We start from the raw sequence: 56,560 nt of genomic DNA, 5'->3' as shown, positions 1-56,560 counted from the left end.
TCGGGTTCAGAACGATGTCGCCGATCACATCCATGGCCAGCGCCACGTCGTCCTTCAGAACGCGCGCGTAGTACGCCGTCACCTCGCGCGAGGTATAGGCGTTGATGTATCCGCCCACATCTTCGATCGCCTCGGCGATCTGCAGCGCCGAGCGGCGCTCGGTTCCCTTGAACGCCATATGTTCAAGAAAATGCGCGATACCGTTCTGTTCGATCCGCTCATGCCGCCCGCCGGCGGTCACCCAGATGCCGATGGCCGCTGATTGCAGCCCCGGCATATGTTCACTGACGATCCGGAATCCGTTCTTCAGTTGGTCTTGTCTGACAGTCACTCAGCGATGTGCCTTTTGATATGATCCTCAAGGGCCCCCAGATCGTTGGCAATCCGCGTCACCCGTTCCGGACGTTCATACAGATCAGACATACGGGATGGAAGAGGCGGATGTTCGCCTGACGCCTTCTCAACCGCAGCCGGGAATTTCGCCGGATGCGCAGTGGCCAGCGTGATCATCGGCACGTCCGCCGCGCGGTGTTCTTCGGCGACTTTGATGCCAACGGCAGTGTGCGGACAGACCAGTTCAGCGCTGTGGGCCAGCGTGTGTTTGATCGCCGCCAGTGTCTCATCCTCGGACACGCGGCCCGAGTCAAAGCTCTCAGCCAAAGCCTGCATCGCGCCCTGGCTGACGTTGAAGCCACCGGTCTTGAGCTCATCCATCAGCTGCGCCACGGCACTGCCATCCTCGCCATATGCATAATACAGCGCCCGCTCAAAGTTCGAGCTGACCTGAATATCCATCGACGGGCTGATCGAGGGGATGGTGTCGCCCTTGAAATACCCCTCGCCCGAGAGGCAACGATGCAGAATGTCGTTCTGATTGGTCGCTACAACTAGACGGTCGATGGGCAGGCCCATACGTTTGGCAAGATAACCTGCGAAGATGTCGCCGAAATTTCCGGTCGGCACGGTGAAGCTGACCTTGCGTTGCGGCGCACCCAGGCTGACCGCCGCCGAAAAATAATACACGATCTGCGCCAGAACGCGGGCAAAGTTGATCGAATTCACGCCGGCCAGTTTCACGCTGTCGCGAAAGTCGAAATCGTTGAACATATCTTTGAGCGCAGCCTGGCAATCGTCGAAATCCCCATCGACCGCCAGCGCGTGCACATTGCTGTCGGCAGGTGTCGTCATCTGGCGGCGCTGTACTTCAGACACGCGACCATGAGGGAACAGGATGAACACATCCACCGCGTCCAGCCCACGGAAAGCCTCGATCGCCGCCGAGCCCGTATCACCGCTGGTCGCACCAACGATGGTCACGCGATCCCCACGCCGTTTCAGCGCCACCTGGAACAGCTGACCAATCAGCTGCATGGCAAAGTCTTTGAAGGCGAGTGTCGGCCCGTGGAACAGTTCCAGCAGAAAGTGGTTCTCGTTCAGCTGCTTCAATGGCGCGCGGGCGTCATGGCCAAAGCCTGCATAAGCGCGGGCAATGATCTCTTTGAACTCACCCTCACCGAAGGACCCGCTGACATAGGGCCACATCACGCGAAAGGCGATCTCTTCATATGGCAGACCGGCCAGAGCGGCGATCTCATCCTGTGACATCACCGGAATCTCAGCGGGTAGATACAGGCCGCCATCGCGGGCCAGCCCGGTCAGCATCGCCTCTTCAAAGGTCAGTTCGGGCGCCTGCCCGCGGGTCGAGATGTATTTCATCGCTCGTCACTCTCAGAATTGGCGCGGTTGCGCCACAGGAAATAACCGGTCATCGCGGCCCAGACCAGAGCCAGACCAAACCAGGTGATTGCATATTGCAGGTGATCATTCGGAATGCCGACCGTGTCGACCGGCAGAGGCGTGACCGCCGGATCAGTCTCAGACCGCGCGATCAACAACACCGGCTCTGCCCCCAGCGCGGCGGCCAGTGCAGGCACATCGCGGGCGAACCAGATGTTGTCGTCAATATCTGGCTCAGGCGTATAGCTGTCGATCTCATCGGGCCAGTGCAGATTGCCGGTGATCTCCATCGGACCGGACCGGCGCACGGCCTGCTTTGCGGTCACAGGCACAAAGCCCCGATCCACCAGAATAGTCCTGCCCTCCATGCGGAGCGGCTGGATGATCCGATATCCAGCCCCAACTTGCTTGACCGAGACCAGAACGTGAATCTCATCGGGTAGCATCTCGCCCGTAACCATCACAGGCAGGTATTTGTCGGCCTCCTCAGAAACCTCTGCAGGCAGCCCGACCGGCTCGGCAGAAATCCGGCTTTCGATCTCGGCCAGCACACCCTGTTTCCACGCCAATCGCTGCACCTGCCAGATGCCCAGCGACAGCAGCACACCCAAACCGGCGAGGCCGAAGATCAGCAGGAACAGAATGCGACGCATGATGGGACGAGACCTTGTTGCGGAAACCGGCGTCTTGGTAAGGGGTACGTGGACAGAATTGCAACCACGCAATTGTATCGGGCGCAATCTTGCGCCCTTATCGAGAAAAAGCCGCCCCAAAGGGCGGCTTTTGCAATTGGATCGCCGAACCGGCGTTACATCAGCGGCGCCTGCCCCCAGATGTAAACAGCGAAGAACAGGAACAGCCAGACAACGTCAACAAAGTGCCAGTACCAGGCGGCCGCCTCAAACCCGACGTGTTTTTCGGGCGTAAAGTCACCCTTCAGCGCCCGGATCAGACAGACTGACAGGAAAATCGTGCCGATGATCACATGCGCGCCGTGGAACCCTGTGGCCATGAAGAAGTTCGAATAGAACTGATCCCCACCGAATTTCCAGTCTTCGTGGGCCAGCAGCTCATAGTATTCAAAAGCTTGCAGACCGGTAAAGGCAATGCCCAGAACGATACCAATAGCCAGACCGTTGATCAACGCCTTGCGGTCATTGTCATGCACCAGCGCATGGTGCGCCCAGGTGATGGCACAGCCCGACAGCAACAGAACCAGCGTGTTGATCAGTGGCAGGTGGAACGGGTCAACCGCATGGATGTCCGGCTGGATGTATTCGGTACCGGCATAGTCGTACATCGGATACATGCGATGTTTAAAGAATGACCAGAACCAGGCAAAGAAGAACATCACCTCGGACATCACAAACAGGATGAAGCCATAGCGCAGACCGATGCGGACCACCGGCGTGTGATCCCCGGCGCGGCTTTCGGCCACAACTTCGGACCACCAGGCAAACATGGTGTAGAGAACAGCCACCAGCCCGGCCCAGAACATCCACGGGGTGATCCCGTGCATCCACAGGACAGCTCCGAACAGCATCACAAAGCCACCGATCGCGCCGATCAGCGGCCAGATCGACGGGGCCAGAATGTGATAATCATGGTTTTTTGCGTGTGCCATCAGCGTCCCTCACCTACAGGCGTTAGTTCGTGTTTGTGTCAGCCTGCGTCTCAAGGGCGGCATAGCCCTCAGGCAGGTCAATTTCGTAGAATGTATACGACAGAGTAATCGTATGAACATACTTGGCTTCAAGATCTTCGACCATTTCCGGATCGACGAAGAATGTTACCGGCATCTCAACCCGTTCCCCGGGCTGCAGAACCTGTTCTTCAAAGCAGAAACAGGCGATCTTCTGAAAATACCCACCGGCCGAATACGGCGTCACGTTATACGAGGCCTGCCCGGCGATAGGTCTGTCCGTTGGGTTATAAGCCTCATAGAAGGCCAGCCCCGTCTCGCCGATGCGCACCTTCATCTCGCGCTCAACCGGTTTGAATTCCCACAGCATGTCTTTCGCCTTAGAGGCATCAAACCGGACCGTGATCACCTGATCCAGAATCTCTTCGGGGGCCTGTTCGGCCACGCCGGTGGTGCCACCAAAGCCGGTGACACGGCAGAACCAGTTATAAAACGGCACCGCTGCCCAAGCGAGGCCGCCCATCAGAACGACGACACCAACCAGCTGCACAACGGTTTTCTGAGGACCCGACATTGCCATCAGTTCTGCACCTCTACACCCGACGCTGAAAAATCAGTCCCCGAAACTTTCACGATGGTCAGACCAAAAATGATTACGATAAAGGCCGCCAGCGTCAGGCCGACGCCCAGATTGCGACCAAAGCGGCGGTGGTGCAGTTCATGACTTTTGCGCAAACTCATCACCAGCCTCCCAACCCATAGGGTTTCAGCAGCGCCTCGACCAGGATCGCACCAAAATGCAAGAAGAGATAGAGCAGCGACAGCTTGAAGAAGCTGCGTTCGACTTTGAAGTTGTCCGCCTCGGCATCGTCTTCGGTCCGGCGCGAGATCGCCCACGCGCCGCGCAAGAACAAGGCGTTCAGCACCAGCGCCACCACCAGATAGATCGGTCCGCCGATACCCGAAAAGGCGGTTCCAACGGCCAGCGTTGCCAGCAGTGCCGTGTAGACCAGAATATGCCAGCGCGTCGCGCGGCGGCCATGGGTCACGGTCAGCATGGGGACACCCGCATCGTCATAATCCGAGCGCATGAACAGGGCCAGCGCCCAGAAGTGTGGCGGGGTCCACATGAATGTCAGCGCGAACATCAGCCACGGCTCAATCGACATCGATCCGGTGGCGGCCACCCAACCGATAACCGGCGGAAACGCCCCTGCCGCGCCGCCGATCACGATGTTCTGCGGCGTCGAACGCTTTAGCCACATCGTATAGACGACGACATAAAAGAAGATGGTGAAGGCCAGGAATGCCCCTGCGAACCAGTTGGTCGCCAGCCCCAGCATGATGACCGACAGACCGGACAGCGCCAAACCCAAAGCCAGCGCTTCGCCGTCCTGAACTTTGCCCGAAGGGATCGGCCGGCCCTTGGTGCGCTTCATGACCTTGTCGATATCCGCGTCCCACCACATGTTCAGCGCGCCGGAAGCGCCGCCACCGATCGCGATGAACAGGATTGCGCAGAAGCCAACAAAAGGATGCACAGGCACCGGCGCCGCCAGCAGACCAACCAAAACAGTAAACACCACCAGCGACATCACACGCGGTTTCAACAAGGCGAAATAGTCACCAAAGCCGGCCTCATCCGCGCGGGTCTGGGCGGTCACCTGGCTGGCATTGAAGCTTGCGTCGCTCATGTCCGATCCTTCTGGGGCAAAAGCTGCGCGAAAACCGCGCAGCCCGCAATAATACCTAGGCCACTATGGGCTTAGTTCGAGGCGACCTGGAACGATGCAGGCTGACCCGCATACTCTTCCAAAGCGCCTTGCAGCCATTCCTCATAGGCCTCTTCGCTGACCACTTTGACGGTGATCGGCATATAGGCATGGTCTTTCCCGCACAGCTCCGAACACTGGCCGAAATAAACGCCTTCCTTGTCCGCCTGGAACCACAGCTCGGCCAGACGACCGGGAACACCGTCCTGCTTCACGCCGAAAGACGGGATGGTCCAGGAATGGATCACGTCCGACGCAGTGACCTGCATCACGACGATTTTGCCAACCGGAACAACGACAGCGGTGTCGGTCGCCAGCAGCCACTCATCATCGCTGTAGCCCGAATCCGCCAGCTTGGCGCGCATTGCATCATCCAGAACAAATGGCGTCACATCAGCGTCCGCCGGGCGTGCGCCTTCGTCCAAAGTGGCCGGGTGGCCCAGCAGATAGCTGTCAAATGCGAAGTCATGATCAACATATTCGTAGGTCCAGTACCACTGGTTGCCCACAACCTTGATCACCACGTCACCCTCGGGAATCTCTTGCTGTTTGAACAGGACGGGCAGCGAGAAGGCACCAATAAAAACCAGAATCAGGATCGGGCCGAGCGTCCAGGCAATTTCGACCGGGGTATAGTGCGAGAACGCGGCGGGCTTGGGGTTAACGCGCTGATTATAACGCACGATGCAATAGACCAGCAGCCCGGCAACAAACACACAAATCGCCGTGATGATTACCAGAATCATGTTGTCCAGCGACTGAATCCCTTCAGCCAAGCTGGTGGCCGCAGGCTGGAAGCCGATGCCCCCATCGACCGGCTTGCCAATAATCTCAAGCTCCTGAGCCATGGCGGGAAGGCTGGAGAGGGCTGTCATAAACCCTGAAAGCATCAAAGCATTCTTCATGTTCTGTCCTGATCGTTTGATCTTTGCGTCCCTGGCGAAAAGGTGTGAATCGGTCGCACCTCTCCCGTTGTCTTTGGCCGCGTTAAAAACCATATTCCGTCGGGTAGATAAAGCAAAATGCTTGCGTCAAACAGACGCTATTTTTGATCTGGATCAAACCCGAAAGGTCCCAACCCATGTCTGACGCCCCGTTTCGCCCCTTCGAAAGCGCTCTTCCGCAGGATGAAGCGCTGGCCATCTTACGCTCGGCCACGGACGGAGCCGAAGACGGAGAGCTGTTTGTCGAGCGGCGAAAATCCGAATCTCTGGTATTCGATGACGGGCGTCTGCGGACCGCGTCTTACGATGCATCCCAGGGGTTCGGCCTACGCGCCGTGCAGGGCGAAGTGGCCGGATATGCGCATTCGACAGATGTTTCGGTCCCTGCGCTGAAACGGGCCGCAGAAACCGCGCGACTGGCCGTGGGCGAAGGTGGGGGCACTTTGGCCGACGCGCCCCGCGCGACCAATATCCGTCTTTATACCGATGAAGATCCGATCGAATCGGCTGACTTCCCGGTCAAGATCGAAACCCTGCGCGAGATCGATAGTTTCGCCCGCGATCTGGACCCGCGTGTGGTTCAGGTCAGTGCGACGATTGCCGCCGCCGTGCAGGAGGTCGAGATTCTGCGGCCCGATGGCGTGGTGGTGCGCGACGTCCGTCCCATGACCCGCGTGAATGTCTCGGTAATCGTCGAGCAAAACGGTCGCCGCGAAAGCGGATCGGCCGGAGGTGGCGGGCGGGTTGGCCTGAGCGGGCTGATCGATCCCGCAGATTGGCAGGCCAAGGCCCGCGAAGCGCTGCGCATTGCGCTGGTCAATCTGGAGGCTGTCCCCGCGCCCGCCGGGGTCATGGAAGTTGCCCTTGGACCCGGCTGGCCCGGTATCCTGCTGCATGAAGCCATCGGTCATGGGCTGGAAGGCGATTTTAACCGTAAAGGCAGCTCTGCCTTTGCCGGACTGATGGGGCAGCAGATCGCGTCAAAAGGTGTAACCGTTGTGGATGACGGCACCATCCGGGATCGCCGCGGCTCGATCTCTGTCGATGATGAGGGAACGCCCAGTTCGCGGACGGTGCTTATTGAGGACGGTGTTCTGACAGGCTATATGCAAGACCGCCAGAATGCCCGTCTGATGGGCGTTGCGCCCACAGGCAACGGGCGGCGACAGAGCTATGCGCACAAGCCAATGCCGCGCATGACCAATACCATCATGCTGGGCGGGGAAGCCGATCCCTGTGAGTTGGTGGCCGAAATCAAAGACGGCATCTGGGCTGTTGGGTTCGGCGGAGGACAGGTGGATATCACTAACGGCAAGTTCGTTTTCTCATGCACCGAAGCCTACCGCGTTGAAAACGGCAAGATCGGTGCCCCGGTCAAAGGGGCGACATTGATCGGGGACGGGCCTTCTGCGTTGAAACGTATTCGGGGTCTCGGCAATGACATGGCGCTGGATCCGGGCATGGGGACCTGTGGCAAGGATGGCCAGTGGGTCCCAGTCGGCGTCGGGCAACCCACTGTTCTGATGGACGGGCTGACTGTGGGCGGCTCGGCGACCTGAGCCGCCGTGGCGTTTGCTGAAAACTCCGGAATCTGAGCATGAAATTTGTGAACCCGCTTCCCTTTGTAGAAGACGTCGAGAGATCAAAGCGTTTCTACACGGACATTGTGGGTCTGATGATCGCCGAGGATCATGGCAACTTTGTCAAGTTTGAGAGTGGATTTGCGGTTCACGACGGCACATCACTATTCAAAACGGTTTTCGCAAAGGACGACAACAACGCAGCACCATATGGTCGTAAGAACATGGTCCTCTATTTTGAAACTCCTGATCTAGAGTCGGCGTTCGCTCGTATCTCGCCAAGCGTGAATCTCATACATGAGATCAGAGAAGAGCCTTGGGGGCAGCGCGTCTTTCGATTTTTTGATCCCGATCAGCACATAGTAGAGCTTGGTGAACCTCAGCAAACGTAGACGACAACGTGCATGGGCAGCTCTGCCCCGCCAGCGCGAGGGCCTCAGCGTCGCAGGCAGCTGTGATTGCGGCAAGGTCGAGCAACAAATCAGATATTTGGTTTCCGGCGCGGCGTAAGCGTACCAAGCAGGGCACGGAAGATGTACTTTTGCCGACTGTTACACGTCTTCCCCAGACGAAATACATTCAGACTGCATAAAATTTTCTTCGATTCACGGGCTGTTAACCCGATGTCCCGTAAACCAGTTCTGCAATCAGGCGGAGCAACGGATGACCGAAGAGCAGCTTTCTTCCAATCACCCCCCACTCCCACCCACCACGGAAGAGGACCGGTTTTCCTGGCTCCGTCTGTTGCGTTCACGCAAGGTTGGGCCGGCGACGTTTCGTCGGCTGCTGCGGGAACATGGCTCAGCGCAGAATGCGCTGGGGGCGCTGCCGGAAATGGCACGCGCTGCCGGAATTGAAGGGTATGAAATTTGCCCGCCCGGCGTGATTGAGGCGGAACTCAGGGCCGCAAAAGCCGTCAATGCGCGGCTTTTATGCCTTGGGTCCGCCGAATTTCCCAAAGCCCTGCAGGATTTGTCCGATGCGCCGCCGCTGATCTGGGCTATGGGCGATGTCTCGATCTTACAACGGCCAATGATCGCAATGGTCGGCGCGCGGAACTGCTCATCCCTCGGATCGCGCATGGCCCGTGCTTTGGCTACCGACCTGGGGGCCGAAGGGTTTGTTATCGTTTCCGGGTTGGCACGGGGCATAGATACCTCGGCGCATCTGGCCGCCCTGAGCAGCGGTACGGTTGCCGTAATGGCAGGCGGGGTCGACGTGGTTTACCCGGCAGAAAACACCAAGCTCGCAGGCGATATCCTGGAAACCGGTCTGCGCCTGTCCGAGCAACCGATGGGCACGACACCGCAGGCACGGCATTTTCCAAGACGCAACCGGATCATTTCCGGCCTAGCGCAGGCTGTTGTGGTTGTCGAGGCCGCCACCAAGTCCGGCAGCCTGATCACCGCACGCGATGCGCTGGATCAGGGGCGCGAGGTTCTGGCTGTCCCCGGACACCCCTTCGACGCGCGCGCCGTCGGTTGCAATCTGCTGATCCGAGATGGCGCAACGCTGGTCCGCTCCGCACAGGACGTGATCGAAGCTCTGCCCCGGACGGAAATTGCAGATTCTTGTGAAGAAGCAGAGCTGCCTCTGGATATACCTCAGCCCGCACCCGCTCAGGTTTCCGGCAAACTGCAGGACCAGATTCTGTCGCGCCTAGGACCATCCCCGGTGGCTGAGGATCAGCTTATTCGTGACATCGCCACCACAGCTGGGGAAATCGGACCTGTTCTGGTCGATCTCGAACTGGATGGGCGAATCCAACGGCAAGCGGGCGGATTGCTCTCGCTTGCAGGTTAAGCGTCGCACGATCCGCGGGTGATGGCCGCGACAAACCGCATATGCTGCTGAGATCACAGGTGAAATTCATCATTTTCAGGAACGCATTGACAATTCCGCCTTGCCCCACACATTTTGCACGGCCATAGAGGGCGCGAAATCCGTCGAGCGAGGTTTTTAACTAAATGCCTGTAGTTGTTGTAGAATCCCCGGCCAAGGCAAAAACAATCAATAAGTATCTTGGTTCAGACTACACGGTTCTGGCCTCATATGGCCATGTGCGCGACCTGCCACCCAAGGATGGATCGGTCGATCCCGAACACGAGTTTGCCATGACATGGGAGGTCGGGACTGACAGCCGCAAACATGTCAAAGCCATCGCTGACGCGCTGAAAGAAGACAACGCGCTGATCCTCGCGACCGACCCCGACCGCGAAGGCGAAGCGATCAGCTGGCATTTGCAAGAGGCGCTGACCAAGCGCCGCTCGATCAAAAAGGACACGCCAGTCAGCCGCGTGACCTTTAACGCCATCACCAAAGATGCCGTGACTGAGGCCATGCAGAACCCGCGCGAGGTCGATATGCCCCTCGTCGAGGCCTATCTGGCCCGACGCGCGCTGGACTATCTGGTAGGCTTCAACCTGTCGCCTGTGTTGTGGCGCAAGCTGCCCGGCGCGAAATCCGCAGGACGTGTGCAATCTGTCTGCCTGCGTTTGATCGTCGAACGCGAGATGGAGATCGAGGCGTTCAAACCCGTTGAATACTGGTCGGTCCGCGCCTTATTCGAAACCCCGCGTGGCCAGACCTATGAGGCGCGGCTGGTGACTCTGGCGGGTAAGAAGCTCGACAAGCACGATCTAGCGAACGCCACGCAGGCGGAACTGGCGGTGCAGGCCATCACCAGCCGTGCGCTGAGCGTCACCTCGGTCGAGGCCAAGCCTGCCGCGCGCAATCCCAGCGCGCCGTTCATGACATCGACCTTACAGCAGGAAGCCAGCCGCAAGTTCGGCATGGGCGCGCGCCACGCGATGCAGGTGGCTCAGCGTCTCTATGAGGCCGGATACATTACATATATGCGGACCGATGGTATCGACATGGCGCCAGAGGCCGTCGCCGCCACGCGCGATGCAATTGCCGACCGATATGGTGCCGAATATGTACCGGACAGCCCGCGCATCTATAAGAACAAAGCCAAAAACGCTCAGGAAGCGCACGAGTGTATCCGCCCTACGGATATGACCCGCGACGCCAAGGCACTGAAGGTCACCGATGAGGATCAGCGCAAGCTCTACGACCTGATCTGGAAACGCACCATCGCCTGTCAGATGGCAGCCGCACGACTTGAGCGCACAACGGTTGAGATCGGCAGTGATGACGGTCAGGTCGGTCTACGCGCCACCGGTCAGGTGGTGATGTTTGACGGTTTCATGCGCGTCTATGAGGAAGGCCGCGATGACGTAGCCGATGAAGACGACCGGCGCCTGCCGCAGATCATGCAGGGCGATCCGGCCCGTTTCGCAAAGACGTCTCTGAAGGACCAGTTCGTCAAGGCCACCAGTGAGTCGGGTGATAAGGCCGCAAAAGAGGCCATCCTGTCCGAGAACGATGCTGTGCTGGCCTTGCAGCACCATACTCAGCCCCCGCCGCGCTATACCGAGGCCACTTTGGTCAAGCGCATGGAAGAGCTGGGGATCGGACGGCCGTCAACCTATGCTTCGATCGTGACCACGATTCAGGACCGGGAATATGTCCGCAAGGACAAGAACCGGCTGATCCCCGAGGAGAAGGGGCGGATCGTCACCATCTTTTTGCTCAACTTCTTCCGTCAATACGTGGGTTATGAATTCACGGCCAATCTGGAAGGGGAACTTGACGACGTCAGCGCCGGTGATCGCGACTATAAGGACCTGCTGGGCAAGTTCTGGCGCGACTTCTCGGCTGCGATTGGCGAAACCTCGGAACTGCGCATCTCGGAAGTGCTGGACAAGCTGGACGAGGCGCTTGCGCCACAGCTCTACCCGCCGCGCGACGATGGGTCTGATCCGCGTATCTGCCCGAAATGCGGTGTGGGTCACTTGCATCTGAAAACCTCCCGCACCGGCGGGTTCGTCGGCTGCGGGAATTACCCAGAATGCACCTACACCCGCCCCATCGCCGGTGAAGGCGCAGAAGGTGACGAACGTCTGCTGGGCGAAGATGCCGGAGATGAGATCTGGCTGAAATCCGGTCGTTTCGGTCCTTATGTTCAGCGCGGCGAACCAACGCCCGAGAACAAGAAGCCGCCACGCGCATCGCTGCCGCGCGGGTGGAGCAAGGATGACATGGATCTGGACAAGGCGCTGACGTTGCTGTCTCTGCCACGCCAGATCGGCGAGCATCCAGAGGGCGGCATGATCACATCGAACTTCGGACGGTTCGGGCCATATCTGATGCACCAGCTGGCTGATGAAGCGAAACCGGTCTATGCCAACCTCAAAGACCCCAATGATGTGTTCGAGATCGGCATGAACCGGGCCGTCGAACTGCTGGCCGAAAAGCGCGCCAATCCCGGACGGGGACGGCGCGCCGCCGCCAAACCGCTGAAAGAGCTGGGAGACCATCCCGATGGCGGCACGATGCAGGTGCTGGACGGGCGCTATGGGCCCTATGTCAAATGGGAAAAGATCAACGCGACCATCCCAAAGGACATCAAGCCCGAGGATGTGACGCAGGAAATGGCCATCGAGTTGGTCAATGAACGGGCCGCCAAGAAAGGCACCAAGAAGAAAGCGCCTGCCAAAAAGAAGGCCGCCCCAAAAAAGAAAGCAGCCACCAAAAGCAGCTAGGCTTTGGCGAGCCCTGTGATCAGCTGCGTCATTGCAGCGACATAGGGCTCTGACGCCTCCCCTTGGGCGATGGAAAGCGCGGCCCGGTCATAGGCCGCAGACAAAACGTCGGACAGAGCCTCAAGCGCGGCAGGCTCAGCATTCGGCAGCATGGCATCCAGCCCGGCCCGCAGGGCCTGACGCCCCCCACCCGCATCGATCTGTGCCATCGCGCGCGCGCCCAGAACAGCAGGGCCATCGATCAGCAGCAGACGCGCGCGGCCCGGTTCGCCCATGGCCTGAAAGAAGGCCATGCTGCCAGCGGTCATCGCTTCGCTCCCGGATACCTGCGCCCCGCTGTTGATCGCCTGCGCCAGCGCAGCAGCCTCGGCCACAACCACGGCGCGGAACAAATCCTGCTTGTCGGTGAAATGATGATAGAGCGCACCGCGCGTGACCTGCGCCGCTCGAACGATTTCGGGTGTCGAGGTCTCGGCATACCCTCTTTCGACAAACAGCGCACGGGCAGATGCGATCAGGCGCGCGCGCATCGCCGCACGACGATCAGCGTTGGGAACAGGTTTAGGAGTTTTCTCTTGCATACATATAGCCTGTATGTTTATTTCAGCCTACATACAGACTGCATGTAAGTGAGGGAGAATACAAGATGCAGACCACACAGTATTATCCTGTCATCCAGACAGAGGATGTCGTTGGCACCGCCGCTTTCTATCAAACACATTTCGGTTTTCGTCCGGCCTTTGCCGCCGACTGGTATGTGCATTTGCAATCCAGTAGCGACCCGCGCGTCAACTTGGCGATCCTTGATGCGCAGCACGAAACGATCCCCGCACCTGCCCGCGGTCCTTCGAGCGGATTGATTCTGAACTTTGAGGTCACGGATGCTGCCGCTGAATACGACCGCTTGAACACTGCAGGGCTGAACATGCTGAAACCCCTCTGTGACGAGGATTTCGGGCAGCGTCATTTCATCACTGCTGACCCAAACGGAGTTCTGATCGACGTCATCACGCCAATCCCACCCAGCGCGGAATTTGCAGCGCAATACAGCCCGGTAGAGTAGAAATACCACCACCCCCTTGGATTCATTGACTTCACAATGACGTGGCGGCACAACCTGCGTCATCACCACGTCATTGGGGGAGTTTTCCATGAAGAAAGTCTATGCCAATGCCTCCGAAGCTCTGGACGGAGTGTTATCGGACGGCATGATGATCGCAGCAGGCGGGTTCGGCCTATGCGGCATTCCCGAACTGTTGCTTGAGGCCATCAGAGAATCTGGTGTGCAGGATCTGACCTTTGCCTCGAACAATGCCGGCGTGGACGACTTTGGCATTGGTATTTTGCTGCAGACCAAGCAGGTCAAGAAGATGATCAGCTCGTATGTGGGCGAAAACGCCGAGTTCATGCGTCAGTACCTCAGCGGAGAGCTGGAGCTGGAGTTTAACCCGCAGGGCACTCTGGCCGAGCGTATGCGCGCCGGCGGGGCGGGCATTCCGGGCTTTTACACCAAGACCGGCGTCGGCACCGTGATCGCCGAAGGTAAAGAGCACAAGGATTTCAACGGCGAGACGTATATCATGGAGGAAGGCATCTTTGCCGACCTCGCCATCGTCAAAGCCTGGAAAGCCGACGACACCGGGAACCTGATCTTCCGCAAAACCGCGCGGAACTTTAACGTCCCTGCGGCAACCTGCGGCAAAATCTGTATCGCCGAAGTGGAAGAGATCGTCCCGCGTGGCGCGCTGGACCCAGATTCGATACATCTGCCCGGCATCTACGTGCATCGCATCATTCAGGGCAGCCATGAAAAGCGCATCGAACAGCGCACCACCCGCAAGAAGGAGGAAGCATAATGCCCTGGGACCGCAATCAGATGGCCGCGCGCGCGGCACAAGAGCTGGAAGACGGCATGTATGTGAACCTCGGCATCGGTATTCCGACGCTGGTGGCAAATTATGTGGGTGACAAGGACATCACTCTGCAGTCGGAAAACGGTATGCTGGGCATGGGCCCCTTCCCCTTTGAGGGCGAAGAGGACCCGGACTTGATCAACGCGGGCAAGCAGACGATCACCGAACTGTCCCGTACGTCCTATTTCGACAGCGCAACATCCTTTGCCATGATCCGCGGTGGTAAGATCGCAGCAGCCGTGCTGGGTGCTATGGAAGTGGATGAGGAAGGCGATTTGGCCAACTGGATGATCCCGGGCGTACTGGTCAAGGGCATGGGCGGCGCCATGGATTTGGTGGCGGGCGTCGGTCGCGTGATCGTCGTGATGGATCACACCAACAAGCACGGCAAATCCAAGCTGCTGCAGAAATGCACCCTGCCCCTAACCGGCAAGAAGGTAGTGAACCGGATCATCACCAATCTGGGCGTTCTGGACGTTATTGAGGGTGGGCTTAAGATCATCGAGATCGCGGAAGGCGTCACAGAGGACGAGATCCGCGCAGCCACCGAGGCCAAAATCGTCAACTGATCTGTCGAAAATCATCAGGCCCGCAAGACTGCGGGCCTGGAATTAGTTGAGCGTTTGGAAAACACATCCATCCGATATTAACTCAGGCGGTGTGGCGCATAAAGCCCGCGCAACCTGAAAAGCAGCCAAAACCTTTGGCACATAATCACGCGTCTCAGCATAGGGCGGCACGCCGCTATGCTTACGCACGGCGCCTTCCCCAGCGTTGTAACCCGCGAGAACAAGAATTGGGTCATGCCCGAACTCTTCCATCAGCCAGTTCAGGTATTTGACGCCGCCAGCGATGTTCTGACCGGGCACCAAGCTGTCTTGCACTCCGAAACGTGCCGCTGTTGCCGGCATGAGCTGCATCAGCCCCTGCGCGCCCGCAGAACTGACCGCATCCGAACGCCCCGCCGATTCAACGGAAATCACAGCCAGCACCAGCGCGGGGGATACATTGGTTCCCACAGTAGATTTCAGAATATCTATCCCGCGCTGCTGTGCGATGTTCTGCAGCGTTTTCAAACGCGGAGAGGCCACATTGGTCGAGGCCAAAGCCTGTATCGCCGGATCAAGACGACCGGGACCGGCCCTTGCGAGCTCGGGTGAGATCTTCTCCCAGAAGGTCTTATAAGAGCCGACAGGCTTCTTAACACTGCTGACCTGTGCATCGCCGACCGGCGGCTGGTCGTCCGGCACCGCTTTTTTCGTCCGCGCAATGATTTCCGGGACAACCAGTGTTGTCCCGGTGCTGGGCGCAGAGGGTGAGGCGGCATGCTGTTCAGGGGTAATCTGCACAGTCACACGCGGCCGCGTACCGGGCTTGGGTGCCTTGATCCGCTTGTAGACGCCTCTTGGCTCTATATCAGCAGCAATCACTGGAGCGGGCGCAGACGCTGTCACGAACACCGTCAAAACGCCGGCGCATTTAAGTGCGTCCCGGAGAGTCATTTGCCTGCCTCATCTTTTCTTTTGGCTTGATTTGATACGCGAATCTGCCCGCAACACCAGAAAAACAAAGCGAAATGGGGCGATTTCGCCTCATTTGGCGCAATTTTGCATCGCCCTGAAGAATATCACCCAACAATGCGAAAATTTTTCACATTAAAAATCAATAAGTTACGAAACGTATGACTAAAAAGTTAAGGTTAGGGCAAAAAATTCGCCGTTTGGCCCAATTCCTGCCACGCACAAAGAGCAAACATAAGTCCATACCGAGACGATCGGGGGCTGACTGAGAGAGAAGCTCTGGAAGACGCCGAGGTTAATTGACTTAGATCCTTTAGGAGGGACGTAACATGATCAAGTTCATCAAGAACTTCCGCAAAGACGAAGATGGTGCGGTAACCGTAGACTGGGTCGTTCTGACCGCCGCTGTTGTTGCTCTGGCCGCAGTTGCATACAACCAGGTTCGTGACGGTGCCAGCGAACTGGCAAACGACGTTGAAACCGCTCTGACCAACGCAACGGTTACAACTCCGGACTTCGACGGTACTCCGTAATATAGCTTAATGTAGCAATACATTGGTGGGGCCGCGCTTTTTTAATGAGGCGTGGCCCCTTTTTTTAACTAAACTCCCCGGTGAAGTGATGTTGGTCAGATTATCAGAGTTTGCCGCCAATGAAGATGGCGCCATTACCGTGGACTGGGTGGTCTTGACCGCAGGTGTCGTGGCGCTTGGCGCCATCGTGTATCTGAACTTCATTGGCCCCATTCGGCACGTCGATTCGCAAAGCGGCGCCGCAATTGCCAATATCGAGGTGAAAGAACTCGTTCTGGAATAGGGCGAGCGGATTTTACGCCACTCAGGCAGTTCGGTGCTGAGGCACGGGTCGGTGAAAGCGGGAAGAAAATCAAAGATTGTCCCCCTTTTCGACACAATTCACTTTTATAACCACTCAAGTTGTCGTCGTAGCACCAGCGACGATCAGCAGAAGTAATGACGATACGAGGGGACGCGAATGCGCGCGGTATTTGGACTTGTCCTGATTCTTGGGGTCGCTCTGGCAGGCGGGGCTGTATACATGGCCCGGGAATATATCTCAGAGAATCAGGCGAAACTTGAACATGAGCGGAAATTGCGCGCCGAAGCACTGGCAAATGCGCAGCACGAGATCATCCCAACCGTAGGCGTGATCGTTTCCAACCGCACTCTAAAATATGGTGAACGTCTGACCGAAGAAGACGTTCGGATCGTCAATTGGCCCGAGAACGCGGTTCCCGAGGGCAGCTTTGTCGATATGGCGGTGCTGTTTCCCGAAAACCGCAAAGGCGACCGTTTCATTCAGCGCACCATGGAAAAAGACGAGGCGTTGATGGAGGTCAAGATCACCCAACCGGGTGAAGCGGCAGGTCTGACATCGCGCCTTGAAAAAGGCATGCGCGCCTTTGCGATCAAAGTTGATGTTGCATCCGGTGTTTCCGGCTTCTTGCGGCCGGGTGACAAAATTGAAGTTTACTGGACGGGCTCGTTGAACGGTGCTGTTGCTGGCGCCACTGGAGAGATCACGCGTCTGATCCAGACCAATATCGAACTGATTGCGATTGACCAGACGGCCGGGTCTGATGTCACGGGCACGACAATCGCCCGCACAGTGACCGTTGCCGCAACCCCCGAACAAATCGCAGCACTTGCGCAGGCTCAGAACACCGGTCGCCTGTCTTTGGCGCTGGTTGGCGTGCAGGATGAAACCATCGCATCCGCAGTTGAAGTTGACCAACGATCCCTGCTCGGGATCGAGGAAGCAGCCCCTGCCCCCAAAAAGGCAGAAGAGGAAATTTGCACCATACGTGAACGCAAGAATGGCGAGATCGTGGAGACCCCAATTCCCTGCACAAACTGACGGCAATTCAGATCGTTACATGCACGGGCCGCGCAATTTGCGCGGCCTTACTTTTACCGATTGTTGCGGATTGTCCACATAAGGAAAATTCCAGAAACCATTGATTATTGCAATAAATCCTGAATTCGCGCAGAGTTCAGCGGCATAGGGCATAAGACCCAAAAAATCGAGTGGTGATCGGAGAGGCAGGTCACATGACAATACGTTCTTGGATTGGTGCAACCCTGATGGGGGTGGCACTTGTAATGAGCCCGGTCGGCAATGCTGCCTGGGCTGAAAACATTCGCGTGGTAAAAAACGGGACGGCGGAAACGCTAAGCGTCCCCATGAATCGCGCGATCGTGGTGGAAAGCGAGGAGCCCTTTGCGGAGCTCAGTATCGCCAATGCGGGCATTGCGGACATTTCTTCGCTTTCGGACCGTACAATCTATATCTTGGGGAAGGCGCCTGGTCTGACAACGCTGACGTTGTTTGACGGCGCCGGGAACCTGATTACTAATGTGGAAGTTCGCGTTGCGCCGGATTTGACCGAATTCAAAGAGAGATTGCGTCAAATTCTTCCAAACGAACGCATCGAGGTACGCACAGCCAACGACGGCATCGTCTTGTCCGGTACAATATCGGGCACCGCAAAGATGGCGCGCGCGCTGGAACTTGCAGAGCGCTATGCTCCTGAGCGTGTATCGAACCTGATGTCGGTCGGTGGCGTTCAGCAGGTCATGCTTAAGGTGCGCTTCGCTGAAATGAACCGCACCGTCGCAAAGAGCCTGACGGCGTCGCTCGGCTTTGGAGGCAGCGATGTGACGGGTGGTCTTAACACTCTGAACACTGCCGGTAGCTTGCAGAACGCGTTGAACAACAACATTCCGTTCACGCAGACCAATACCGGCGCAATTCTGTTCGGGTTTGGCGCGGGTTCTACGCAGGTCCGGCTCTTGCTGGAAGCGCTGGAAGCCAAAGGTCTGGCACGTAGCTTGGCAGAACCGAATCTATCTGCCCTTTCGGGGCAAGAGGCTGAGTTCCTCGCTGGCGGTGAAGTTCCCATTCCGGTCCCGCAGGATGAAGGCGTGATTGCTATCGAATACAAGATATTCGGGGTCCAACTGCTCTTTGTTCCTCGCGTAATGGAAGACGGTGTAATCAACCTTGAGATGGGCGCGACTGTGTCGAGCATCGACCAGAGCTCAGACTTCACCATCCAGGGCGACAACGTTCCCAGCTTTATCACTCGCCTGACCCGGACAACCGTGGAACTGCGCGATGGCGAGAGCTTTGCAATTGCCGGTCTGATCCAGGACGACTTTAGCGATCTGAACAACCAGATCCCATGGCTCGGCGATGTCCCTGTGCTGGGTTCGCTGTTCCGCAGCTCGTCTTATCAGCGCGCACAGAGTGAGCTTGTGATCATCGTGACCGCGCATCTGGTATCGCCCACACGCGGGGAAGCGCTGGCATTGCCGACAGATCGGGTGAAACCACCTAGCGAATTCGATCTGTTCGTGAATGGGAAAGTGGCCCGCACAGAGCGTGCTGGCAGCGGCGCGGCGTCTGAGATTGCCAGACAAGACTTTGGCAGCTCATACGGCTACGTGTTGGATTGATTGGGAGGACAGGACCAATGCAGAAGTGGATACTCACACTGGGTCTTACGGTCGCAGTCGCCAGTTGTACCCGAGAAGCCGGTTATGAAATTGACACTGGAGCGTTCGGCAACGCCACGCTGAATAACATCCAGGTCATGAACGGCGAGCTTACCTACGCTCAGATTCTGGGACGGCGCTTTGCAGCCGAAGTTCCGACCCAGATCAACTTTGCCTTCGACAGTGCGAATCTGGACGCATCAGCGCAGCGTGTTCTGTTGCAGCAGGCAGACTGGATCAAACAGTTCCCCGAAGCGCGGTTCCGCGTATATGGGCATACGGACGCCGTCGGCTCGCAGGCCTATAACAAAAGCCTGGGCCTGAGACGCGCAAATGCAGCTGTGGCTTTCCTGACGCAGCAGGGCATTTCGCGGTCACGCCTCGAAGCGGTTGTGTCGTTTGGAAAAACCAGACCGCTGGTCGACACGCCGGATCGGGATCGACGCAATCGTCGCACCGTGACCGAAGTGTCCGGCTTTGTGAACAGAGGCCTGCCGCCACTGGATGGCAAATATGCCGAGGTGATTTATCGCGAGTACATCGCGAGCGCGATCCCGGAAAGCTATATCCAGAGCGTCGACGACACGGGCTCTACCGATCAATAAAGCGTAATTGGGCGGCATTATTGTCGCCCAATTCCCTACAATTGGTTCTTTTGCGCCAAATTCTCGCCCAACTTTCAAGCGAATTTGCGAACAATTGGGTGACTTGCGGCCAGAATTGACCGCTTATGGGCGACAGCAGACCGAGACGACATCTTCGTTTGCGCGCTCTCACGACGAGGATATTGTGAATGACGAGCGCGACGCCGGAAGACAACAATACTGCCATCCTGGCTTGCACCATCAGCCGCGATGTTCAGAATTTCGATCTGTTGATCGAAGATATGGAAGCGATTTTGGGCGAACGCTGGGGCGATCTTGGCTTTGCCGAAGCACTTGCCTTCTTCAGCCAGCCCGAAGCCGAATCGCTTGAGTTTGTCGCCCTTGCCATAGATGGCGAGGATGAGGACAACCTGACCCTGATGGGCGAAATCATCGCGCAGGCAAAAGAAAAGAAAATCAAAGTTGTCCTCATTGCCGAGGATGTCACCCCGGCCTCACTGCACCAGTTGCTGCGCAAGGGCGCGGATGAATTTGTCCCCTACCCGCTTCCGGAAAATGAATTGCAGGAAGCCATCAACCGGATGAGACAACCCGATCCGGTCTATGTGGCTCAGCAGGATGCTGTCCAACTTGCAAATGGTGCCGCCAAAGAAGGCGCCCTGTTTGTTGTGCAAGGCCTGGCAGGGGGTGTCGGGGCGACGACACTGGCTGTTAATCTCGCTTGGGAACTGGCGACAGTGTCCGACAAGGACGCACCGAAAGTCTGCCTGATCGACCTCGACCTGCAGTATGGCACGGTTTCGACCTATCTCGACCTGCCGCGCCGCGAAACCGTTTTTGAGATGCTCTCAGACACGGCCTCGATGGACGAAGAGGTGTTTGGAGCTGCTCTGCAGTCTTACGAAGAAAAGCTGGAAGTTCTGACGGCGCCATCGGACATGGTGCCGCTTGATATCATCACGCCCGAAGATATTCAGCGTGTCATCGATACGGCACGGGCGCATTTCGACTACGTCGTTGTGGATATGCCCAAAACGCTGGTTCACTGGTCGGAAACGGTTTTGCAGGCCGCGCATGTGTATTTTGCGCTGATCGAACTGGATATGCGCTCGGCCCAGAACGCGCTGCGGCTGAAACGTGCGCTGCAGGCCGAAGAGCTGCCCTTTAACAAGCTGCGCTTTGCCCTGAACCGTGCCCCGAAATTCACCGATCTGAACGGGAAGAGCCGCGTCAAGCGGATGGGCGAAAGCCTTGGTATCTCGATTGACCTGCAACTGCCCGACGGTGGCAAGCCAGTCCTGCAAAGCGGGGATCACGGCCTGCCGCTGGCCAGTTCCGCCGCCAAGAACCCGTTGCGGCGGGAAATCGCAAAGCTCGCAAAATCGCTCCATAGCCTGGGCACCAGCGACGCCGAAGCCGCATAACATCAGCCCGAGGGGGGACAGACCGTGTTTTCACGTTACAAAAAAGAACCTGCCGGGCAGCCCGTAAAAGCCCAGGAAACAGCTCCGGCAACGACGTCGGAGGCCAGCACGGCCGCTGCTGACGCCTCAGCAAGCGCTGTCGTCCGCAAGCCGGTTCAAAAGAAGGTCGCCGAAGCGGTTGGGTCTGACCGGGAACGCAAGCGCAAAGAACGTCTGGGCGAGATCAAAATCGAGCTTCACCGGGACCTGCTGGAAAACCTGAACCTGGCGGCCCTTGAAAATGCCGCAGAATCAGAGCTGCGCGCGGAAATCAGCTCGATCGCCAGCGAAGTCCTCGAAAACCGCAATATCGTTTTGAACCGGGAAGACCGGACGCAGCTAAACAAAGAACTCTATGACGAGGTTACCGGCCTCGGGCCGCTGGAGACTCTGCTGCGCGATGATACGGTCAGCGATATTCTGGTAAATGGACCGCAGCAAATCTTTATCGAACGGTTCGGTAAGCTCGAACTGAGCGACGTCACCTTCAAAGACGAAAAGCACCTGATGCGGATCATCGACAAGATCGTGTCCGCTGTGGGGCGTCGTGTCGATGAATCGAACCCCTATGTTGACGCCCGTCTGGCGGATGGCTCGCGTTTCAACGCGATGGTGCCGCCAATTGCGGTCGACGGGTCGCTGGTTTCCATTCGTAAGTTTAAAAAAGACAAGCTGGCGATCGACGATCTGGTCAACTTTGGTGCGTTTACCGAAGAAATGGCCGCTTATCTGCAGGCTGCGGTGTCGACCCGCCTGAATGTCATCGTGTCGGGCGGTACCGGTTCCGGTAAAACGACCACGCTGAACGCTCTGTCCAGTTTTATCGATGACGCCGAACGCATTCTAACTATCGAGGATACGGCAGAACTTCAGCTGCAACAGACCCATGTGGGCCGGATGGAAAGCCGCCCGCCCAACGTGGAAGGCAAAGGCGAGGTCAGCCCGCGCGACTGTCTGAAAAACGCCCTACGTATGCGTCCTGACCGCATCATTGTGGGCGAGACGCGTGGCGCCGAAGTTATCGACATGCTGCAGGCCATGAATACCGGCCACGACGGCTCCATGACCACGATCCACGCTAACTCTGCCCGGGACGGGATTTCACGTTTGGAAAACATGATCGCGATGGCTGGGATCGAGATGCCGATCAAAGCGGTTCGCAGCCAGATCTCAAGCGCTGTGAACTTGATCGTGCAAGCCAGCCGTCTGCAGGATGGTTCGCGCCGCATGACCTCGATTACTGAGATCACCGGGATGGAAGGCGATGTGATTTCCATGCAGGAGATCTTCCGTTTTCAGCGTATGGGCCTGACACCGGACAATAAAATCATCGGTCACTTTACGGCCACGGGCGTGCGCAGCCACTATTCGGAACGCTTCCGTCTTTGGGGCTTTGACCTGCCCGCGTCCATCTACGAACCAACCACAATGTAGGAGATCCCGATATGCAACTGCCTGTCGAGGCACTGATATATGTTGCGATCTTCGTTGGGGTTGTTGCCCTGGTCGAAGGTATCTATCTGGTGGCTTTCGGGAAATCCATCAGCCTGAACAGCCGTGTGAACCGTCGTCTGGATATGCTCGACAAGGGCGTCGGGCGCGAGCAGGTTCTGGAACAGCTGCGCAAGGAAATGCAGCAGCATATGAAGTCGCAGAGCATCCCGCTCTATTCACTGCTGGCTGACAAAGCGCAGAAGGCGGCAATCGCGTTTACGCCGCGCCAGTTGATCATGATCATGGCGCTCGTGTCGGGCATAGCCTTTATGGGCCTGAGTATTGGGACGAACTCGGATACAGTGTTACGGGTCGCCATCTCGGTCGCGTTTGGCGTTGGCGGCGTGTATGCGTGGGTAAACCACAAAGCCAAAAAACGTATGGGACTGCTGGAAGAACAACTGCCCGATGCGGTTGAGCTGATGGTGCGCTCGCTGCGGGTGGGTAACCCGTTTGTCTCATCGGTTCAGATCGTGGCAAACGAAGTTCAGGACCCGCTCGCCACTGAATTTGGTATCATCGCCGATGAAAGCGCTTATGGCCGCGATGTGGGCGAAGCGCTGAAAGACATGGCCGAACGTCTGGGAATGCAGGATTTGCGCTTTTTGGCGGTTGCTGTTTCGATCCAGCAGCAGTCGGGTGGTAACCTTGCGGATATTCTGGCCGGTCTGGCCAAGGTTATTCGCGCACGCTTTCGCCTGTTCCGGCGCGTCAAGGCGATCACCGCCGAAGCGCAATGGTCAGGGAAATTTCTGTCCGCCTTTCCGCTGGTCTGCCTTGTCGTCATTCTGGTCAATGACCCGACCTACTATGACTCGGTTCTGGACCACGAACTGTTCATTCCCGCATGCTTCTTTGTTGGCATCATGCTGACAGTGAACATCATCGTCATGCGCGTTCTTACCAACATCAAAGTGTGAGGGGCAGCAATGGAATTTCTGACCCAGATTAATGACCTTCTGACGCAGCATCTTGGCGAGTTCGGCCCACTAATCGTGGTGGGTGTGCTGGGCCTGTTCATGATCCTGATCACTATTCCGCTGATGCTGAATCAGCCTGAGGATCCTCTGAAAAAGCTACAGCGCTCTAACGCTGCGCCCAAAAAGGAAAAGAAGAGCAAAAAAGACCAGCTGAGAGCTTCGGGCCGAAACGAGCAACTTGAAAAGTTCGCCAACTTTCTTGAACCGCAGAACGAAGAAGAACTCTCGGCCATGCAACTCAAGCTGCGCCAGGCGGGATACCAATCGAAAGACTCGGTGCGGTTTTTTCATTTTGCGCAGTTTGCACTGGCGATTATCGGCCTCATCATTGGCGCACTGATGATTACCGTGTTTGCAACCGGTGATGAGGAACTAACCGGTCAGCAAATGATGCTGCGCGTTCTGATCCCTGGCGGCATCGGGTATTTTATCCCGAAATACTGGATTACACGCCGCGTAGCAGAACGGCAGGAGGCTATCACGGCTGGCTTTCCCGACGCGCTCGACCTGATGCTGGTATGCGTCGAAGCGGGTCAGTCTTTGGATCAGGCCATCGTCCGGGTGGCTGCTGAGATGAAAAGCTCCTACCCCGACATTGCGCTGGAATTCGAAGTCGTTGCGCATGAGATGAAGGCCGGTAAGGACAAGGACACCGTTCTTCGCGATTTTGGTACCCGCTGTGGCGTACAAGACGTCAGCGCCTTTGTGACCGTGATGATCCAATCGGCGACTTTTGGTACATCGATCGCCGACGCTCTGCGGGTCTATGCAGCGGAAATGCGTGACAAACGCGTGATGCGCGCCGAAGAGGCCGCGAACAAGTTGCCAACCAAAATGACACTTGCCACAATGATGCTGACAGTGCCGCCGCTGTTGTTGATCCTTGTCGGACCTTCGGCGAAAGGCATTATGGAGTTCGGAGGCTAAAGCCGAAAGCATCATGCAGACATTTGTCAGGCGGGTTTTGTCGCCGCTTTATCCAACCCTGAAAGCCACCATGCTGCTTGCCATGGTGGCTTCCTGCACCGATACCGGCGCAGACAACCCTTTCGCGCCCGGCGTCGACCCCAAAGGCGAGACCGTGGATGAGGTGACGGTTGGCAATCGGCTGATGGCAGCGGGCGAGTATGAACTGGCCCTGGAGGCGTTTACCCGCGCCGCCCTGCATGAGGGGCTGACCCCGCAAATCCAGACCTCAATGGGTACAGCCAACCTGGGCCTGAGGCGTCTTGGGCAAGCTGAGACATTGCTGCGGGATGCTGTTGAGGAAGACCCGGACTGGCCGGTGGCATGGAATAACCTCGGCGTTCTGCTAATGGAGACAGGCCAATATCCCGAAGCATCACAGGTCTTTCGCAAGGCCTATGCGCTGGACAATGGCGAAAGTGACGCAATCCGTGACAATCTGCGCTTAGCTCTCGCAAAAATGGAAAATCCTGTTAATAATACCTCACAAGAACAAGAATATACGCTGGAACAGCGTGGAAACGGTGCATTCGTTCTGCGCAAAACCCAGTAACAGAGGCAAGAGCAGCAAGGGACGCAGAAAAATGCGCCATTCATTATTGATTCCGACATCGATTGCGTGTGGGTTGATCCTGTCAGCCTGCGCAAAAGAAACAGAAGAAGAGAAAGTCGAACGCACGTTTCAGGAAGTGAACGTGATCGACGAGACGAACCTCAACGACGTTATGCTGAATGCGGCGGACCCAAATGAGGCAGTCACTTATTTCCTTGGCGCATCCAGCAAGAATCCGGATCGGATCGATCTGCAGCGCGGTCTGGCAATTTCGCTGACGCGCGCCCAGCGCAACACCGAAGCGTCGGCAGCCTGGAAGCGTGTCACCGGCATGAAGGGCGCGGTGGCTGCTGACAAGGTCAACTATGCCGACGCACTCGTGCGCAGCGGCAACTGGTCGGAAGCCAAGAAAACGCTGAATTCGGTTCCGCCCACGCACGAAACATTCAAACGTTACCGGCTCGAGGCAGTGGTCGCCGACTCCAGCAAGGACTGGAAACGTGCCGATCATTTTTATGAAACCGCTGTTGGTCTGACGACACGACCTGGCGGCGTTATGAACAACTGGGGCTACTCGAAACTGAGCCGTGGCCAGTATGCCGAGGCCGAACGTTTGTTTACCGAGGCCATCCGGCAGGACAAGAGCCTGTTCACGGCAAAGAATAACCTTGTACTGGCACGAGCCGCGCAAGGAAACTACTCTATGCCGGTGGTTCCGATGTCACAGACAGAGCGTGCATTGCTTCTGAACACGATGGGCATTTCTGCGGTAAAGCAGGGCGATGTGAACACAGCCAAGAACCTGTTCCGCGAAGCCATCGCAACGCATCCGCAGCACTATGACGAAGCCGTTCGCTCGCTCCGCGCGCTAGAGGAAGCCTGATCTATGCACGTCCCCGCAGCGGCGGCATTGTGGTTTTTGCCGTTTGTTCTGCCGATCTGCTTTTACGTGGCCTTCACCGACATGCGTGAAATGCGGATCAAGAACCATGCGGTTATCGCGCTGGCGGCTGTGTTTGTCGTGATTGGCCTTATTGCCCTGCCCCCATGGTCAGGAGGCTGGGTGCCGGGCAATATCGGACCGCTTTCCGTGTCCCTGCCCGTATATGCCTGGCAATTGCTGCATCTTTTTGTGGTCCTGATCTTAGGCATTCTTCTGAACGCTGCTGGCGTCATGGGGGCTGGCGATGCCAAGTTTTGCGCGGCCGCCGCACCCTTCGTCTGGGTCGATGACCTGATGTTGTTGATGGCAATCGTGACGGCAACAATCCTTGGGGCGTTCACTACGCACCGTTTGGCGAAATACACTGCACTGCGCCGCATCGCACCACATTGGGACAGCTGGGATAAGGGAAAGCTGTTCCCAATGGGGATGGTGTTGGCGGGCAGCCTATCCATGTACCTGATTCTGGGCATTATTTACGGATCGTAAACGATCATCAGTACGCCTTGTCCACGCCTTGGTGCTGCCACAAAGCTCCGCCAAATTTTTCGCACGAGCCTCGTCTGGGGCAAAGACTGCAAAATTTGAATAGACGAGTGACGCTCATGAACATGCAGACCACCTCTGTTATGGCCCCACCAACCCCTAAAGGCTTGGCGGAGATGCAGATTCCCATCGTAATGATGCGGGATATTCTGTTGAAAACGATCTTTCGCAAGAATGTGGACACCGTCTCGAACATTGCGGATGCTATCTGTCTGCCGGGCGCCGTGACACAAGAGCTGGTCGATATCGCGCGCGAGCAGAAACTTCTTGAGGCCACCGGTACGCTGAATGCCAACAGCGGCAATGAGATGGGATATCAGCTGACCGACGCTGGAAAGGCCCGGGCGCTGGATGCCCTCAGCCAATCTGAATATTTTGGCGCGATGCCCGTACCGCTGGATGTCTACCGCGAGCAGGTCAAGCGCCAGTCGATCCGAAACATTCAGGTGACTCGCGATCAACTGACCGGCGCCATGGGCCATCTGGTTCTGCCCGACAGCCTGCTGGACCATCTGGGCCCCGCCGTCAGCGCGGGCCGCTCAATCCTGATGTACGGTCCTCCGGGCAATGGTAAGTCTTCGATTTCGAACGGAATTCGCGACGCGCTGGGGGACAATGTCTATGTCCCGCGCGCCATCGAATATGCAGGTCAGGTGATCACGGTTTATGACCCGATCGTCCACACCGCGATCGAGCAGGAGGCGGATGACCCCAACAGCCTGCGCCGGCGCAAGCGTTTCGATACACGCTATGTTCAATGCGAACGTCCAACGGTTGTGACCGGCGGTGAACTGTCGCTCAGCATGCTGGACCTTGTCTATAACCCGACCGCCCGAACCTATCAGGCGCCGCTGCAGCTGAAATCAACCGGCGGCATCTTTATCGTGGATGACCTTGGCCGTCAGGCCGAACCCCCGCAGGCGCTGATCAACCGCTGGATTGTTCCGCTGGAAGAAAACAAAGACATTCTTGGCCTGCAATCGGGTGAAAAGTTCGAAGTTCCTTTCGACACGCTGGTAATCTTCTCGACCAACTTCCACCCGAATGAGATTTTCGACCAAGCGGCCCTGCGCCGGATCTTCTTTAAGATCAAGATTGGCGGCCCGAATCAGGAGAACTTCCTGAAAATCTTCGCAATGGTGGCCCGCAAACGCGGCATACCGCTGGACGAAGCCGCTCTGGTGCATCTGTTGAAGGTAAAATACCCGACCATCGACAACATCTACGCCAACTATCAGCCGATCTTCCTGATTGACCAGATGATTGCGATTTGCGAGTTCGAAGGCATTCCCTATCAGATGAGCCCCGATCTGATCGACCGCGCCTGGGCCAATATGTTCGTCAAAGAAGAACATATCGTTCGCTAAAAAGCCGGGCCCAAGGTCATTCCGCTTGTTCAAAAGGCCGGGTAGTCTGCCTGCATGACGCAGATTCCCGGTCGGATTGAAGAGTGGTTCACCAACAAAGGTTGGGTCATTCACCCCCATCAAAAGGCGATGTTTGACCGGGCACCAGCCCCGGCAACACTGCTGATCGCGCCTACGGGCGGCGGCAAGACCATGGCGGGTTTCCTGCCCTCGCTGGCAGAACTGGTGGATGGAACCCATAAGGGCTTGCACACAATCTATGTCTCACCGCTCAAGGCGCTGGCGGCGGATATCCGGCGCAACCTGCGCGGACCGGTCGATGATATCGGCCTGCCGATCCGCATCGAAGACCGCACCGGCGACACATCTGCCACGCAAAAGAAACGCCAGCGTGCTGACCCTCCGCACATCCTGCTGACGACGCCAGAAAGCCTGGCTCTGCTTACGTCCTACGAGGACGCCCCTCGGATGTTCGCGGGCGTGCAGCGCGTGGTCGTGGATGAGATACACGCTCTGGCCGAGAGCAAACGCGGCGATCAGTTGATGCTGGCCCTGGCGCGCCTGAATTCTCTTTGCCCGACCCTGCGCCGCGTCGGCCTGTCCGCCACGGTCGAGGATCCTGAGGCCATCGCGCGTTTTCTGGCACGCCACCCTGATCCATGTGAGATCATTCAGGCCGATCCGGGCCCCGATCCCGACATCTCAATGCTCGAGACAGAAGAGATGCCACCCTGGTCGGGCGGCGGTGCGGCCTATTCGATCCCGGCTGTTCTGGAGCAGATCAAACAGCACAAGACGACCCTGATCTTTCACAATACACGCGCGCAGGCTGAGATATTCTTTCACAATCTCTGGCTGGCCAATGAGGATGCTTTGCCCATCGGCATTCATCACGGCAGCCTCGATCGGGATCAGAGAGCGCGGGTAGAGGCTGCGATGGTGCGAGGTGATCTGCGCGCGATTGTCTGCACCGGCAGTCTGGATCTGGGGATCGACTGGGGCGATGTGGACCTGGTGATCCAGATCGGGGCACCAAAGAATGTCAAACGGCTGGTGCAGCGGATCGGGCGGGCCAACCACCGCTATAATGCCCCGTCCAAGGCCCTGTTGGTGCCGGCAAACCGGTTCGAAGTGGTCGAATGCGTCGCCGCGCTGGAGGCTGCCCAAGCGCATGAACTGGACGGCGACCCGCGCGGACGGGGGCCGCGGGATGTCTTGTGCCAGCATATCCTGATCGCGGCGGCCTCGGGGTCATTTGATGCAGACGTGCTGTACCGTGAAATGACCTCGGCCGGACCTTATGCACAGCTCAGCCGCGCCGAATTCGATGCCTGTCTGGAGTTCTGTGCGACCGGCGGCTATGCCCTGCGCGCCTATGATCGCTGGCAACGTCTGCAACAGCGACCTGACGGGTTGTGGCAATTGCGCGACCCAAGAGCGGCGCAGCGCATCCGTATGAATATGGGTACGATACAGGATACCGACACGCTGAAAGTGCGGCTGCGGCGCAATCGCGGCGGCAAACCCCTGGGTGAGGTCGAGGAAGCCTTTGCCGCATCGCTGACCCCTGGCGATACCTTTCTGATCGGGGGTCAGATCGTCCGATATGAGGGCCTGCGCGAAATGACGGTCGAGGTCAGCCGCCGCGCCGACAAAAAGCCCAAAATCGCTACGTTTTCGGGCACAAAGTTTGCCACCTCAACGCAGCTGAGTGATCGCATTCTACGCATGTTTGCGCAGCCCGACTGGCCTCAGTTGCCGCCGCATACGGCGCAATGGCTGGCCCTGCAGCGCGACCTCTCGCGCCTGCCTCAACGTGACCGTCTGCTGATCGAGAGCTTTCCAAGCGACGGTCGAGAGCATCTGTGTGTGTATGGCTTTGCGGGGCGTAATGCGCAACAGACCCTGGGCTTGCTGTTGACCAAGCGGATGGAAGAAACCGGCCTTGCCCCGTTGGGCTTCGTCGCGACGGACTATGCGACGTTGATCTGGGGACTGGATGCGGTCACCGACCCTACACTGCTGTTCAACCTCAGCGCATTGCGGGACGGACTGGAAAACTGGCTGGCCGGAAATGCCGTCATGAAGCGGACCTTTCGCGCCTCGGCCACGATTGCAGGGCTTATTGAACGCAACACCGGTGGTCAGCGTAAAAGCGGTCGTCAAGCGACGTTCTCGTCCGATATCCTCTATGACACCTTGCTGAAATATGACCCCGACCATCTGCTGATGCAGATCACCCGCGAAGAGGCCATGCGGGGACTGGTGGATTTCGGACGGATCGAGGCGATGATTGAACGCATCGAAGACCGGATCGATTTACTACGGCTGGACAGAGTATCGCCGCTGGCCGCGCCGCTGTTTCTGGAGGTGGGGAAAGTTCCCGTCAAAGGCATGGCCGAAGAACGCCTGCTGGCCGAAGAAAGCGCGCGATTGCTACAAAGCGCTGGTTTGGCTGAAGTCTGAAATGGCCCCTTGCAAAAGCGCCCGGGACAGGCAAAGAACGGATCATGAACGAACTGGCCTTTTCCTTTTTTGGCCAAACCCTGTGCGCCCTTGGATCGGGGGCTTTGTGGTGGCCTGATCAGAGCTTGCTCTGCGTCTCGGATCTGCATCTGGGAAAATCGGAACGGCTGGCCCGGCGAGATGGCCGCATTCTGCCGCCCTATGACACGCGGGAAACGCTGGAACGGCTGGCGGGCGATCTGGAACGTACATCACCCAGCACGGTGATCTGCCTTGGTGACAGTTTTGACGATCTTGACGCCTCGCGCGCGCTGGATAGTTCAGCCCGGCTGCGCCTGTCGACCTTTCAGGCAGGGCGCATATGGATGTGGATCGAAGGCAACCATGACCCCGGGCCGGTCGAACTGGGCGGGACCCATCTGTCAGACTGGACCTGTGGTCCGCTGATCTTTCGCCATATTGCGCGGCCCGGCGCGCGCGCCGAGATCTCGGGCCACTATCACCCCAAAGCATCTCTGCGACTTAAAGGGTGTTTGATCACCCGTCCCGCCTTTTTACTGGATCATGCCCGCCTGATTCTACCCGCTTATGGCGCGTATACTGGAGGGCTACGCAGCGTGGATGATACACTTGCGAACATCATGAGTGATGAAGCCAAAGCAATCCTGACAGGGGCGCGACCTGTGATGGTTCCCATGCCGCGTTAGACAAACCCATCTTCTTCCAACTGGGGTTTGTATTTGCGACTGACGGGAACGAGGTCATCGTTCTTCAGTCGTAAGAAAATCTTGCCATCTTTGCGTTCGCTTCCAACGATAGCGTCATCGACCACCCAATGCGACCGATGAGTACAATGTCCGGGAACGGGTTCCATCGAGTCAATCGCGTCTGTAAACCGCGAGCGGATGGTAAGCACTCCCTCGGATGTCACCACGTCGACATAGTGGTCGCGCACTGTAAGGCGATAAATCTCGCCCTCAAACGACGGGGAAAGACGTTTGAGTAGTCTGGGCTGCGCTTTCCGGACAACCTCTCCTCGTTCGTTACGGCGGATCAAGAGCAATCCTGTACTGAACAAAACCCCGTAGACGCCAACCGACATGAGCCCTGGCGCTTTCTGGCCGCAGGCTGCATAGAGCAGCCATGCCAATACCCAGAGTGCGGGTGTAAAAAGACTCAGAATCAGAACTGTGTAGGCAAGATCGGAAAAGGGCCACTCAACGCGCCCCAGCCTCTGCTGCAACAGCGTCTTTGACACCCATGTCGCGATGACGGCTAAGAGCACCACCCCCGTCCAGAATACAAGGCGCAACGAGAACGGCAAATCCATCTCGCGAAAAGGCGGAAATGAATAAGCGAGCAGTGGAATAAAAACCAAACCAGCAACCAGCCTCTGCGGACTTAGAGCTGCTTGTAGCTGAGTTAGTTGTGACACCATACCAAACTAATGATCGACCTCCCAAAACCCAGCTAGGTCGCTTGGTGGCTTTGGCCACTTCTACAGCGTAACAGACTGGAAGTTATGGTTTATCAACATTTGTCAGACATTCAAACCAGTTTGTAGACAGTTATTCAAAACGTGATCAAACTAAGCCTTCAAAACGCGGATTGCGATCGGGAAAAGTGTATCGGGTGCTATCAGAGCACCCGATACGTGGCGTAATCAGGCTGTAAGACCTTCGGGTTCGGGCAACCCGTTTGCACGACAGCAGGCCGTCAGAGTATTGGCCAGCAGGCAGGCAATCGTCATCGGGCCAACACCGCCCGGTACCGGGGTGATCGCCCCCGCGCGCTCGGCTGCACTGGCATAGTCTACGTCACCAACCAGCTTGTTCTTGCCGTCACGCTCGATCCGGTTGATGCCCACGTCAATCACGGTTGCGCCTTCTTTGATCCAGTCCCCGGACACCATCTCGGGCCGGCCTACGGCGGCGACAACGATATCGGCACGGCGCACGACGTCCGGCAGGTCTTTGGTGCGCGAATGTGCGATGGTCACGGTGCAGCTATCGCCCAGCAGCAGCTGCGCCATCGGCTTGCCAACGATGTTCGAGCGGCCAATCACCACCGCGTCCATCCCCGACAAAGAGCCATGATGGTCGCGCAGCATCATCAGACAGCCCAGCGGTGTGCAGGGCACCATCGACTTCTGACCAGTGCCCAGCAGACCCACATTCGAGATGTGGAAGCCGTCAACATCCTTGGCCGGGTCGATCGAATTGATCACCAGATCTTCGTTCAGATGGCCCGGCAACGGCAGCTGCACCAAAATACCGTGTACCGCGGGGTCATTGTTCAGCGTGTCGATCAGCGCCAGCAAGTCGGCCTCGGACGTATCGACATCCAGCTTGTGCTCGTAGGAGTTCATGCCGACCTCAACGGTCATCTTGCCCTTGGAACGGACATAGACCTGACTTGCGGGATCTTCCCCCACCAGAACCACGGCCAAACCCGGCGTGATACCGCTTTGCTCTTTCAGCTTCGCGACCTGATCGGCGACCTGCGCGCGCACCTTGGCTGCAAAAGCCTTCCCATCGATGACTTGGGCTACCATCCTTCGATCCCTTCTCTTGGACGACCGGAGGGCGACACGCGCGACCGGCCTTTAATCAGAGCCGAGCACACGTTCTTCGCGCGCGATCGACCAGTCAATCAAAATCCGCCAGAGCTTCTCAGCCAGATCCGGGTCATAGCCCTTCTCAGCTGAACTGACGCGCACCTTTTGCACCACATCTTCGACCCGGTCCGGAATGCGGGCAGGCAGCCCTTCCCCCGGCTTCAGCTCGGACGCGCGGTCGATATAGCCTGCGCGTGTCACAAGCATATCGACCAATTGACGGTCCAGCTGATCAATCTGGGCGCGCAGTTCCTGCATAGAGTTGCAGTCTTGCGGCGGTATCAGAGTGGGCATGTCAATCTCCTCATGGCCCGGGAATTTCCCCAGGCCATGAGATGTCCTATTCGACGGCTTAGAACAAGCCCTCGATCTGGCCTTCGGCGTTGAGACGGATTGTCTCAGCTGCCGGTTTGCGCGGCAGACCAGGCATGGTCATGATCTCACCGCAGACGACCACGATGAAGCCTGCACCGGCGCTCAGGCGGACCTCACGCACCGGAACCGAGTGGCCGGTGGGCGCGCCGCGCAGGGTCGGATCGGTCGAGAACGAGTATTGGGTTTTCGCCATGCAGACCGGCAGGTTGCCATAGCCCGCTTCTTCCCACTCGCGCAGCTGGTTGCGGATTTTGTTGTCGGCCAGAACCTCGTCGGCGCGATAGATACGCTTGGCGATGGTTTCGATTTTCTCGAACAGGGGCATCTCGTCCGGGTAGATCGGCGCGAAGTTGGCGGAACCACCTTCGACGATTTCGACAACTTTCTCTGCCAGCGGTGCCGAGCCTTCGGACCCCAGCTCCCAGTGGCGCGACAGGACCGCCTCGACACCGTGCTCGGCGCAGTAGTCTTTGACGGCCTGAACTTCGGCCTCGGTATCGGTGACAAAGTGGTTGATGGCGACAACAACCGGAACACCGAACGATTTAACGTTTTCGATGTGACGGCCCAGGTTGGCACAGCCCGACTGAACGGCGTCGACATTCTCAGCACCCAGATCGGCCTTGGCAACGCCACCGTTCATCTTCATCGCGCGCACTGTCGCAACCAGCACAACCGCCGACGGCGCGATGCCAGCCTTGCGGCATTTGATGTTCATGAACTTTTCGGCGCCCAGATCGGCACCAAAGCCCGCTTCGGTCACGACATAGTCGGCAACTTTCAACGCAGTCTTGGTCGCGATGACCGAGTTACAGCCGTGTGCGATGTTCGCAAAGGGACCACCGTGAACAAAAGCCGGGTTGTTTTCCAACGTCTGCACCAGGTTCGGCTGCATCGCGTCTTTCAGCAGAACGGTCATTGCACCTTCTGCTTTGATGTCGCGGCAGTAAACAGGGGTCTTGTCGCGGCGGTAGGCCACGATGATGTCGCCCAGACGCTTTTCAAGGTCTTTCAGGTCGGTCGCCAGACACAGGATCGCCATAACCTCGGACGCAACCGTGATGTCAAAACCGGTTTCACGCGGGAAGCCGTTCGAGACGCCGCCTAAGCTGGCCGTTATCTGACGCAGGGCGCGATCGTTCATATCGACCACACGACGCCATGCAACGCGACGGATATCAATCTCGCATTCGTTGCCCCAGTAGATGTGGTTGTCGATCATCGCCGACAGCAGCGAATGGGCCGAGGTGATTGCGTGGAAGTCGCCGGTGAAGTGCAGATTCATTTCCTCCATCGGAACAACCTGCGCGTAACCGCCACCTGCAGCACCGCCCTTCATGCCGAAGTTGGGGCCCAGCGATGCTTCGCGGATACAGATCATCGCGTTCTTGCCGATGCGGTTCAGACCATCGCCCAGACCAACAGTGGTGGTGGTCTTACCTTCACCCGCAGGGGTCGGGTTGATCGCTGTCACGAGGACCAGCTTACCATCTTCACGATCCTGGACCGAGTTGATGAAGTCCTGGCTGACCTTTGCCTTGTCATGGCCATAAGGCAGCAGATCGGCAGACTCGATGCCGATTTTTGCACCGATTTCCTGAATCGGCTTCTTGTTCGCCTCGCGTGCGATTTCGATGTCGGATTTATAGCTCATTGGGCAGGGTCCCTGATTGAATGCCGTGCGAAACCGACGCGGTGCGTCGGCGCTGGGTCTTCCATACCTTTGTGCATACCCGCAATGGATAGAGATTCCGACATAATCTTGCTGCGAAACGGCGTATAAGCATTTCGGGCGTTTCTAATCGGAAACGGCGCCTGGTTATGGTGCCCAGGCCGGTTGGTCGGGCACAAACAGGGACAGCACGTCCCCGACACGCAGTGTTCCCGGGCGTTCGACCCATGCTGTAAGGCCCCGCCGTCCCTGCGCGGCAGGTTTGAAGGCGGCCCCATGGCCGGGCTGATCAGCCTCAATCTCACGCCCCGGAAGAACACAGGGGGCGTTCTCCATATCCACTGTGATCGTCAAACCGTTCTCCGCCTGCAGGCGCGACGACGGCGGCAGGTGTGAGAGGTCGGGAATCCCTTTCAGTACAATCGATGCCCCCAGATAGGCCGGGTCGAGCCGATCCAACGCCATCTCATGCGCAATATCGCCCAGTTCTTCCTCGGACAGTACTGAGAGCTGTCGCACATTCCGAATCTCTGTCCCCTGGGGATAGAGGTTCTTGACCCGCACACAGGATGGCCGGTTGAGTCCCTGATGCCGTTCACCCTGAACGCCATCAAAGCCCAGCTCAAGCGTCTGGACAGGCTGCGCGCGAAGCGAGCTGTTTGCTGGGACAAACCCCAGCCAGATCACCTGGGCAGAGTATTCGGTTTCGCGCAAGAACGGCATGTCGTTTCCTCTTTCATGGGGACGTCCGGCAGTATGGCCAGCAACGCGCCGATGAAAAGGAAAAAGACCCGGGGAAAACCCCGGGTCTTTGAATTTAGGCCGTTGGCTCTGGCTCCATCCCGCCTTCGGGCGGTAACTTCTTGGCCTTTGTCTTTGGAATGGCGGTCACGCTGGGTGCGCTGCCCTCATCCGAGCTGTCGCTTTCGTCGTCGCCTTCGTTAGGTGGATCACCATTCATGACGCGTTTGATCTCGTCGCCTGTCAGTGTCTCATATTCCAGCAGACCCTGCGCCAGACGCTCCCACTCTTCATTGTGGTCGACGAGAATCTTATGAGCCTGCTCATAGCCCTGCTGGATCAGGCGTTTCACCTCTTCTTCGATCAGCTCTTTGGTATGAGCCGAAACAGAGAAACCAGCGGTGTTGCCTGAATAGCCCTCATGCGCCTCGGCATAGTCGATATTACCAACCTTGTCCGACATGCCCCAGCGCATCACCATGGCGCGCGCCAGTTGGCTGGCCTGCATGATGTCCCCGGCAGGACCGTTCGAGACGTGATCTTCACCGTATTTGATCACCTCGGCAGCCTTGCCCGCCATGGTCATAGCCAGCTTCTGCTCGCACTCATCGCGGTGATAGTTCAGCTGGTCCATCTCAGGCAGGCTGACCACCATACCCAGCGCACCGCCGCGCGGAATAATAGTTGCCTTGTAGACAGGATCACAGAGCGGCAGTGTCATGCCCACAACGGCATGGCCGGATTCGTGATAGGCCGTCTTTTCCTTCTGATCCTGTGTCAGGACCATGGAGCGACGTTCGGCCCCCATCATCACCTTGTCTTTCGCGTTCTCGAAATCTTCCATGGTGACAAAACGACGGCCGACACGCGCAGCCATCAACGCAGCCTCGTTCACGAGGTTCGCCAGATCAGCGCCTGAGAAACCGGGCGTACCGCGCGCGATGATGCGCAGGTCAACGTCAGGGCCCAGAGGCGTCTTGCGTGCATGAACGCCCAGGATTTTCTCGCGGCCTTTGATGTCAGGGTTGCCGACGGTGACCTGACGGTCAAACCGGCCCGGACGCAGCAGAGCCGGGTCCAGAACATCCTTACGGTTGGTGGCCGCCAGAATGATCACGCCCTCGTTGGCCTCGAACCCGTCCATCTCAACCAGCAACTGGTTGAGGGTCTGTTCGCGCTCATCGTTACCGCCGCCGTAACCGGCACCACGATGGCGGCCCACGGCGTCGATCTCGTCGATAAAGACGATACAGGGCGCGTTCTTCTTCGCCTGTTCGAACATGTCGCGCACACGGGACGCACCCACACCGACGAACATCTCGACAAAGTCAGAGCCCGAGATGGTGAAGAACGGCACACCCGCCTCACCTGCAATCGCACGGGCCAGCAAGGTTTTACCGGTGCCCGGAGGGCCAACCAGCAACGCGCCTTTTGGAATCTTGCCGCCAAGGCGCGAGAATTTCTGCGGGTTGCGCAGGAATTCCACGATCTCTTCCAGCTCTTCCTTGGCCTCGTCGATGCCCGCGACGTCATCAAAAGTCACGCGACCATGCTTTTCGGTCAGCATCTTGGCTTTGGACTTGCCAAAGCCCATCGCGCCACCTTTGCCGCCACCCTGCATGCGATTCATGAAGTAAATCCACACACCGATCAGCAGCAGGAAGGGCAGAAGCGTCAGAATGAACGACTGGAACCCCGATTGCTGCTGTTTTTCAGCGCGCACAGGGATGTTCTTGTCGATCAGCAGCTTAGTCACTTCTGCGTCGGTAGGTTTGATCGTGATAAACGATCCACCCGACTCTGTCGTGTAGCGAATCTGTTCGCCATCTAGCGTCACGTTTTTCACGTCACCGGCTTCGACCGAGCTGACAAAATCGGAGTAAGTCTTCTCATTGCTCTGAAGCGTTCCGCCCGGTCCACTGAACAGATTGAACAGTGCAAGGATCAAAAGGAACAGAACAACCCAGAAGGCGATGTTACGAGCGTTGCCCAAGGAAAATCTCCCAAACGATTTCGGCAGAGGGGGATCTGCCGGTTGCCCCTTAAAATAGAGATGATTGAAGCATGTTCAATGCGATAAAATCGATGCGTAAAACTCGGGCACCTGTGGGGCCAACTCAGCCTGCCAGCCGTTTGCATAACCTGCATGCGGTGCGGCCAACAGATCCTCGCCCTGCCAAACTGCTGGAGAGGCCAGAACAGCGGCCCGGGGCCACCCTGTTGCACGCCAGTCAGACAGGTGCAAAATTCCCCGCTCACCAACTGCGCGTACTTCTGCATCGTCAACCGCCGGCCCCTGCAGTATCCAGCGCTTGTCCCATGCCCGTCCGGGGACTGCGACACACGCCTTTACTGCGTTTAGCTCTCTGCAAATCCATGATTTATTGGCTTTGGGGACCACCAGACATCCACCGATCGCTGCAGGCGCGCCTGTCTGGATCGCCCTGACGGCCTGGTCGACGGCGCTCTGACGCGGCGGATATCCGGCATATGTGATCCAACGGACGACGCTCACGACAATCCGGCGCCTGATCTCGTCTGGCAGCCCCGCAAAGGCATTGGGATCAATCTGCACATTCCCCTTGTCCACCACGAGGACGTTATGAGCAGACTCCTGCGTATAGCGCTCCAAAGCCTCACGCGCTTGTGCAAGATTGTCGGCCACTTGTGACAGGGTTTCGGCAGAGATACCGATCTCTGCCAGCTGGGTCATCGCGGATCGGACCTTGATGCGGTCGAACTGCCGATCCTGATTCGAGGGATCCTCGCTCCACCCGATCCCCTTTGCTGTCAGATACGCGCGCAACCGGGCGCGACTGATCGACAGCATTGGACGCAGCAGGTCAACGCCATCGAACCGGCGAACGGTGGCCATCGCCGAGAGACCCGTCACCCCGGCAGAACGCGCAAGGCGCATCAGGACCGTTTCGGCCTGATCGTCAGCCGTGTGGCCCAGCACAATAGCATCGATCTGACGCCGTTGCGCCCAATGGGTCAGCAGTCGATATCGCGCCTGCCGGGCCTGATCCTGCAGGTTGCCCTCCCCGTCCCAATCCTGCCATTTCAGCGTATCGTGCGAAACACCTAGAGCCGCGGACTGAGACGCAACCAGCGCCGCCTCTGCTGCTGCCTCTGCACGCAGCCCGTGATCCACCGTGGCGACAAAAAGCGTTGCGCCCTCATGCTGTGCAATCTCGGCAAGTAAATGCAGCAGGGCAATGGAATCGCTGCCCCCCGAGACAGCAACACCAAGGCGGTGCGGCAACGGGTCGGGCAAACGATTGCGAATTTCCGCCCGGAGTGTTTGGGTCTCTGAGATCAAGAACAGCCCAGTGAGGCCATTTCCTGGCTGGCCGATGCAACGGACGGTGATGCAGGAAAGCGCGCGCTGACCTCGCTCAACGTGATGCAGGCCTGATCGGTTTGCCCCAAGCGCCCAAGGGCCGCGCCAAGTTCAAACAGCGCTTCAGGTGCCACCGGGCCTTCGGAATCGCCCGTGAAGCTGGCCAAAAACGCCTTGGCCGCCTCACGCGTGTCGCCCAATCCCTCAAGCGCCTGCCCGCGTCGCAAGTTCGCCCGAGAGGCAAGCGGGCTTCCGGGATAAGACGTCTCGAACTGGGCAAACCGATCTGCAGCGGCGCGAAGGTCCCCGTCAGCCAAAGCCTGAGCGGCTGCATCAAAGTCAGCCTGTTCCCCAATCGCCAGTTCACCCTGACCGGCAACGGGCGGGTCAATCGCTGTGGGCGCAGTGGCAATTGTGGGCTGCTCTCCACCGCCGAGCGTGGTGGTTTCACCCAACGTGCTCAGATCGCCACCTTCGAGTTCAACCAGACGAAATTCAAGATCGCCAATCCGATTGGTGCCATCCGTCACGATGTTCTGTACCCGCTGATTCAACTGCTCGGTCTGGCGCGTCAGGCGCTGCAACTCTGCCTCAATGGCGTCGACGCGTTGCAATACCGTGTCGCCCGACAGGTTAGGGGCCGGAGACCCCGTCGTCGAGAACTCGCGCTTGAGACGCTGGATTTCCACATGCAAAACCGTCAGCTCCTGCCGGATATCGGCCAGGGTCTGCTGATCCTGCGCTTGTGCGACACCTGCGACGCTTACAACCGCCGCCAGAACCAAACCCGCAAATCGCATCATGTTACCCCGTGGTTGATCCCGTCAGTACCGTCACCGCGCGGCGGTTCTTGGAATAGCATTCCTCGGTGCTGCAAATCTCGATCGGGCGTTCCTTGCCATAGCTGACCGTTTGCAGACGATTGCCTGCCACGCCGCGTGAGATCAGATACTCGCGCGCGGCATTTGCACGGCGCGCACCCAGAGCAAGGTTATATTCACGTGTGCCCTGCTCATCCGCGTGACCTTCGATTGTCGCCGAGAAATCTGTGTTGGCCAGCAGCCAGTCCGCCTGCCCTTGCAGAACCACCTGCGCCTCAGGCGTCAATGTCGACTGATCCACCGCAAACAATACCCGATCCCCGACCGTTTGCTGGAAATAGGCGGGTGAGCGCGGGTCGCTGGGTGATCCGGGCAGGATCGAGCCGTTGCCCCCTGCGCCACCGCCCAATGCGGACGGATCATTATTGCTACACGCCGCGATCAGCGTCAGCGCGCCAAGCGCCGCGATTTTGCTCAATACGTTCATTACAATTGCCTCTTGTCCCGTTTGTTTATTGTCTTCTGTCTACCATAGCGCAGGTGCGTTGTGAACGTCGCCCAATCGCAGCCAAGATCAATTCTGCAACGGCCCCCAAGCCGGGTCGCTGCCGCCATCCGGTGTTGAAACAGGGCGCAGATTGCGGCCCGAAATATCCACCGAATACAGTGAGGACCGCCCGCTTGCGCCTTGCGTTTCTCGCGAGAACATAATGACACGCCCATTCGGCGACCATGTTGGCCCCTCATCAAGGAACGACGCCGTCAGCAAACGCTCTTCGCTGCCATCGATGCGCATCACCCCAATGTGGAAACGACCCTTGTTTTGTTTGGTAAATGCAACCAGATCGCCACGTGGCGACCAGACCGGCGTGCCATAGCGCCCTGCGCCGAAGCTGATACGCGTCGCCTCGCCGCCATTGGCGGGCATAATGTATAGCTGTGGCGTACCGGAACGGTCGCTTTCAAACACAATGCGGCTGCCATCCGGCGAATAGCTGGGCGCGGTTTCAATTGCAGGCGTATTGGTCAGACGTGCGCTTTGCCCTGAGGCCAGATCCATCTTCCACAGATCGGTATTGCCGCCTTGCGTCAGCGAATAAACGATTGATCGGCCATCCGGCGAAAAGCGCGGCGAAAAGCTCATCGTGCCTTCCTGGGTCTTCAGTTCCTGGTGCCTGACACGGCCCACATCCAGCATATAGATGCGCGGGCGGCCACTCTCATAACTGGTATAGAGCAGCCGGTCGCCTGTGGGCGAAAAGCGGGGGGCGAGTACAATCGCGGCGCTGTCGGTCAGATACTGCACATTCGCACCATCATAATCCATGATCGCCAGCCGCTTACGGCGCTGATCCTTGGGGCCGCTTTCCGACACAAACGCCACGCGGCTGTCGAAATACCCGCCCTCACCGGTGATCCGGCTATAGACCTGATCGGAAACCTTATGCGCCATACGCCGCCAGCCGTCGGTGGTTCCGGCAAATTGCAGACCATTGCCCAGTTCCTGCCCCGAGAAGACATCCCAAACCCGGAATCGCACAGTCAGACGTTTGCCCGAGACATTCACAGCACCAGTCACCAGCGCCTGAGCATTGATTGCTTTCCAATCCGCAAACTGAACCGGCGCGTCAAAGCTGCTGACCCGGCTGATAAATGCGTCCGAAGAGATTTCCCGAAACAGGCCTGTCCCCGTAAGGTCTGCAGCGACAACTCGCGATATGTCGCTGGCATATTGTGCTGCCGCTGGGCCATCCGGAACAAAACTGGGAACTGCGAAGGGCAAAGGTTCGATAATCCCCTCGTCCAGTTCCAAACGCAAAGTCGTGTCCTGTGCATAAACCGGCGCCGACATCAGGGTCAGGCCGACTAAGAGGCTGGTCAGAAGTTTCATCATTTGATCCGCATCCTCTCGGGATTGAATGTAATCTCAACATCTCGCCAATGATCATATTTGTCAGCAGGCAAGTCATATCCTTGGGCTCCACAGCGCAAAATCGCGCGTCGAGCGGCCTCATAGGCTTGTCTTTCGGCACCGGGCGAACCGCCCGAACTGTCCAGCAATCGCAGGCTTCCACCTTCAACCAAACCATCGCGTGTCAGCGAGAATCCGACCACCACAACGGTGTTCAGCGCATCGGTCGACAAAGATCCCACATTCCAACACTTGGAAACGGCCAAGCGCATGGCATCTTTCTCACCGCTGGTCAGCGGCGGGCCTGACGGCTCTGTACCGTTGCCAAGCGCCTCAGCCAGCGCATCATTGATCGCGTTGTCATTGGCGGGTGCCTCTGGCTCTGGGGCGGTATCCTCGGGCTCCGCAGCCTCGGGTTCCGCTGTGTCAGAGGCCTCAGCGACCTCGGGCTCTGCCGGGGGCTGTGGCCGGTTGGGTCGCACGCGCGGGCGTGGGGATGTGGCGGGTGACAGCTCGACCGTTTCCTCAGCCTCGGTCACGATCTCGGGCGCGGCCTCTTCCTGTGCGGTCTGATCCTGCTGCTCTTGCTGAGTCTCTGCCCCTTCGTCCAGTGAGACAGGTGGCGTTTCCACATCGTCGATTTTGACCTCTGGCGGCGGCGGCGCAACGGGGTCCGGGGCCACCCGATCTGCAGGTTGCGGCTGGGCTTCGGGGCCCGGTGGCAAGGGCAACGCGGCTGTTTCAGTTTCAGGCTGCTCCAGCGTCGGAGGCTCTTCGTTCACCTCCGGCTCGGGCGGGAGCTCGACCACATCCGGCTCGACTTCGGGCTCGGGCTCGGGTGGCGTCTCAGGCTCGGGCCGTGGCGGGTCTTCGGGCTCGGGTGCGGGGGCGCTGGTGTCGTCAATAGGCTCTGGTGGTTGCGCCAGTGTGTCAGGGGTCGACGGAACTTCGGGCGCCTGACGCGCTGCCAAAATGGCGTCGAATTGCTCAGACGAAATCACCGAAACATCCTGCACAGCCATAGGCAACGGTTCGGACCGAAAGGTGCCGCCGAACAAGGCCCATCCGATCAGACTCACGTGGGCAATCGCCGAGATCTTGGTGCCGGTATCCACCCCGCGGCCTCACTCTCCACCTTCGTCCAGCGTCGGCCCGCCGGTGTCGGTTACAAGACCAACATTGGAGAACCCGCCCGCGTTCAGCGCGCCCATAACCTGCATCACCTGCGCATAAGGGATCGCGCCATCAGCCCGCAAGAACACGCGGTCGCTGCTTCTTTCTGCGGCGATGGCCTGTAGCTTGCCAATCAACTCTTCGCGCAAGACATCTGTGGTCTGGATTTGCACCTGCCCATCCGCAGTAAGTGTTACAGTCAGCGGCTCCTCGTTATCTCCGGGCAATGCGCTTGCTGCGGTTTTTGGCAGATCGACCGGCACACCTACAGTTAGCAGTGGTGCCGCGACCATAAAGATGATCAGCAAAACAAGCATAACGTCAACAAATGGCGTCACATTGATTTCGGCCATCGGCTGCGCACGACCGCGACGCCGACCGCGCCTGCGCCCGTTCCCGCCCGAGGGTTGCTGAACAGCGGCACCCATATCAGCCGTCCAACTGACGCGACAGGATGGTTGCAAATTCGTCAGCGAAGGCTTCATACCCTCCGACGATCCTGTCGCTGTCAGCGCTTAACTTGTTGTAAAAGATTACAGCCGGGATCGCGGCCAACAGGCCAAGTCCCGTGGCCAGCAACGCCTCGGCGATACCCGGGGCAACAACCGCAAGGTTGGTGTTCTGCTGCTCGGCGATCTCGATGAACGCATTCATGATGCCCCAAACAGTCCCGAACAGCCCGATAAACGGCGCTGTTGAGCCAACGGTGGCCAGAATGGGCAGACCCTTTTGCAAGGTCTCTGCCTCTTTGGCGATGGCGACATCCATGGATCGGTCGATCCGCGCAGTTGCACCAGCGATCAGCCCTCCATCTGTGCGGTGCGATCTGCGCCATTCGATCATTCCTGAGGCAAATATCTTTTCCGAACTGCCATCAGGCCGTGAGCCGATCTCTTCAAACAGCTCGTCCAACGGATTGCCAGACCAGAAGGATTCATCAAAAATCTGGGCCTCGCGACGGGCCGTGCGATAGTTGAGAAGTTTCTGAATGATGATGGCCCAAGACCAGAATGATGCGATCACAAGGATCAGCATCACCAGTTTGACGATAAAGGTCGCGCGGGCAAATAGCCCCCACATGGAGAAATCGATCTCCTGCGCCAGCGCCAGCGTTTCAGCTTCCATGAACCTGCTCTTTAGTTGTGCCTGATGGCCATTTGGCCTTGTTTTGACCGACGCTAACGCAGATTGGTATGAAATGCCAACAGAACCACCCCGGCCTTACAATTTGTTACATCAATGCGCGAATCTCTGCCGGAAGGCGGATCGGCTTGCCCCCTTTGTTGATGCAAACAACCGTTACCGTGGCCTTGAATAGCTCGGTCGCGCCACGGCGGATCACCTGCGCCATGGTCAGACGCACACCTGAAAGTGAGAGGATCTTGGTCTCGACCTGCAACTCATCATCGAACCTGGCAGAGGCCAGATAGTCGGCCTCGATCCGCCGGACGACCCAGACGATGCCCTCTTCGCGCATGGCGTTCTGGTCGTTGCCAAGTTTGCGCACCCAGTCGGACCGGGCTCTTTCGATGTAACGCAGGTAATTGGCGTGATACACAACGCCGCCCATATCAGTGTCTTCATAGTAGACGCGAATGGGAAACAGATGCGTCATTGCGGCAGCTCCAGCCGTGCGAACAATCGCAACGCATGCGACTTGTCCTGCGCCACACCCGGCAGCACCGGGTCATAAGCCGCACGGATCAGACTGGCGACATCGGGCCGCAGGATGGTGGCCTCACCTGCCCGCGCCAACGGCGATTGCGTTCGAAAGGCTGTATCGGACCACAACAGAATGGTCTGCACCACCTGCCCCAGTGCCAGCGTTTCGGCGGGCACCGAGGACAACTCCCTATCCATCTTCAAAAAGACAAAGGCCGCACGGATGGCGCCGTCTTCCTCAAACCGGAAAATGCGATATTGATTTGCGTCAGCGGCTTGCAGGCGGTCGACCAGCGGAGCCAGATCTGGGATCAGACGATCCAGGTCAGGCACCTCAAGCAATTCGCCCCAGTCGCGAAAGAAAAACACCATGCAGTTCGCGCCCAGTTCGGGATCGGTCTCTGCCATCTTGTGACCGGCCAGCGCCACAACCGCCTCAAAAGCCCCTTTGACCGTGGCCAGAGTTTCATCTTCGACACCAAAGACAATGGGCACGATGGGACGCCCCCAGCGCGCAAACAGAAACTCACCGCTTTCTCGGGTGAACAGCGCCCGGATGTCTTCTGGTGTCACGCTTTGCCCCTTTGCCCTCTCCACGGTACCGCTGGCTTACGGTTTATGTCGCGCGGGTTCAACCGAACAGATCGCTCTGCCCCTTGGGCGCAGCCATCCCCAGATGGGTCCAGGCTTTCTGCGCCAGCATCCGTCCGCGTGGTGTGCGCTGGATCAGGCCCTGCTGCAACAGGTAGGGCTCGATCACCTCTTCCAGCGAATCCCGGCTTTCCGACAAAGCAGCCGATAGCGTTTCGATCCCGACCGGACCGCCCGCGTAGTTCTCGGCAATCAGCTTGAGGTATCGGCGGTCCGCACCGTCGAGCCCCAGTTTATCCACCCCCAACCGCGTCAGCGCGCCATCTGCCAGTTCGCGTGTAATCCGCCCGTCACCTTCGACGATTGCAAAATCTACCACACGCCGCAGCAACCGCCCGGCGATACGAGGTGTTCCGCGTGACCGCCGCGCAATCTCACGTGCGCCGTCATCATCTGCCGGTGCACCCAGTTTGCGCGCATTGCGTGTGACGATCTCATGCAATTCGTCCACAGTGTAGAATTGCAGTCGGGTTGGAATGCCAAACCGGTCGCGCAGCGGGGTCGTCAGCAGTCCCATCCGTGTGGTGGCCCCAACCAGCGTAAAGGGCTGCAACTCGATCCGAACCGTGCGCGCCGCTGGCCCTTCGCCGATCACCAGATCCAGCTCAAAATCCTCCATCGCGGGATACAGAACCTCTTCGACCGCCGGATTCAAACGGTGGATTTCGTCGATGAAGAGAACATCGCGGGCTTCCAAGTTGGTCAGGATCGCCGCGAGATCGCCCGCCTTGGCCAGAACCGGCCCTGAGGTCATGCGGAAATTCACCCCTAGCTCGCGCGCCATGATTTGCGCCAGCGTGGTTTTACCCAACCCCGGAGGGCCATGAAACAAAGTATGATCCATCGCCTCGCCCCGCTGGCGGGCCGATTGGATGAAAATGCGCAGATTGGCGCGCGCTTCGGCCTGACCGATGAATTCGTCCAGCCCCTGTGGGCGCAGCGCGCGGTCATTGTCTTCGGGCAAAGGCTCGGGTCGCAGGGCAGGATCGGCATCAACCATTCATTCAGCCTTTCGGAGCCAGCAATTTCAACGCAGCACGGATCAGATCCGCCTCACCCGCATCCGGCAGGCTGGCCGCAGCTTCGGCCACCGCCGATGCGGCGTCTGAGGGGCCATAGCCCAGATTTGACAGGGCAGACAACGCCCCGGCCGACGCTGCAGCTGAGCCAGACGCAGATTGCGGCTTGCGCTTCGGCGCTGGGGCCGGCTCGGCAGGTTCAACAACCTCAAGCGCAGGCCCATCCAGCGCCTCAGTCACCGTGCCCCCCATCGCCATCACGCCGGGCGCCTTGTCCTTGAGGTCCAGCACAATCCGTTGCGCGGTCTTGGGGCCAACCCCCTTTGCGGCCTTCACAGCGCCCCAGTCGCCCAAAGCGATGGCACGGCTGACCCCATCCGGCCCCAGCGCGCTGAGGATCGCCAACGAGACCTTGGCCCCGACACCCTGAACCGAGCACAACAACCGGTGCCATTCCTTTTCCACCAGAGACAGAAAACCGTAAAGCTGCATCAGATCTTCGCGCACGACCATATCGGTATAGATGGACACGCCCTCGCCAACGCCCGGCAACGCCGCCATGGTCCGGTCCGAGCAATAGACGATGTATCCAACACCCCGAACGTCGATCAAAACGTGGTCTGCTGCACGGTAGTCCAGCCAACCCGTCAGTTTTCCGATCATGCGCGCACCTCTTTCACTCGCGATTGCTGCGTCCTTCCGTAATAGGCGTGACAGATCGCAATCGCCAGCGCATCGGCCGCGTCCGCCCCTTTGGGCTGACAGCCCGGCAGCTGCAGCTTGACCATATGCAGCACCTGTTCTTTTTCCGCATGCCCAACACCGACGACGGTTTTCTTGACCCGGTTCGGCGCATATTCACCCACCGGCAACCCAGCCTGTGCCAGTGTCAACAGGGCCACGCCCCGCGCCTGACCCAGCTTGAGCGTCCCTGCCCCGTCCTTGTTCACAAAGGTCTGTTCGATCGCGGCCTGATCCGGCACATGTTCGGCGATCACCTCGACGATCTGATTGTGCAGCGACAGCAGACGTTCGCCCAGATCGTCCCCATCAGATTTACACAAGCCATTCGACACATGGCTCAACCGGCTGCCATTTGATTCGATAACGCCCCATCCCAGGGTTCTCAGCCCAGGATCAATGCCCAGAATTCGCATGTTTTGCCTCGGCCTGCTCGGATTTTTGACATCTTTTTTATCGGATAGCACGAAACAGGAACATTTTCCAAGCGAATTGCCCCCGGCCAAAATGCGACACCGACTGTCCTGCGCACGACAAAGAGGGCCGTTTTCGACATCGAAGGGCCTGGAAGCGACCCGATTCATGAGCACGAATTCACTAGATATTTAAGGGAACTACACCTCAGTAAAGCATTGCAGAAACTGCATAGGACACATGCAAAAAAGCACTCTTGCACGCTCAATCCGGCAACACTAGATGCCCGGCAGATCGCAAGATCAGATGTAACACAAACCAGAAGGACACAGGATATGGCTGCACTGGACACCACCCGCATCACCACTGGCTCGTTCGGCATTGTTGGCCGTATCGGCGCATTCTTCGCTTTGGCTGCAAACGCCTTTGTTGAATGGAATGACGCTCGCGTTACACGCAACGTGTTGAACGGTTTGACCGATCGCGAACTGGAAGATATCGGCATGGTACGCGGCGACATTGATTTGTTTGCCGAGAACCGGCGCTAAGACCACCACCACTCACTGGCCCTATATTGCTTGGGCAAACAAAAAACACCGCGCGCCGAAGGCCGCGGTGTTTTTTGTGCATGAGGCTGACGTTCTAGAACAGAGTGTTCAGTTGAACCGCAATCAGCTCTGTGACCGGGTCAAGCTGCATGATCCAAGCCCCTGCCTTTTCAACACTCGTTCCCTGGTTCAGGCTATCGATCCGGTATTGATACGCGGATGGTCCGAGATTTGACAAAAGAAATGCTTTGAAGACAAAGAAACCGCATAGGCAGAGCAACAGCACCTTTGCCGGGATCGCCGAGCGCATGCGCTGCGGTTTCATCACGACCAGCCCGTCTTTGCGCATCGTCGCACGATAGCCGCGGCTCATCTTTTGATGTTTCTTGTTCAGGCGATGAACGCGCTGATCAAATTCCAGTTGTTTTCCAGTCATGGCAGCCTCCGAAAACCGCCCCCCATCGATTGATCAGAAAACGGTAAAAAGAGAATACGTCAAAACCGTGGCAAAAATCCATAAAACTCCCGTAAATTGCCTAAGTTGCGCCCTGTTTGGTTAAGATTAGCGTCGTCCATTCACCAATCATACTTCTGTCAGACACATTGAACCCGTTCTGTGCATAAACAGACACCACATCATCGGCCTGTTCGTTAAGGATTCCCGACAGAATCGCCTGTCCACCCGCCCGCAGGTTCCGGGCAATATCCGGAGACAGCGCGATAAGCGGGCCTTTCAGTATATTCGCAAAGATCAGGTCATAGGGCGCCAATGCCTGCAATTCGGCATGGTCGAACCCGGTCGCTTCGATGCACCGCACCGCACCGGACATTCCGTTGGCTTTCAGATTGGCCTCGGCCACATCAACGGCGACCTGATCGATATCGCTGGCCAGAAAGTCGCCCTCCCAAACCCGTGCAGCTGCCATCGCCAGTACAGCTGTTCCACACCCGATATCCGCGACGCGGGAGGCGCTGAAACCGTTCTCGATCAGCTTATCCAGCGCGCGCAGGCAGCCCAGCGTCGTGCCATGGTGTCCGGTACCGAAGGCCATGGCTGCCTCAATCAACAGCGGAATACGGTCCTTGGGGAGTTTGTCAGCGTCATGGCTGCCATAGACAAAGAACCGTCCGGCCTCGACCGGCGCCAATTCGCGGCGGACATGCGCGACCCAATCCGTCTCGGGAAGCTCAGACACAACAAACGGCTTGGCCTCAAACGCGGCTGACAGAACCGCCAGTGCGGTCTCATCCGGCGCGTCCGTGAAATATCCGCCAACCTCCCACAGGCCCGAGCCGTCCTCGACCTCGAACACACCGACACCGGTTGGTTCGGGATCCAGACGCTCCATTGCTTCGCCCAGACCTTCGGCTGCGGCTTTGCCGGTCAGGGTGGTAAGGGCAGTGAATGTGGGCATGAAGGCCTCCTGTATCGGTTGATACAGCGCCTAGGATGCGGGCGCGCCAAGGTCAAGCGCTGCAGGCTATTCAGCGGGTGTCGCCGCGTATTTCGACAGGACCGTTTCATTACCGGGCTCTGGGTGGCGCGGGATCAGCAGGGACAGCGCCAGAGACACCAGCGCCATCGCAGCCGCCAATGCAAAAACCGCACCGGGCGAAACAACCCAGAGAAGCCCCAGCAGCGCTGGCAAGAATACCGCCGCGATGTGGTTGATCGTAAAAGCAACGGCCGCTGTTGGCGCGATATCCGCCGGGTCTGCAATTTTCTGGAAATAGGTTTTCAGCGCCAGCGCGAGGGCAAAGAGCACATGGTCAATTACATAAAGCACCGCCGCAAGCAGCACGCCCCAGCCGAACCAATAGATCCCGCCATACGCGGCAAACACAATCGCCAGACCGGCATATTCGAAAATCAATGTGCGGCGTTCGCCAAAACGCGCGACCGCTTTGCCCAGCAGAGGGGCTGCAAGCATGTTGATCATCAGGTTGATCAAATACAGGCTGGTCAGTTCATGCACTTCGAACCCGAACTTTTCGACCATCATGAAGCCCGCAAAAACGACAAAGATCTGCCGCCGCGCACCTGCCATAAATTGCAGAGCATAGTAGAGCCAATAGCGGCGGCGCAGGATCAGCTTTTTGGTCTGCGGCGTGGGCGCATCGAACTGCGGATAGGCCATCAGGCAGAACAGCGCCAGCAGGGCCGTCACGCCGCCTGCAGCCATAAACACGAAGTTATAAGACAGATCGAACCGCTCCCATGTTAGAACGATCAGACCGTAGACAACGGCCGTGGCGGCTGAGCCGGCAGCCACCAACCAACCAAGCACCTGTGGCGCGCGCTCTTTGGGCAGCCATTGCAGCTGCAGCGACTGGTTCACGGTTTCGTAGTAGTGAAAGCCGATCGAGCTGAAAAGCGTTACAAAAAGCAACCCGCCAAGACTGGGAAACCAGGCCGTGACGGCGGTGGCAACGCCCAGCATCATCAGCGAGATCATCGCCAGTATCTGCTCGCGGATGAAGATGATCACCGCGATCACGCCCACAGCCAGAAAGCCCGGAATCTCGCGGACAGTATGCAGCAAACCGATATCGGCCCCGTCGAAACTTGCGACCTCAATCACGAAGTTATTCAACAACGCGCTCCATGCGTTAAACGCAATCGGCATCGTCAGCGCCATCACAAACAAGAGCGCGATAGGTCGGCGCCAGAACGGAAGGCTCTGCGCCTCAGCAAGAGGTATGGGTTTCAGCATCGAACTTCCTCTACGCCCATTTTTTGAGTTTGGCGAGGGCAAAGCGCGCGACGCACATGGCCTCTGCACACCTGCAGACGTCAGTAAAAGCTCTGCGGGTCAATATCTACGGTCAGACGAATATCGCCCTTGAGACGCAGGGGAGCGATCCAGCGGGCAATGGCATCCTGAATGGGCGCGCCTTTTGGTGCCTTCACCAACAGCCTTACCCTGTGCCTGCCGCGAATGCGGGCAATCGGGGCAGGAGCAGGGCCAAAGACCTGCGCCCCGACCTGACGCAAAGGGTCGTCGTTTCGGGCAAGCATGTTGCCAATGTCAAAGACCGGTCCAACCTCAGGACCAGAAAGAACGATCCCGGCCATTCTGCCATATGGCGGCACCCCGGCGGCTTGCCGTCCTGCGGCCTCGGCCTTCCAGAACCCTTCTTCATCGCCCGACAAAATGGCGCGGATCACCGGATGTTCGGGCTGAAAGGTCTGCAGCAGCGCCTGACCGGGTTTATCGGCCCTGCCCGCGCGCCCGGCCACTTGCCGCATCAATTGAAACGTGCGTTCCGCCGCGCGCAAATCGGCACCGTGTAGGCTGAGGTCTGCATCAATGACACCAACCAGCGTTAGCTTGGGAAAGTTGTGCCCTTTGGCCACAAGCTGCGTGCCGATGACAATGTCGGCATCCCCTTCGGCAATCTCTTCGATCTTGGCCTTCAGCGCACGGGCCGAACCGAATAGATCAGAGCTGAGCATGGCGATCTTGGCCTCGGGGAACGCCGCTTCGGCCTCTTCGGCTAGTCGTTCGATCCCCGGCCCGACGGGCGCAAGCTTACCTTCGACGCCACAGGATGGACAGGTCTCGGGCATCGGTTTGGTCTCGCCGCATTGGTGGCACATCAGACGTTTCAAAAAGCGATGCTCAACCATTCGGGCGTCGCAATGATCACACCCGATCTGCTCGCCACAGGCCCGACACAACGTCACCGGCGCATAGCCCCGACGGTTGATGAACAGCAGCGATTGTTCACCACGTTCCATCCGTTGCCGCACAGCCTGACGCAAAGATGGCGAAATCCACGTCCCTGACTGCATCTGCTCGGCGCGCATATCTATCGGCTTCATCTCCGGCAGGACCGCTGCGCCAAACCGCGACGTCAGATCCAGCCGTTCATACTTGCCCGCCTCGGCATTGGCCCAGCTTTCAAGCGAAGGTGTCGCGCTGGCCAGAACCACCCGCCCCCCGCAGATGGCCGACCGCAGAACGGCCATGTCACGGGCGCTGTAATGCACCCCGTCTTCCTGTTTGTAAGAGGTGTCGTGTTCCTCATCGACTACAACCAGCCCAAGGTCCTGAAACGGCAGGAACAGCGCAGATCGCGCGCCAACAACCAGTTGCGCGTTCCCCTGCCCGACCATTCGCCAGACCCGGCGGCGCTCGGTCATGGTTGCCCCCGAATGCCACTCGGCCGGACGGGCGCCAAAACGTGCCTCGACCCGCGTCAGGAACTCGGCCGTCAGCGCAATCTCGGGCAGCAGAACCAGCGCCTGCCGTCCCATCCGCAACGTCTCGGCCACCGCCTCCAGATAAACTTCGGTCTTGCCCGACCCGGTCACCCCCTTCAGCAGAGTCGTGCCATACGCGCCCGACCGCTGACCGGCCTGCAAGCGCGCCACCGCCTCCGCCTGATCGGCGGTCAGGTGTTTGCCTGGCAGATCCGGGTCCAGATGTGGATAGGGCAGATCGCGCGGGCTGTCTTCTTCGCGCACCGCACCCTGTTTCACCAAACCTTTGACGACCGAGGATGTAACACCCGCCTGTTCCGCCAGCTCTTTCAGAGTAAAGGCCAGCCCGCCATAGTTCCTCAAAACCTCCAGCACACGCGTGCGCGCATCGGTCATACGATCCGGCTGAGCGTTGCCCAACCGATAAATCTTGCGCATCGACGGCGGATCACCCAGCCCCGGCGCACGCGTCGCCAGTCGCAACATGGCGGGCATGGGTGTCAGCGTGTAATCGGCGACCTTGTCAAGAAACACCCGCATTTCTTCGCGCATCGGCGCGACCTCGAGCACGCGGATCACCGACCGCGCCTTGCTGATGTCAAAACCGCCCTGACCCGGCCCCCAGACCACGCCCAGCACCGTGCGCGGGCCCAATGGCACCTCAACAAATGCCCCAAGAAAGCACCCGCCCTCGGGCGCTTTGTAGTCTAACGTTCGGTCCAGAGGCTGCGTTGTCAGCACCGCCACCAACTCGCCCTGATCGAAAAATCCGTTAGCGCTCACAGTATATCCTCAGCAGGGGGTTTCAGCATAGGCCTCTTTGAGGTAAAGCCATCTGCGACCAAGGCCAACCCATCAAAGGACTGCCCGCATGAAATTCTTCGTAGATACAGCCGAGATCAACGCCATCGCCGAACTGAACGATCTGGGCATGGTGGACGGTGTCACCACCAACCCCTCGCTGATCCTGAAATCAGGTCGCGACATTCTGGAAGTGACCAAGGAAATCTGCGATCTGGTCGACGGCCCCGTGTCGGCCGAAGTTGTCGCCACCGAAGCTGACGACATGATCGCCGAAGGCCGCAAGCTGGCCAAAATCGCACCGAACATCGCGGTCAAAGTGCCGCTGACGTGGGCCGGTCTGAAAACCTGCAAAACCCTGTCGGACGAAGGCCAGATGGTCAATGTGACCCTGTGCTTCTCGACCAATCAGGCGATTCTGGCGGCCAAAGCGGGCGCAACCTTCATCTCGCCCTTTATCGGCCGTTTGGACGATATCAACCTAGACGGCATGGACCTGATTGCCGATATCCGTCAGGTTTATGACAATTACGGGTTTGAGACCGAAATTCTTGCCGCTTCGATCCGCACCGTTAACCACGTGACCGACAGTGCGCGCATCGGCGCCGACGTGATCACCGCCCCACCAGCCGTCATCAAGAAATTGGCCGATCACCCGCTGACGGACAAAGGCCTGGAAACCTTCCTGGCCGACTGGGCCAAAACCGGCCAGAAAATCCTGTAACCCCAGCGAACCAGACGCAACCGCGCGGTGCCGCCTGGCACCGCGCCACGCCCAACTGCAAAACCTGATCTTTTGATCAGGGCATTGCAGGCGGGAGCCTTTCCGACACATCGCCCGGCTAAATCCAGCTAAGCGTGCATTTTTTCCAAGGCAATCGCAGCAACCCATGTTATAAGCCGCCCAACAAAAAAAGACCGGACGGGACATGAGCAGCAACACCAAACTCAAGGACAATCTCCGCGCCGCGATTCTGGCTGAACCAGATGCTGTGCTGGACGACAAGGACCTAATGCAGGCGCTCGTCGCCGCAAACGAACAGGCGCGCGGAAACAATGTCATCGACCTGCGCGGCATCGCCATGCAGCGGCTCGAGGCGCGACTGGATCGGCTGGAAGACACACATCGTTCGGTCATTGCTGCAGCCTATGAAAACCTCGCCGGGACCAATCAGGTTCACCGCGCCATCCTGCGCCTGCTCGAACCTATCGAGTTCGAGGATTTCCTGGGCACGCTCGGCGCCGACATTGCCGAGATTCTACGCGTCGACAAGATCACGCTGGTGCTGGAAACCACGCTGATGCAGGATGACCCGTCGGTCGATAAACTGGGCGGTGTGCTGACGGTGGCCGAACCCGGCTTTGTGGATGCCTATCTGACCTACGACCGCAACACTCAACCCCGCGACGTGACCCTGCGCAAAATTCGCCAACCCAATCGCCGGATTTATGGCGCACGCGCCGAACAGATGCGGTCCGAGGCCTGCCTCAAGCTTGATTTCGGCGAAGGCCGCCTGCCCGGAATGATCGCGATGGCGGCCAAGGACCCCGATCATTTCTCGCCTCAGCTGGGTACTGATCTTCTGGCATTTTTTGCAGGCGTATTCGAACGCTCGATGCGCCACTGGTTGTCGTGAGCCTGATCTCACCAGCCTGCCGCGATGCGCTGCAGCACTGGCTGAGCAGTCTGGCCGCCCTTGCCGGGCGATCCGAGAACACTCAAAACGCCTATCGCAGTGATGTCACCGAATTCCTGTCCTTCATGACCCTGCACCACAATGCGCAACAGGGTTTGGCTGCGCTGGAACGGATCACCGTATCCGACATGCGGGCCTGGATGGCGCAGCAGCGCGAGACCGGCGTGGGGGCACGTTCGCTGGCCCGCAAACTGTCGGCGGTCAAAAGCTTCTATCGCTGGCTGGCCGAACGCGAGGGGTTTGAGCCCACCGCCGTTCTGTCGACACGCGCCCCAAAATACACAAAGAAACTGCCCCGGCCCCTAGCCGAAGACGCGGCCCGCGCAATGATCGAAACGGTCGAGCTGCAATCCGGATCGGACTGGGTCTCAGCCCGCGACGTAGCAGTTGTAACCCTGCTCTATGGCTGCGGCCTGCGCATCTCCGAAGCCTTGTCGCTAACCGGAGCAGATGCGCCTCTGCCGCCCACTCTTCGCATTCTTGGGAAAGGGGATAAGGAACGCATTGTTCCGGTGATCCCCGCCGCCCGCGAGGCGGTTGCGCGCTATCTGCGACTCTGCCCCCACCCGCAGGCACCAACGGCGCCTTTGTTCCGTGGCGTCCGGGGCGGCGCACTGAACGCGCGCGCCATTCAGGGGGTGATGGCCAAGGCCAGAATGCAGCTTGGCCTTCCGGCCACGGCCACTCCGCATGCGATGCGACATAGCTTTGCCACGCATCTTCTGTCAGCGGGCGGCGATCTGCGCGCCATTCAGGAGCTTCTGGGTCACGCATCCCTGTCGACCACTCAGGCCTATACCGCCGTCGATACCGCACGGTTGATGGAGGTATACAACCGCGCCCACCCCAAAGCCTGACACGCCAAAATTGGAACAGTTTGCCGACGCCGCAGACGCTTTGGGTTTTTTGCTTTGCATCTCTGGCGCGCATCGTACATGACACCAGCATGACACTCAGATTCAAAGCTCTTGCCGTTCACCTCTTTACCGCCACAGGGGCCGTTTTTGCGATGCTCGCCATGCTGGCTGCCGTCGAGGAAAAGTGGAGCCTGATGTATCTGTGGCTGGTGGTGTCTTTCATCGTAGACGGCATCGACGGCCCGCTGGCGCGGCATTATCACGTCAAACAGAATGCCCCAGAATTTGATGGCGTTCTACTGGATCTGATCATCGATTACCTGACTTATGTCTTTATTCCGGCTTATGCCTTGTTCAAATCTGGCTTGATGGACGGCTGGACCGGCTGGTTTGCGATCATTGTCATTACCTTTGCAAGCGCGATGTATTTTGCTGATACCCGCATGAAAACCAAGGATAACTCTTTCTCTGGTTTTCCGGGATGCTGGAATATGGTGGTGATCGTGATCTTCGCGCTCGAGCCCAATTTCTGGTTCAGTCTTGTGCTGGTCACCTTGCTGGCGATTGCAATGTTCCTGCCGATGAAATTCGTCCACCCCGTCCGCACTGAACGCTGGCGCAGCCTGACGCTGCCGATGGCGCTGGCCTGGACTTTCTTTGCCGGTTGGGCCGCCTGGGTCGATTTCCACCCCGAAA

At 58.3% G+C, this 56,560-nt stretch carries 59 protein-coding genes (2 of these 59 only partly in view); 27 read left to right on the top strand and 32 right to left on the bottom strand.

All coding sequences use genetic code 11. The features are described 5' to 3' along the window. From ACR0I7_RS11255 to coxB, 8 genes are all read right to left on the bottom strand, one after another. Window positions 1-331, bottom strand: partial view of a M16 family metallopeptidase gene (locus tag ACR0I7_RS11255; protein WP_480511011.1) — the start only. 932 nt of this gene lie to the left of the window's left edge; 331 of the gene's 1,263 nt are visible here — the first part of the coding sequence; its start codon is at window positions 329-331; its stop codon lies off the left edge, out of view. Then, window positions 328-1,716, bottom strand: a complete 1,389-nt coding sequence (gene thrC, locus ACR0I7_RS11250; RefSeq protein ID WP_480511009.1) for a threonine synthase — start codon at window positions 1,714-1,716, stop codon at window positions 328-330. The genes ACR0I7_RS11255 and thrC overlap by 4 nt, the downstream gene beginning before the upstream one ends. Then, window positions 1,713-2,390 (bottom strand): SURF1 family protein, encoded by a 678-nt coding sequence (locus ACR0I7_RS11245; protein WP_480511007.1) that lies wholly within the window; start codon window positions 2,388-2,390, stop codon window positions 1,713-1,715. Before ACR0I7_RS11245 ends, thrC begins: the two co-directional genes overlap by 4 nt. A 155-nt stretch (window positions 2,391-2,545) precedes the next feature. Continuing rightward, window positions 2,546-3,361 carry a cytochrome c oxidase subunit 3 gene (locus tag ACR0I7_RS11240; RefSeq protein WP_480511005.1) on the bottom strand — a complete coding sequence of 272 codons (816 nt, stop codon included), beginning with the start codon at window positions 3,359-3,361 and terminating at the stop codon, window positions 2,546-2,548. Between the two features lie 22 nt (window positions 3,362-3,383). Next, entirely contained in the window at window positions 3,384-3,959 is a 576-nt protein-coding gene (locus ACR0I7_RS11235) for a cytochrome c oxidase assembly protein (protein WP_480511003.1), read from the bottom strand. Beyond that, window positions 3,959-4,120, bottom strand: coding sequence for a hypothetical protein (locus ACR0I7_RS11230; protein WP_480511001.1), 162 nt, complete (start codon window positions 4,118-4,120; stop codon window positions 3,959-3,961). The genes ACR0I7_RS11235 and ACR0I7_RS11230 overlap by 1 nt, the downstream gene beginning before the upstream one ends. After that, window positions 4,120-5,073 (bottom strand): heme o synthase, encoded by a 954-nt coding sequence (gene cyoE / locus ACR0I7_RS11225; protein ID WP_480510999.1) that lies wholly within the window; start codon window positions 5,071-5,073, stop codon window positions 4,120-4,122. The genes ACR0I7_RS11230 and cyoE overlap by 1 nt, the downstream gene beginning before the upstream one ends. Window positions 5,074-5,144: 71 nt before the next feature. Beyond that, window positions 5,145-6,056, bottom strand: coding sequence for a cytochrome c oxidase subunit II (gene coxB, locus ACR0I7_RS11220; RefSeq protein WP_480510997.1), 912 nt, complete (start codon window positions 6,054-6,056; stop codon window positions 5,145-5,147). A gap of 176 nt (window positions 6,057-6,232) precedes the next feature. On the opposite strand from coxB, the gene tldD reads away from it, so the two are divergent. The 4 genes from tldD (at window position 6,233) to topA (ending at window position 12,282) form a co-directional block, all read left to right on the top strand. Continuing rightward, complete coding sequence (gene tldD / locus ACR0I7_RS11215; protein WP_480510995.1) at window positions 6,233-7,654, top strand: metalloprotease TldD; 1,422 nt, start codon at window positions 6,233-6,235, stop codon at window positions 7,652-7,654. Between the two features lie 38 nt (window positions 7,655-7,692). After that, window positions 7,693-8,067 (top strand): VOC family protein, encoded by a 375-nt coding sequence (locus tag ACR0I7_RS11210; RefSeq protein WP_480510993.1) that lies wholly within the window; start codon window positions 7,693-7,695, stop codon window positions 8,065-8,067. A gap of 271 nt (window positions 8,068-8,338) precedes the next feature. After that, window positions 8,339-9,478, top strand: a complete 1,140-nt coding sequence (dprA, locus tag ACR0I7_RS11205; RefSeq protein ID WP_480510991.1) for a DNA-processing protein DprA — start codon at window positions 8,339-8,341, stop codon at window positions 9,476-9,478. A 164-nt stretch (window positions 9,479-9,642) separates the two neighbouring features. Further along, a complete protein-coding gene (gene topA, locus ACR0I7_RS11200; RefSeq protein WP_480510990.1) occupies window positions 9,643-12,282 on the top strand; it encodes a type I DNA topoisomerase in 2,640 nt (879 codons plus the stop codon). Here topA and ACR0I7_RS11195 read toward each other — a convergent pair. Further along, window positions 12,279-12,863, bottom strand: coding sequence for a TetR/AcrR family transcriptional regulator (locus tag ACR0I7_RS11195; protein WP_480510988.1), 585 nt, complete (start codon window positions 12,861-12,863; stop codon window positions 12,279-12,281). The two genes, topA and ACR0I7_RS11195, sit on opposite strands and share 4 nt — an antisense overlap. Before the next feature lie 65 nt (window positions 12,864-12,928). On the opposite strand from ACR0I7_RS11195, the gene ACR0I7_RS11190 reads away from it, so the two are divergent. The 3 genes from ACR0I7_RS11190 (at window position 12,929) to ACR0I7_RS11180 (ending at window position 14,764) form a co-directional block, all read left to right on the top strand. Next, entirely contained in the window at window positions 12,929-13,345 is a 417-nt protein-coding gene (locus ACR0I7_RS11190) for a VOC family protein (protein ID WP_480510986.1), read from the top strand. 88 nt (window positions 13,346-13,433) lie between these two features. After that, the gene (locus ACR0I7_RS11185; protein WP_480510984.1) at window positions 13,434-14,138 is read left to right on the top strand and encodes a CoA transferase subunit A; all 705 of its coding nucleotides are present in this window, start codon (window positions 13,434-13,436) and stop codon (window positions 14,136-14,138) included. Then, a complete protein-coding gene (locus ACR0I7_RS11180; RefSeq protein WP_480510982.1) occupies window positions 14,138-14,764 on the top strand; it encodes a CoA transferase subunit B in 627 nt (208 codons plus the stop codon). Before ACR0I7_RS11185 ends, ACR0I7_RS11180 begins: the two co-directional genes overlap by 1 nt. A gap of 42 nt (window positions 14,765-14,806) precedes the next feature. On the opposite strand, the gene ACR0I7_RS11175 is transcribed toward ACR0I7_RS11180, so the two are convergent. After that, window positions 14,807-15,697: a lytic transglycosylase domain-containing protein gene (locus tag ACR0I7_RS11175; RefSeq protein ID WP_480510980.1), complete on the bottom strand. Its 891-nt coding sequence runs from the start codon at window positions 15,695-15,697 to the stop codon at window positions 14,807-14,809. Window positions 15,698-16,044: 347 nt separating this feature from the next. On the opposite strand from ACR0I7_RS11175, the gene ACR0I7_RS11170 reads away from it, so the two are divergent. The 15 genes from ACR0I7_RS11170 to pdeM all read left to right on the top strand — a co-directional run bounded on the left by ACR0I7_RS11170 (window position 16,045) and on the right by pdeM (window position 31,320). Continuing rightward, window positions 16,045-16,248 (top strand): hypothetical protein, encoded by a 204-nt coding sequence (locus ACR0I7_RS11170; RefSeq protein ID WP_480510978.1) that lies wholly within the window; start codon window positions 16,045-16,047, stop codon window positions 16,246-16,248. Window positions 16,249-16,336: 88 nt separating this feature from the next. Next, on the top strand, window positions 16,337-16,531 hold the full coding sequence (locus ACR0I7_RS11165) for a hypothetical protein (RefSeq protein ID WP_480510976.1): 195 nt from the start codon (window positions 16,337-16,339) through the stop codon (window positions 16,529-16,531). 177 nt (window positions 16,532-16,708) lie between these two features. After that, window positions 16,709-17,590: a Flp pilus assembly protein CpaB gene (cpaB, locus tag ACR0I7_RS11160; protein ID WP_480510974.1), complete on the top strand. Its 882-nt coding sequence runs from the start codon at window positions 16,709-16,711 to the stop codon at window positions 17,588-17,590. 194 nt (window positions 17,591-17,784) lie between these two features. Continuing rightward, complete coding sequence (locus ACR0I7_RS11155; protein ID WP_480510972.1) at window positions 17,785-19,191, top strand: type II and III secretion system protein family protein; 1,407 nt, start codon at window positions 17,785-17,787, stop codon at window positions 19,189-19,191. A 17-nt stretch (window positions 19,192-19,208) separates the two neighbouring features. After that, the gene (locus ACR0I7_RS11150) at window positions 19,209-19,835 is read left to right on the top strand and encodes an OmpA family protein (protein ID WP_480510970.1); all 627 of its coding nucleotides are present in this window, start codon (window positions 19,209-19,211) and stop codon (window positions 19,833-19,835) included. A 188-nt stretch (window positions 19,836-20,023) separates the two neighbouring features. Continuing rightward, on the top strand, window positions 20,024-21,259 hold the full coding sequence (locus ACR0I7_RS11145) for a CpaE/TadZ family protein (protein WP_480510968.1): 1,236 nt from the start codon (window positions 20,024-20,026) through the stop codon (window positions 21,257-21,259). A 24-nt stretch (window positions 21,260-21,283) separates the two neighbouring features. Next, window positions 21,284-22,732, top strand: coding sequence for a TadA family conjugal transfer-associated ATPase (locus tag ACR0I7_RS11140; protein ID WP_480510966.1), 1,449 nt, complete (start codon window positions 21,284-21,286; stop codon window positions 22,730-22,732). Between the two features lie 11 nt (window positions 22,733-22,743). Next, window positions 22,744-23,712 (top strand): type II secretion system F family protein, encoded by a 969-nt coding sequence (locus ACR0I7_RS11135; protein WP_480510964.1) that lies wholly within the window; start codon window positions 22,744-22,746, stop codon window positions 23,710-23,712. A gap of 9 nt (window positions 23,713-23,721) precedes the next feature. Continuing rightward, window positions 23,722-24,699: a type II secretion system F family protein gene (locus ACR0I7_RS11130; protein WP_480510962.1), complete on the top strand. Its 978-nt coding sequence runs from the start codon at window positions 23,722-23,724 to the stop codon at window positions 24,697-24,699. Window positions 24,700-24,712: 13 nt separating this feature from the next. Further along, window positions 24,713-25,291 carry a tetratricopeptide repeat protein gene (locus ACR0I7_RS11125; protein ID WP_480510960.1) on the top strand — a complete coding sequence of 193 codons (579 nt, stop codon included), beginning with the start codon at window positions 24,713-24,715 and terminating at the stop codon, window positions 25,289-25,291. Between the two features lie 31 nt (window positions 25,292-25,322). Further along, on the top strand, window positions 25,323-26,174 hold the full coding sequence (locus tag ACR0I7_RS11120) for a tetratricopeptide repeat protein (protein ID WP_480510959.1): 852 nt from the start codon (window positions 25,323-25,325) through the stop codon (window positions 26,172-26,174). A gap of 3 nt (window positions 26,175-26,177) precedes the next feature. Continuing rightward, window positions 26,178-26,723, top strand: coding sequence for a prepilin peptidase (locus tag ACR0I7_RS11115; RefSeq protein ID WP_480510957.1), 546 nt, complete (start codon window positions 26,178-26,180; stop codon window positions 26,721-26,723). Between the two features lie 116 nt (window positions 26,724-26,839). Continuing rightward, the gene (locus tag ACR0I7_RS11110) at window positions 26,840-28,147 is read left to right on the top strand and encodes an ATPase (protein ID WP_480510955.1); all 1,308 of its coding nucleotides are present in this window, start codon (window positions 26,840-26,842) and stop codon (window positions 28,145-28,147) included. Window positions 28,148-28,201: 54 nt separating this feature from the next. Then, on the top strand, window positions 28,202-30,613 hold the full coding sequence (locus ACR0I7_RS11105) for a ligase-associated DNA damage response DEXH box helicase (RefSeq protein WP_480510954.1): 2,412 nt from the start codon (window positions 28,202-28,204) through the stop codon (window positions 30,611-30,613). 44 nt (window positions 30,614-30,657) lie between these two features. After that, complete coding sequence (pdeM, locus tag ACR0I7_RS11100) at window positions 30,658-31,320, top strand: ligase-associated DNA damage response endonuclease PdeM (RefSeq protein ID WP_480510952.1); 663 nt, start codon at window positions 30,658-30,660, stop codon at window positions 31,318-31,320. Here pdeM and ACR0I7_RS11095 read toward each other — a convergent pair. The 18 genes from ACR0I7_RS11095 to ruvC form a co-directional block, all read right to left on the bottom strand. Further along, window positions 31,317-31,943, bottom strand: a complete 627-nt coding sequence (locus ACR0I7_RS11095; RefSeq protein ID WP_480510950.1) for a LytTR family DNA-binding domain-containing protein — start codon at window positions 31,941-31,943, stop codon at window positions 31,317-31,319. The genes pdeM and ACR0I7_RS11095 overlap by 4 nt on opposite strands. 333 nt (window positions 31,944-32,276) lie before the next feature. Next, window positions 32,277-33,167 (bottom strand): bifunctional methylenetetrahydrofolate dehydrogenase/methenyltetrahydrofolate cyclohydrolase FolD, encoded by an 891-nt coding sequence (gene folD / locus ACR0I7_RS11090; RefSeq protein WP_480510948.1) that lies wholly within the window; start codon window positions 33,165-33,167, stop codon window positions 32,277-32,279. 51 nt (window positions 33,168-33,218) lie between these two features. Then, entirely contained in the window at window positions 33,219-33,524 is a 306-nt protein-coding gene (locus tag ACR0I7_RS11085; RefSeq protein WP_480510946.1) for a chorismate mutase, read from the bottom strand. A gap of 58 nt (window positions 33,525-33,582) precedes the next feature. Further along, window positions 33,583-35,259, bottom strand: coding sequence for a formate--tetrahydrofolate ligase (locus ACR0I7_RS11080; protein ID WP_480510944.1), 1,677 nt, complete (start codon window positions 35,257-35,259; stop codon window positions 33,583-33,585). A gap of 165 nt (window positions 35,260-35,424) precedes the next feature. Further along, entirely contained in the window at window positions 35,425-36,000 is a 576-nt protein-coding gene (locus tag ACR0I7_RS11075; RefSeq protein WP_480510943.1) for an MOSC domain-containing protein, read from the bottom strand. Window positions 36,001-36,094: 94 nt separating this feature from the next. Next, window positions 36,095-38,011 (bottom strand): ATP-dependent zinc metalloprotease FtsH, encoded by a 1,917-nt coding sequence (gene ftsH / locus ACR0I7_RS11070; protein WP_480510941.1) that lies wholly within the window; start codon window positions 38,009-38,011, stop codon window positions 36,095-36,097. 75 nt (window positions 38,012-38,086) lie between these two features. Next, a complete protein-coding gene (tilS, locus tag ACR0I7_RS11065; protein WP_480510939.1) occupies window positions 38,087-39,340 on the bottom strand; it encodes a tRNA lysidine(34) synthetase TilS in 1,254 nt (417 codons plus the stop codon). After that, window positions 39,337-40,161 carry a tol-pal system protein YbgF gene (gene ybgF / locus ACR0I7_RS11060; protein ID WP_480510937.1) on the bottom strand — a complete coding sequence of 275 codons (825 nt, stop codon included), beginning with the start codon at window positions 40,159-40,161 and terminating at the stop codon, window positions 39,337-39,339. Before ybgF ends, tilS begins: the two co-directional genes overlap by 4 nt. 4 nt (window positions 40,162-40,165) lie before the next feature. Continuing rightward, window positions 40,166-40,669, bottom strand: a complete 504-nt coding sequence (gene pal / locus ACR0I7_RS11055; RefSeq protein ID WP_480510935.1) for a peptidoglycan-associated lipoprotein Pal — start codon at window positions 40,667-40,669, stop codon at window positions 40,166-40,168. An 87-nt stretch (window positions 40,670-40,756) separates the two neighbouring features. Continuing rightward, window positions 40,757-42,076 (bottom strand): Tol-Pal system beta propeller repeat protein TolB, encoded by a 1,320-nt coding sequence (gene tolB, locus ACR0I7_RS11050; protein ID WP_480510933.1) that lies wholly within the window; start codon window positions 42,074-42,076, stop codon window positions 40,757-40,759. Further along, on the bottom strand, window positions 42,073-43,209 hold the full coding sequence (locus ACR0I7_RS11045; RefSeq protein ID WP_480510931.1) for an energy transducer TonB: 1,137 nt from the start codon (window positions 43,207-43,209) through the stop codon (window positions 42,073-42,075). Before ACR0I7_RS11045 ends, tolB begins: the two co-directional genes overlap by 4 nt. A gap of 9 nt (window positions 43,210-43,218) precedes the next feature. Beyond that, complete coding sequence (gene tolR, locus ACR0I7_RS11040) at window positions 43,219-43,695, bottom strand: protein TolR (RefSeq protein WP_480510929.1); 477 nt, start codon at window positions 43,693-43,695, stop codon at window positions 43,219-43,221. 1 nt (window position 43,696) lies between these two features. Beyond that, entirely contained in the window at window positions 43,697-44,392 is a 696-nt protein-coding gene (gene tolQ / locus ACR0I7_RS11035) for a protein TolQ (RefSeq protein WP_480510927.1), read from the bottom strand. Window positions 44,393-44,498: 106 nt separating this feature from the next. After that, the gene (gene ybgC, locus ACR0I7_RS11030; RefSeq protein WP_480510925.1) at window positions 44,499-44,882 is read right to left on the bottom strand and encodes a tol-pal system-associated acyl-CoA thioesterase; all 384 of its coding nucleotides are present in this window, start codon (window positions 44,880-44,882) and stop codon (window positions 44,499-44,501) included. Further along, window positions 44,879-45,502, bottom strand: coding sequence for a hypothetical protein (locus ACR0I7_RS11025; protein ID WP_480510923.1), 624 nt, complete (start codon window positions 45,500-45,502; stop codon window positions 44,879-44,881). Before ACR0I7_RS11025 ends, ybgC begins: the two co-directional genes overlap by 4 nt. 58 nt (window positions 45,503-45,560) lie before the next feature. Next, window positions 45,561-46,580 carry a Holliday junction branch migration DNA helicase RuvB gene (ruvB, locus tag ACR0I7_RS11020; protein WP_480510922.1) on the bottom strand — a complete coding sequence of 340 codons (1,020 nt, stop codon included), beginning with the start codon at window positions 46,578-46,580 and terminating at the stop codon, window positions 45,561-45,563. Window positions 46,581-46,584: 4 nt separating this feature from the next. After that, complete coding sequence (gene ruvA / locus ACR0I7_RS11015) at window positions 46,585-47,262, bottom strand: Holliday junction branch migration protein RuvA (RefSeq protein ID WP_480510920.1); 678 nt, start codon at window positions 47,260-47,262, stop codon at window positions 46,585-46,587. Beyond that, window positions 47,259-47,756, bottom strand: coding sequence for a crossover junction endodeoxyribonuclease RuvC (gene ruvC, locus ACR0I7_RS11010; protein ID WP_480510919.1), 498 nt, complete (start codon window positions 47,754-47,756; stop codon window positions 47,259-47,261). The genes ruvA and ruvC overlap by 4 nt, the downstream gene beginning before the upstream one ends. A gap of 333 nt (window positions 47,757-48,089) precedes the next feature. Between ruvC and ACR0I7_RS11005 the strand changes: the two genes are divergently transcribed. Next, entirely contained in the window at window positions 48,090-48,302 is a 213-nt protein-coding gene (locus ACR0I7_RS11005) for a DUF1127 domain-containing protein (protein ID WP_480510917.1), read from the top strand. A gap of 94 nt (window positions 48,303-48,396) precedes the next feature. Here the strand turns inward: ACR0I7_RS11005 and ACR0I7_RS11000 are convergent, their stop codons facing one another. The 4 genes from ACR0I7_RS11000 to ACR0I7_RS10985 all read right to left on the bottom strand — a co-directional run bounded on the left by ACR0I7_RS11000 (window position 48,397) and on the right by ACR0I7_RS10985 (window position 53,292). After that, on the bottom strand, window positions 48,397-48,738 hold the full coding sequence (locus ACR0I7_RS11000) for a hypothetical protein (RefSeq protein WP_480510915.1): 342 nt from the start codon (window positions 48,736-48,738) through the stop codon (window positions 48,397-48,399). Between the two features lie 100 nt (window positions 48,739-48,838). Continuing rightward, complete coding sequence (locus tag ACR0I7_RS10995) at window positions 48,839-49,717, bottom strand: 50S ribosomal protein L11 methyltransferase (protein ID WP_480510913.1); 879 nt, start codon at window positions 49,715-49,717, stop codon at window positions 48,839-48,841. Window positions 49,718-49,783: 66 nt separating this feature from the next. Beyond that, window positions 49,784-51,016, bottom strand: coding sequence for an MFS transporter (locus ACR0I7_RS10990; RefSeq protein WP_480510911.1), 1,233 nt, complete (start codon window positions 51,014-51,016; stop codon window positions 49,784-49,786). Between the two features lie 80 nt (window positions 51,017-51,096). Continuing rightward, entirely contained in the window at window positions 51,097-53,292 is a 2,196-nt protein-coding gene (locus ACR0I7_RS10985; RefSeq protein WP_480510909.1) for a primosomal protein N', read from the bottom strand. An 88-nt stretch (window positions 53,293-53,380) separates the two neighbouring features. Here ACR0I7_RS10985 and fsa point away from each other — a divergent pair, with 88 nt between their 5' ends. The 4 genes from fsa to ACR0I7_RS10965 all read left to right on the top strand — a co-directional run. Then, entirely contained in the window at window positions 53,381-54,034 is a 654-nt protein-coding gene (gene fsa, locus ACR0I7_RS10980) for a fructose-6-phosphate aldolase (protein WP_480510907.1), read from the top strand. A 205-nt stretch (window positions 54,035-54,239) separates the two neighbouring features. Further along, complete coding sequence (locus ACR0I7_RS10975; RefSeq protein WP_480510905.1) at window positions 54,240-54,947, top strand: DUF484 family protein; 708 nt, start codon at window positions 54,240-54,242, stop codon at window positions 54,945-54,947. Then, window positions 54,944-55,864 carry a tyrosine recombinase XerC gene (locus tag ACR0I7_RS10970; protein ID WP_480510903.1) on the top strand — a complete coding sequence of 307 codons (921 nt, stop codon included), beginning with the start codon at window positions 54,944-54,946 and terminating at the stop codon, window positions 55,862-55,864. The genes ACR0I7_RS10975 and ACR0I7_RS10970 overlap by 4 nt, the downstream gene beginning before the upstream one ends. Before the next feature lie 89 nt (window positions 55,865-55,953). After that, a protein-coding gene (locus tag ACR0I7_RS10965) for a CDP-alcohol phosphatidyltransferase family protein (RefSeq protein ID WP_480510901.1) crosses the window boundary here: on the top strand, window positions 55,954-56,560 show its 5' portion. Its footprint extends 92 nt past the window's final position; only the first 607 of its 699 coding nucleotides appear in the window; the start codon lies at window positions 55,954-55,956; its stop codon lies off the right edge, out of view.

The organism is Ruegeria sp. AM1 (genome assembly GCF_056540745.1).
The sequence above is the reverse complement of the archived record's forward strand: the minus strand, read 5'-3'. Positions and strand labels throughout refer to the sequence as shown.

What these genes read in the sequence shown, in the direction of transcription:
- tolR (WP_480510929.1), bottom strand. Translation starts at nt 43,695, where the DNA reads ATGGGTGCCGCTGTTCAGCAACCCTCGGGCGGGAACGGGCGCAGGCGC.
- ACR0I7_RS11185 (WP_480510984.1), top strand. Translation starts at nt 13,434, where the DNA reads ATGAAGAAAGTCTATGCCAATGCCTCCGAAGCTCTGGACGGAGTGTTA.
- ACR0I7_RS11235 (WP_480511003.1), bottom strand. Translation starts at nt 3,959, where the DNA reads ATGGCAATGTCGGGTCCTCAGAAAACCGTTGTGCAGCTGGTTGGTGTC.
- ACR0I7_RS10995 (WP_480510913.1), bottom strand. Translation starts at nt 49,717, where the DNA reads ATGCCCACATTCACTGCCCTTACCACCCTGACCGGCAAAGCCGCAGCC.
- ACR0I7_RS11130 (WP_480510962.1), top strand. Translation starts at nt 23,722, where the DNA reads ATGGAATTTCTGACCCAGATTAATGACCTTCTGACGCAGCATCTTGGC.
- ruvA (WP_480510920.1), bottom strand. Translation starts at nt 47,262, where the DNA reads ATGATCGGAAAACTGACGGGTTGGCTGGACTACCGTGCAGCAGACCAC.
- topA (WP_480510990.1), top strand. Translation starts at nt 9,643, where the DNA reads ATGCCTGTAGTTGTTGTAGAATCCCCGGCCAAGGCAAAAACAATCAAT.
- ACR0I7_RS11135 (WP_480510964.1), top strand. Translation starts at nt 22,744, where the DNA reads ATGCAACTGCCTGTCGAGGCACTGATATATGTTGCGATCTTCGTTGGG.
- tldD (WP_480510995.1), top strand. Translation starts at nt 6,233, where the DNA reads ATGTCTGACGCCCCGTTTCGCCCCTTCGAAAGCGCTCTTCCGCAGGAT.
- ACR0I7_RS11170 (WP_480510978.1), top strand. Translation starts at nt 16,045, where the DNA reads ATGATCAAGTTCATCAAGAACTTCCGCAAAGACGAAGATGGTGCGGTA.
- ACR0I7_RS11115 (WP_480510957.1), top strand. Translation starts at nt 26,178, where the DNA reads ATGCACGTCCCCGCAGCGGCGGCATTGTGGTTTTTGCCGTTTGTTCTG.
- ruvC (WP_480510919.1), bottom strand. Translation starts at nt 47,756, where the DNA reads ATGCGAATTCTGGGCATTGATCCTGGGCTGAGAACCCTGGGATGGGGC.
- pdeM (WP_480510952.1), top strand. Translation starts at nt 30,658, where the DNA reads ATGAACGAACTGGCCTTTTCCTTTTTTGGCCAAACCCTGTGCGCCCTT.
- ACR0I7_RS11175 (WP_480510980.1), bottom strand. Translation starts at nt 15,697, where the DNA reads ATGACTCTCCGGGACGCACTTAAATGCGCCGGCGTTTTGACGGTGTTC.
- ACR0I7_RS11210 (WP_480510993.1), top strand. Translation starts at nt 7,693, where the DNA reads ATGAAATTTGTGAACCCGCTTCCCTTTGTAGAAGACGTCGAGAGATCA.
- ACR0I7_RS11180 (WP_480510982.1), top strand. Translation starts at nt 14,138, where the DNA reads ATGCCCTGGGACCGCAATCAGATGGCCGCGCGCGCGGCACAAGAGCTG.
- ACR0I7_RS11195 (WP_480510988.1), bottom strand. Translation starts at nt 12,863, where the DNA reads ATGCAAGAGAAAACTCCTAAACCTGTTCCCAACGCTGATCGTCGTGCG.
- ACR0I7_RS11230 (WP_480511001.1), bottom strand. Translation starts at nt 4,120, where the DNA reads ATGAGTTTGCGCAAAAGTCATGAACTGCACCACCGCCGCTTTGGTCGC.
- ACR0I7_RS11075 (WP_480510943.1), bottom strand. Translation starts at nt 36,000, where the DNA reads ATGCCGTTCTTGCGCGAAACCGAATACTCTGCCCAGGTGATCTGGCTG.
- ACR0I7_RS10975 (WP_480510905.1), top strand. Translation starts at nt 54,240, where the DNA reads ATGAGCAGCAACACCAAACTCAAGGACAATCTCCGCGCCGCGATTCTG.
- ACR0I7_RS11120 (WP_480510959.1), top strand. Translation starts at nt 25,323, where the DNA reads ATGCGCCATTCATTATTGATTCCGACATCGATTGCGTGTGGGTTGATC.
- ybgC (WP_480510925.1), bottom strand. Translation starts at nt 44,882, where the DNA reads ATGACGCATCTGTTTCCCATTCGCGTCTACTATGAAGACACTGATATG.
- ACR0I7_RS11080 (WP_480510944.1), bottom strand. Translation starts at nt 35,259, where the DNA reads ATGAGCTATAAATCCGACATCGAAATCGCACGCGAGGCGAACAAGAAG.
- cpaB (WP_480510974.1), top strand. Translation starts at nt 16,709, where the DNA reads ATGCGCGCGGTATTTGGACTTGTCCTGATTCTTGGGGTCGCTCTGGCA.
- ACR0I7_RS11190 (WP_480510986.1), top strand. Translation starts at nt 12,929, where the DNA reads ATGCAGACCACACAGTATTATCCTGTCATCCAGACAGAGGATGTCGTT.
- ACR0I7_RS11245 (WP_480511007.1), bottom strand. Translation starts at nt 2,390, where the DNA reads ATGCGTCGCATTCTGTTCCTGCTGATCTTCGGCCTCGCCGGTTTGGGT.
- ACR0I7_RS11095 (WP_480510950.1), bottom strand. Translation starts at nt 31,943, where the DNA reads ATGGATTTGCCGTTCTCGTTGCGCCTTGTATTCTGGACGGGGGTGGTG.
- ACR0I7_RS11165 (WP_480510976.1), top strand. Translation starts at nt 16,337, where the DNA reads ATGTTGGTCAGATTATCAGAGTTTGCCGCCAATGAAGATGGCGCCATT.
- tolQ (WP_480510927.1), bottom strand. Translation starts at nt 44,392, where the DNA reads ATGGAAGCTGAAACGCTGGCGCTGGCGCAGGAGATCGATTTCTCCATG.
- ACR0I7_RS11240 (WP_480511005.1), bottom strand. Translation starts at nt 3,361, where the DNA reads ATGGCACACGCAAAAAACCATGATTATCACATTCTGGCCCCGTCGATC.
- ACR0I7_RS11145 (WP_480510968.1), top strand. Translation starts at nt 20,024, where the DNA reads ATGACGAGCGCGACGCCGGAAGACAACAATACTGCCATCCTGGCTTGC.
- tolB (WP_480510933.1), bottom strand. Translation starts at nt 42,076, where the DNA reads ATGATGAAACTTCTGACCAGCCTCTTAGTCGGCCTGACCCTGATGTCG.
- ACR0I7_RS11125 (WP_480510960.1), top strand. Translation starts at nt 24,713, where the DNA reads ATGCAGACATTTGTCAGGCGGGTTTTGTCGCCGCTTTATCCAACCCTG.
- fsa (WP_480510907.1), top strand. Translation starts at nt 53,381, where the DNA reads ATGAAATTCTTCGTAGATACAGCCGAGATCAACGCCATCGCCGAACTG.
- ACR0I7_RS11150 (WP_480510970.1), top strand. Translation starts at nt 19,209, where the DNA reads ATGCAGAAGTGGATACTCACACTGGGTCTTACGGTCGCAGTCGCCAGT.
- ACR0I7_RS11000 (WP_480510915.1), bottom strand. Translation starts at nt 48,738, where the DNA reads ATGACTGGAAAACAACTGGAATTTGATCAGCGCGTTCATCGCCTGAAC.
- ACR0I7_RS11110 (WP_480510955.1), top strand. Translation starts at nt 26,840, where the DNA reads ATGAACATGCAGACCACCTCTGTTATGGCCCCACCAACCCCTAAAGGC.
- dprA (WP_480510991.1), top strand. Translation starts at nt 8,339, where the DNA reads ATGACCGAAGAGCAGCTTTCTTCCAATCACCCCCCACTCCCACCCACC.
- thrC (WP_480511009.1), bottom strand. Translation starts at nt 1,716, where the DNA reads ATGAAATACATCTCGACCCGCGGGCAGGCGCCCGAACTGACCTTTGAA.
- ACR0I7_RS10990 (WP_480510911.1), bottom strand. Translation starts at nt 51,016, where the DNA reads ATGCTGAAACCCATACCTCTTGCTGAGGCGCAGAGCCTTCCGTTCTGG.
- pal (WP_480510935.1), bottom strand. Translation starts at nt 40,669, where the DNA reads ATGAACGTATTGAGCAAAATCGCGGCGCTTGGCGCGCTGACGCTGATC.
- ACR0I7_RS11085 (WP_480510946.1), bottom strand. Translation starts at nt 33,524, where the DNA reads ATGCCCACTCTGATACCGCCGCAAGACTGCAACTCTATGCAGGAACTG.
- coxB (WP_480510997.1), bottom strand. Translation starts at nt 6,056, where the DNA reads ATGAAGAATGCTTTGATGCTTTCAGGGTTTATGACAGCCCTCTCCAGC.
- ACR0I7_RS11155 (WP_480510972.1), top strand. Translation starts at nt 17,785, where the DNA reads ATGACAATACGTTCTTGGATTGGTGCAACCCTGATGGGGGTGGCACTT.
- ybgF (WP_480510937.1), bottom strand. Translation starts at nt 40,161, where the DNA reads ATGCGATTTGCGGGTTTGGTTCTGGCGGCGGTTGTAAGCGTCGCAGGT.
- ruvB (WP_480510922.1), bottom strand. Translation starts at nt 46,580, where the DNA reads ATGGTTGATGCCGATCCTGCCCTGCGACCCGAGCCTTTGCCCGAAGAC.
- ACR0I7_RS11105 (WP_480510954.1), top strand. Translation starts at nt 28,202, where the DNA reads ATGACGCAGATTCCCGGTCGGATTGAAGAGTGGTTCACCAACAAAGGT.
- ACR0I7_RS11005 (WP_480510917.1), top strand. Translation starts at nt 48,090, where the DNA reads ATGGCTGCACTGGACACCACCCGCATCACCACTGGCTCGTTCGGCATT.
- cyoE (WP_480510999.1), bottom strand. Translation starts at nt 5,073, where the DNA reads ATGAGCGACGCAAGCTTCAATGCCAGCCAGGTGACCGCCCAGACCCGC.
- folD (WP_480510948.1), bottom strand. Translation starts at nt 33,167, where the DNA reads ATGGTAGCCCAAGTCATCGATGGGAAGGCTTTTGCAGCCAAGGTGCGC.